General features: G+C 41.7%; 47 protein-coding genes and 1 tRNA gene (2 of these 48 cut by a window edge). 36 read left to right on the top strand and 12 right to left on the bottom strand.

Translation table 11 applies throughout. From position 1 onward, the window contains the following. A protein-coding gene (locus tag C4S38_RS08040) for an MBL fold metallo-hydrolase (RefSeq protein ID WP_103983292.1) crosses the window boundary here: on the top strand, positions 1-749 show its 3' portion. 73 nt of this gene lie to the left of the window's left edge; only the last 749 of its 822 coding nucleotides appear in the window; the start codon falls outside the window, past its left edge; it ends in the stop codon at positions 747-749. A 233-nt stretch (positions 750-982) separates the two neighbouring features. Further along, entirely contained in the window at positions 983-3,310 is a 2,328-nt protein-coding gene (locus C4S38_RS08035) for a glycoside hydrolase family 20 protein (protein ID WP_103983291.1), read from the top strand. 64 nt (positions 3,311-3,374) lie between these two features. Here C4S38_RS08035 and C4S38_RS08030 read toward each other — a convergent pair whose 3' ends face one another. Next, positions 3,375-4,295 (bottom strand): cation diffusion facilitator family transporter, encoded by a 921-nt coding sequence (locus C4S38_RS08030; protein ID WP_103983362.1) that lies wholly within the window; start codon positions 4,293-4,295, stop codon positions 3,375-3,377. A gap of 525 nt (positions 4,296-4,820) precedes the next feature. On the opposite strand from C4S38_RS08030, the gene C4S38_RS08025 reads away from it, so the two are divergent. Together C4S38_RS08025 and C4S38_RS08020 are read left to right on the top strand one after the other, a co-directional pair. Next, positions 4,821-5,516: a hemerythrin domain-containing protein gene (locus C4S38_RS08025; RefSeq protein WP_103983290.1), complete on the top strand. Its 696-nt coding sequence runs from the start codon at positions 4,821-4,823 to the stop codon at positions 5,514-5,516. Between the two features lies 1 nt (position 5,517). Beyond that, the gene (locus C4S38_RS08020) at positions 5,518-6,120 is read left to right on the top strand and encodes a response regulator transcription factor (protein ID WP_103983289.1); all 603 of its coding nucleotides are present in this window, start codon (positions 5,518-5,520) and stop codon (positions 6,118-6,120) included. Between the two features lie 54 nt (positions 6,121-6,174). On the opposite strand, the gene C4S38_RS08015 is transcribed toward C4S38_RS08020, so the two are convergent. The 3 genes from C4S38_RS08015 to C4S38_RS08005 form a co-directional block, all read right to left on the bottom strand. Next, a complete protein-coding gene (locus tag C4S38_RS08015; RefSeq protein WP_103983288.1) occupies positions 6,175-7,242 on the bottom strand; it encodes an NAD(P)H-dependent flavin oxidoreductase in 1,068 nt (355 codons plus the stop codon). 113 nt (positions 7,243-7,355) lie between these two features. Continuing rightward, positions 7,356-8,174, bottom strand: a complete 819-nt coding sequence (locus tag C4S38_RS08010) for a PstS family phosphate ABC transporter substrate-binding protein (protein WP_099463833.1) — start codon at positions 8,172-8,174, stop codon at positions 7,356-7,358. Positions 8,175-8,306: 132 nt separating this feature from the next. Then, a complete protein-coding gene (locus C4S38_RS08005) occupies positions 8,307-10,970 on the bottom strand; it encodes a transglutaminase-like domain-containing protein (RefSeq protein ID WP_103983287.1) in 2,664 nt (887 codons plus the stop codon). Between the two features lie 311 nt (positions 10,971-11,281). Here C4S38_RS08005 and C4S38_RS08000 point away from each other — a divergent pair, with 311 nt between their 5' ends. The 4 genes from C4S38_RS08000 (at position 11,282) to C4S38_RS07985 (ending at position 15,143) form a co-directional block, all read left to right on the top strand. Continuing rightward, positions 11,282-12,781 (top strand): potassium/proton antiporter, encoded by a 1,500-nt coding sequence (locus C4S38_RS08000; protein ID WP_103983286.1) that lies wholly within the window; start codon positions 11,282-11,284, stop codon positions 12,779-12,781. 109 nt (positions 12,782-12,890) lie between these two features. Beyond that, complete coding sequence (porX, locus tag C4S38_RS07995; RefSeq protein WP_103983285.1) at positions 12,891-14,441, top strand: T9SS response regulator signal transducer PorX; 1,551 nt, start codon at positions 12,891-12,893, stop codon at positions 14,439-14,441. A gap of 68 nt (positions 14,442-14,509) precedes the next feature. Further along, positions 14,510-14,929 (top strand): tRNA (adenosine(37)-N6)-threonylcarbamoyltransferase complex ATPase subunit type 1 TsaE, encoded by a 420-nt coding sequence (gene tsaE, locus C4S38_RS07990; RefSeq protein ID WP_103983284.1) that lies wholly within the window; start codon positions 14,510-14,512, stop codon positions 14,927-14,929. 1 nt (position 14,930) lies between these two features. Then, positions 14,931-15,143, top strand: coding sequence for an immunity 17 family protein (locus C4S38_RS07985; RefSeq protein WP_103983283.1), 213 nt, complete (start codon positions 14,931-14,933; stop codon positions 15,141-15,143). A 195-nt stretch (positions 15,144-15,338) separates the two neighbouring features. Here C4S38_RS07985 and rnr read toward each other — a convergent pair whose 3' ends face one another. Beyond that, positions 15,339-17,522 (bottom strand): ribonuclease R, encoded by a 2,184-nt coding sequence (gene rnr, locus C4S38_RS07980; protein WP_103983282.1) that lies wholly within the window; start codon positions 17,520-17,522, stop codon positions 15,339-15,341. 106 nt (positions 17,523-17,628) lie between these two features. Then, positions 17,629-18,540, bottom strand: coding sequence for an SMP-30/gluconolactonase/LRE family protein (locus C4S38_RS07975; RefSeq protein WP_103983361.1), 912 nt, complete (start codon positions 18,538-18,540; stop codon positions 17,629-17,631). Positions 18,541-18,734: 194 nt separating this feature from the next. On the opposite strand from C4S38_RS07975, the gene C4S38_RS07970 reads away from it, so the two are divergent. The 12 genes from C4S38_RS07970 to C4S38_RS07915 all read left to right on the top strand — a co-directional run bounded on the left by C4S38_RS07970 (position 18,735) and on the right by C4S38_RS07915 (position 31,637). Then, positions 18,735-19,862 (top strand): hypothetical protein, encoded by a 1,128-nt coding sequence (locus C4S38_RS07970; protein ID WP_099463841.1) that lies wholly within the window; start codon positions 18,735-18,737, stop codon positions 19,860-19,862. Positions 19,863-19,867: 5 nt separating this feature from the next. Continuing rightward, complete coding sequence (locus C4S38_RS07965) at positions 19,868-21,733, top strand: DNA topoisomerase IV subunit B (RefSeq protein WP_099463842.1); 1,866 nt, start codon at positions 19,868-19,870, stop codon at positions 21,731-21,733. Beyond that, positions 21,720-22,193: a pantetheine-phosphate adenylyltransferase gene (gene coaD / locus C4S38_RS07960; protein WP_099463843.1), complete on the top strand. Its 474-nt coding sequence runs from the start codon at positions 21,720-21,722 to the stop codon at positions 22,191-22,193. The genes C4S38_RS07965 and coaD overlap by 14 nt, the downstream gene beginning before the upstream one ends. A 23-nt stretch (positions 22,194-22,216) precedes the next feature. Beyond that, positions 22,217-23,803, top strand: coding sequence for a S41 family peptidase (locus tag C4S38_RS07955; RefSeq protein ID WP_103983360.1), 1,587 nt, complete (start codon positions 22,217-22,219; stop codon positions 23,801-23,803). 5 nt (positions 23,804-23,808) lie between these two features. After that, positions 23,809-24,339, top strand: coding sequence for a chromate transporter (locus C4S38_RS07950; protein ID WP_103983281.1), 531 nt, complete (start codon positions 23,809-23,811; stop codon positions 24,337-24,339). A 3-nt stretch (positions 24,340-24,342) separates the two neighbouring features. Further along, positions 24,343-24,894: a chromate transporter gene (locus C4S38_RS07945; RefSeq protein WP_103983280.1), complete on the top strand. Its 552-nt coding sequence runs from the start codon at positions 24,343-24,345 to the stop codon at positions 24,892-24,894. Between the two features lie 166 nt (positions 24,895-25,060). Next, entirely contained in the window at positions 25,061-26,380 is a 1,320-nt protein-coding gene (locus C4S38_RS07940) for a TolC family protein (protein WP_103983279.1), read from the top strand. A 12-nt stretch (positions 26,381-26,392) separates the two neighbouring features. Next, on the top strand, positions 26,393-27,610 hold the full coding sequence (locus tag C4S38_RS07935; RefSeq protein WP_103983278.1) for an efflux RND transporter periplasmic adaptor subunit: 1,218 nt from the start codon (positions 26,393-26,395) through the stop codon (positions 27,608-27,610). A 4-nt stretch (positions 27,611-27,614) separates the two neighbouring features. Next, complete coding sequence (locus C4S38_RS07930) at positions 27,615-28,355, top strand: ABC transporter ATP-binding protein (protein WP_103983277.1); 741 nt, start codon at positions 27,615-27,617, stop codon at positions 28,353-28,355. Positions 28,356-28,367: 12 nt separating this feature from the next. Further along, on the top strand, positions 28,368-29,588 hold the full coding sequence (locus tag C4S38_RS07925) for an ABC transporter permease (RefSeq protein ID WP_103983276.1): 1,221 nt from the start codon (positions 28,368-28,370) through the stop codon (positions 29,586-29,588). 217 nt (positions 29,589-29,805) lie between these two features. After that, complete coding sequence (locus C4S38_RS07920; protein ID WP_103983275.1) at positions 29,806-30,873, top strand: sensor histidine kinase; 1,068 nt, start codon at positions 29,806-29,808, stop codon at positions 30,871-30,873. After that, complete coding sequence (locus C4S38_RS07915; RefSeq protein ID WP_103983274.1) at positions 30,873-31,637, top strand: LytR/AlgR family response regulator transcription factor; 765 nt, start codon at positions 30,873-30,875, stop codon at positions 31,635-31,637. Before C4S38_RS07920 ends, C4S38_RS07915 begins: the two co-directional genes overlap by 1 nt. Positions 31,638-31,980: 343 nt before the next feature. Here the strand turns inward: C4S38_RS07915 and dacB are convergent, their stop codons facing one another. After that, positions 31,981-33,441 carry a D-alanyl-D-alanine carboxypeptidase/D-alanyl-D-alanine endopeptidase gene (gene dacB, locus C4S38_RS07905; RefSeq protein WP_103983272.1) on the bottom strand — a complete coding sequence of 487 codons (1,461 nt, stop codon included), beginning with the start codon at positions 33,439-33,441 and terminating at the stop codon, positions 31,981-31,983. 50 nt (positions 33,442-33,491) lie between these two features. Between dacB and C4S38_RS07900 the strand changes: the two genes are divergently transcribed. From C4S38_RS07900 to C4S38_RS07875, 6 genes are all read left to right on the top strand, one after another. Then, entirely contained in the window at positions 33,492-34,637 is a 1,146-nt protein-coding gene (locus tag C4S38_RS07900) for an AI-2E family transporter (protein WP_103983271.1), read from the top strand. A gap of 78 nt (positions 34,638-34,715) precedes the next feature. Next, positions 34,716-34,788, top strand: a tRNA-Lys gene (locus tag C4S38_RS07895). Between the two features lie 119 nt (positions 34,789-34,907). Further along, entirely contained in the window at positions 34,908-35,084 is a 177-nt protein-coding gene (locus C4S38_RS07890; RefSeq protein WP_146059462.1) for a Lin1244/Lin1753 domain-containing protein, read from the top strand. 116 nt (positions 35,085-35,200) lie between these two features. Next, on the top strand, positions 35,201-35,449 hold the full coding sequence (locus C4S38_RS16040) for a hypothetical protein (RefSeq protein WP_103983269.1): 249 nt from the start codon (positions 35,201-35,203) through the stop codon (positions 35,447-35,449). Positions 35,450-35,587: 138 nt separating this feature from the next. Further along, positions 35,588-36,742 (top strand): acyltransferase family protein, encoded by a 1,155-nt coding sequence (locus C4S38_RS07880; RefSeq protein WP_103983268.1) that lies wholly within the window; start codon positions 35,588-35,590, stop codon positions 36,740-36,742. 144 nt (positions 36,743-36,886) lie between these two features. Then, positions 36,887-37,867, top strand: a complete 981-nt coding sequence (locus tag C4S38_RS07875; protein WP_103983267.1) for a linear amide C-N hydrolase — start codon at positions 36,887-36,889, stop codon at positions 37,865-37,867. A gap of 135 nt (positions 37,868-38,002) precedes the next feature. Here the strand turns inward: C4S38_RS07875 and C4S38_RS07870 are convergent, their stop codons facing one another. The 4 genes from C4S38_RS07870 to C4S38_RS07855 all read right to left on the bottom strand — a co-directional run bounded on the left by C4S38_RS07870 (position 38,003) and on the right by C4S38_RS07855 (position 45,260). Further along, positions 38,003-39,022, bottom strand: a complete 1,020-nt coding sequence (locus C4S38_RS07870; RefSeq protein WP_103983266.1) for an AI-2E family transporter — start codon at positions 39,020-39,022, stop codon at positions 38,003-38,005. 136 nt (positions 39,023-39,158) lie between these two features. Beyond that, entirely contained in the window at positions 39,159-40,100 is a 942-nt protein-coding gene (locus C4S38_RS07865; protein WP_103983265.1) for an outer membrane beta-barrel protein, read from the bottom strand. An 18-nt stretch (positions 40,101-40,118) separates the two neighbouring features. After that, complete coding sequence (locus C4S38_RS07860; protein WP_103983264.1) at positions 40,119-43,328, bottom strand: InlB B-repeat-containing protein; 3,210 nt, start codon at positions 43,326-43,328, stop codon at positions 40,119-40,121. A gap of 246 nt (positions 43,329-43,574) precedes the next feature. Further along, positions 43,575-45,260 (bottom strand): Na/Pi cotransporter family protein, encoded by a 1,686-nt coding sequence (locus C4S38_RS07855; protein ID WP_103983263.1) that lies wholly within the window; start codon positions 45,258-45,260, stop codon positions 43,575-43,577. 82 nt (positions 45,261-45,342) lie between these two features. Here C4S38_RS07855 and C4S38_RS07850 point away from each other — a divergent pair, with 82 nt between their 5' ends. Beyond that, entirely contained in the window at positions 45,343-47,010 is a 1,668-nt protein-coding gene (locus C4S38_RS07850; RefSeq protein WP_103983262.1) for a nucleoside kinase, read from the top strand. 80 nt (positions 47,011-47,090) lie between these two features. On the opposite strand, the gene C4S38_RS07845 is transcribed toward C4S38_RS07850, so the two are convergent. After that, the gene (locus C4S38_RS07845) at positions 47,091-48,638 is read right to left on the bottom strand and encodes a sensor histidine kinase (protein WP_103983261.1); all 1,548 of its coding nucleotides are present in this window, start codon (positions 48,636-48,638) and stop codon (positions 47,091-47,093) included. A gap of 387 nt (positions 48,639-49,025) precedes the next feature. Between C4S38_RS07845 and rpoN the strand changes: the two genes are divergently transcribed. From rpoN to C4S38_RS07800, 9 genes are all read left to right on the top strand, one after another. Further along, complete coding sequence (gene rpoN, locus C4S38_RS07840; protein ID WP_103983260.1) at positions 49,026-50,480, top strand: RNA polymerase factor sigma-54; 1,455 nt, start codon at positions 49,026-49,028, stop codon at positions 50,478-50,480. 12 nt (positions 50,481-50,492) lie between these two features. Further along, positions 50,493-51,113, top strand: a complete 621-nt coding sequence (locus C4S38_RS07835; protein ID WP_103983259.1) for a phosphatase PAP2 family protein — start codon at positions 50,493-50,495, stop codon at positions 51,111-51,113. Positions 51,114-51,129: 16 nt separating this feature from the next. Further along, positions 51,130-51,510, top strand: coding sequence for a glycine cleavage system protein GcvH (gcvH, locus tag C4S38_RS07830; protein ID WP_099463927.1), 381 nt, complete (start codon positions 51,130-51,132; stop codon positions 51,508-51,510). Positions 51,511-51,516: 6 nt separating this feature from the next. Next, positions 51,517-52,023 carry a 5-(carboxyamino)imidazole ribonucleotide mutase gene (purE, locus tag C4S38_RS07825; protein ID WP_099463928.1) on the top strand — a complete coding sequence of 169 codons (507 nt, stop codon included), beginning with the start codon at positions 51,517-51,519 and terminating at the stop codon, positions 52,021-52,023. A 93-nt stretch (positions 52,024-52,116) separates the two neighbouring features. Continuing rightward, positions 52,117-53,952 (top strand): 4-hydroxy-3-methylbut-2-en-1-yl diphosphate synthase, encoded by a 1,836-nt coding sequence (locus C4S38_RS07820; RefSeq protein WP_103983258.1) that lies wholly within the window; start codon positions 52,117-52,119, stop codon positions 53,950-53,952. A gap of 99 nt (positions 53,953-54,051) precedes the next feature. Further along, the gene (gene dut / locus C4S38_RS07815; protein WP_103983257.1) at positions 54,052-54,486 is read left to right on the top strand and encodes a dUTP diphosphatase; all 435 of its coding nucleotides are present in this window, start codon (positions 54,052-54,054) and stop codon (positions 54,484-54,486) included. 32 nt (positions 54,487-54,518) lie between these two features. After that, positions 54,519-56,276 (top strand): tetratricopeptide repeat protein, encoded by a 1,758-nt coding sequence (locus C4S38_RS07810; protein WP_234999322.1) that lies wholly within the window; start codon positions 54,519-54,521, stop codon positions 56,274-56,276. Continuing rightward, the gene (locus tag C4S38_RS07805; protein WP_103983256.1) at positions 56,273-57,124 is read left to right on the top strand and encodes a DUF4292 domain-containing protein; all 852 of its coding nucleotides are present in this window, start codon (positions 56,273-56,275) and stop codon (positions 57,122-57,124) included. Before C4S38_RS07810 ends, C4S38_RS07805 begins: the two co-directional genes overlap by 4 nt. Before the next feature lie 6 nt (positions 57,125-57,130). After that, positions 57,131-57,671, top strand: the 5' end (the start) of a protein-coding gene (locus C4S38_RS07800) for a murein hydrolase activator EnvC family protein (RefSeq protein ID WP_103983255.1). 764 nt of this gene lie beyond the right edge of the window; 541 of the gene's 1,305 nt are visible here — the first part of the coding sequence; it begins with the start codon at positions 57,131-57,133; its stop codon lies off the right edge, out of view.

Raw genomic sequence — 57,671 nt, 5'->3', positions numbered from 1 at the left:
CAGCTTGGCAACGCCGTTATCCCAGCAATGAAACAAACGGGTGCATACTAGCTATGCGAAGCGCCCTGGTTACAACAGACGACGGCCGGGTTATTTTAATCGATACCGGAGCAGGAAATAAGCATTTAAAACAACTCAGCTATTATCAGTTTTTCAATTTAAAAGATTTAAACGACGAACTGGAACAGTTGGGATATAGCCGCGGGCAAATAACGGATGTGGTGCTTACCCATCTGCACTTTGATCATTGCGGCTATGCAACTCTTAAGGATAATGCAAACGGGCAACTCATTGTTGCCTTCCCTAATGCCACCCATTGGGTAAGCCACTCCCAATGGAACAACTTCTGCCATCCTAACGCTTTGGAAAAAGATTCTTACTTCGCAGAAAACATGCAGGCAGTAGAGGAGGCCGGATTGCTCCGGTTGGTAGACAACGATACTTTCCTTTGTCCGGATATAGAACTTCGTATTTACAACGGGCATACGCCGGGACAATTAGTACCCTATATCCAAACACCGGAGCGGAAGGTGGTTTTTGCAGGAGATGTCATCCCGCTTGCCGCCAACGTATCGCCGGAATGGATATCCGCCTATGATACATATCCTGTTATTTCTTATAACGAAAAAGTACGGATGCTTAAAGAAGCAGCCGATGAAGGACAAACCCTGGTCTTCTGTCATGACGCCTACCTAAAAATGGCACTTGTCCGCGCAGTAGGCAGCTTTTTCAAAGCTGTCCCGGTGTAAAACCCCTACAAAAGCATCACCGGAGCGGCTGCGAAGGGTTTGTATCCCTACGGAGGCACTGCCGGAACGGCTGGCATCGTTTTGTAGGCCTACGAAACCATTACAGGAACAACGGCAACCATTTTGCAGCCCTACGGAACCTTCGCCGGAGCTCCGGTGATACCTCTGTAGGAAATCCGAAGGTTTTTTAGTAAGTTTGTCCTCACATTTCTTAAACTAAACAATATAAACACATGAACAAATTCAGCAAGTATGTATTGATACTGGCATCATGCGCAGGCATGGTGGCATGTTCAAACAACAAAACGATGAAGGGCAACTATGGAATCGTACCCTTGCCGCAAGAAGTGACAATAGCAGACGGCACACCTTTCATGCTATCCCCCTCTACCCGGATTGTTTATCCGGAAGGAAATGACAACATGGCCCGAAACGCCAAATTCCTTGCCGCTTACATTAATGAAGTTACGGGTTATGAGCTGCGCACCACGACACAAGCAACGTCCAAAGGAATCAACTTATCTGTAGATAGCAATATCCAGAATCTGGAAGGATATAAATTAGTTGTGTCCGCAGATGGCATTGAGATTGCCGGAGCTACCGAAGCCGGAGTATTCTATGGCATTCAGTCATTACGCAAATCTATCCCGGCAACGGCAAAAGGGGCGAATATCGAACTCCCGGCCGTTACAATCAACGACTATCCCCGTTTCAAATATCGTGGAATGATGCTGGATATAAGTCGTCATTTCTTCCCTGCAGATTCGGTAAAGAAGTATCTGGACATATTGGCCCTGCATAATATAAATACATTCCATTGGCATCTGACAGATGATCAGGGATGGCGTATTGAAATAAAAAAGTACCCTAAACTGACGGAAATAGGCTCGAAACGTTCGGAAACTGTGATCGGGCACAATTCCGGCAAGTATGACGGTCAGGAATATGGCGGCTTTTATACGCAGGATCAAATACGCGACGTTATAAAATATGCACAAGAACGTTACATTACGATCATTCCTGAGATCGATATGCCGGGACACCAGCAGGCGGCTTTGGCTTCTTATCCCGAATTAGGTTGTACGGGCGGCCCGTATGAAGTATGGAAACAATGGGGTGTATCCGAAGATGTAATCTGTGCCGGCAACGACCAGTCTATGCAATTCCTCGAAGATGTACTAGCAGAAATAATAGACCTGTTCCCTTCCGAATATATACATGTGGGAGGCGATGAATGTCCGAAAGTCCGTTGGGAAAAATGCCCGAAATGCCAGGCGCGCATCAAAGCCGAAGGAATCAAGGGAGATAAAAAACATACGGCGGAAGAATATCTTCAGAGCTACGTTATCTCACGGATGGAAAAGTTTGTAGAAAGCAAAGGACGCCACATCATCGGCTGGGACGAAATACTGGAAGGCGGCCTGGCTCCGAATGCCACCGTAATGAGTTGGAGAGGCATGGCCGGAGGAGTGGAAGCAGCCAAGCAGAAACACAACGTTGTGATGGCTCCGAACACATTCGTTTATTTTGATTATTACCAGTCTACCGATACGGAGAATGATCCTGAAGCCATTGGCGGATATCTTCCTTTAGAGAAAGTATATTCGTTTGAGCCTGTTCCTGCCGAACTTACTCCCGACGAACAAAAATATATTATCGGAGCCCAGGCTAACTTGTGGACAGAATACATACCTACTTTCTCGCAGGTAGAATACATGGTACTGCCCCGTATGGATGCATTGGCAGAAGTACAATGGACTGACCCTTCCAAGAAAGATTACCAGAGCTTCCTGCCTCGTGTAGCAAGAATGACGGAATTGTATGACCGCCTGGGTTACAACTATGCCAAACATATATTTGATGTAAATGCCGTACTTACCCCCAATACAGAAAAGGGCAGTTTAGAAATCAGCCTGCTTAAACTGGGAGAAGGTACCATTTATTACACGTTAGACGGTAGTACTCCAACAAGCAGCAGCATGAAGTATGAAGCACCTATCCAGATAACTAAGGATGCCGACTTTAAAGCTATTGTTATTCGTCCGAACGGTACGGAAAGCCGCATTTTCAATGAACAAATCCACTTCAACAAAGCAACCATGAAGCCTATCACGCTGAAGGAAGAACCAAGCAAAGGCTATTCTTTTAATGGTGCTCCGGCACTTGCAGACGGTCTGACAGGCAATGAGAACTACAAGACCGGCCATTGGTTAGGTTTTCAGGGAAAGGATGTAGATGCCGTGATCGACCTGAAAGAACCGGCCGAAATAAACAAAGTCACCTTTAATACAAATGTAGTAAAAGGAGACTGGATTATGGGCGCTGCCGGAGTTACGGTAAAGGTTTCCAATGACGGAACAAACTTCCGTGAAGTGGCAAGTAAAAAGATTCCCGAACTGACAAAAGAAGATAAGGATGGTATCTATCCGCAGGAAATCACTTTCGAACCGGTAACAGCCCGTTATGTGGAAGTTATTATCAACAGCAGCAAATTGCCTGCATGGCACGGTGGAGCCGGCAGCGATGCCTTCTTATTCGTTGACGAAATAGGTATTGACTAAATTCAGAAACATCCCGATGACTTTATAAAATCATCGGGATGTTTTTTTCAAATGATCCTTATCATTATTTATCTTCAACTAATGCACAATTAGAATCACAACATTTGTTGCCCGATGTTTCAAACTCCAATGTAACATGCGAAATGCCATTGTCGGCCAGGCTATGCTTAATTTCATGCTTTATATTTTCCATACAATCCGAACCTTCAATACGTATATGTCCGGTCAGGGCTATTTCCGTAGTGCTTATCGGCCAGATATGCAGGTGGTGTACGTTCTTTACTCCGGATACATCATAAATTATCGCTTCTATTTTTTTAATATCCATTCCCGGAGGAACTCCATCCAAGGCAAGACGGATACTGTCGCGCAAAAGCCCCCACGTAGAATACACTATAATAACAGCAATCAGTAATCCTATAACCGGATCAATCACATACCAGCCGGTATAGCTGATAATAATACCGGAAGCCACAACGCCAACCGATACCAAAGCATCGGCAGCCATATGCAAATAAGCCCCCTTTACATTCAGGTCTTTATCCTTATCTTTCATAAAAAGCCAGGCCGTCAAAGCATTAATAACAACACCAATACCGGCAACCCAGGCTATAGCCTCACCCTCCACCGGGCGGGGATGCATAAGTTTTCCTATACTCTCGGTAACAATGATACCGACAGCAACTAACAAAATAACCGCATTAAGTAACGAAACCAATACCGTACTCTTTTTATATCCATACGTATAACTGGAAGTTGGATGCACTCTGGCTAGCCGGAATGCCAACATAGCAAGGATCAAGCTCGCAACATCTCCCAGGTTATGCCCTGCATCGGACAACAAACCTAATGAATTATACCAGAAACCTGCAAAGAACTCAGCAAATACAAATATGAGATTCAAGCTTATACCTATAACAAAAGCTTTGTTGAGTGAAGTTATCTCATGATTGTGGTCATGATTATGTTCGTGATGATGCCCCATAGCCATATATTTATTTAATTTTATAAATCCCCTTTATTATTAACAACAACCGTATGCAAAGCTATGTTTTTTTCTAACAAAAAAGAAGCCTTCCTTCACAGGGAGACTTCTTTTTTATGAAGAGGATAACCAATAAAAAACTCCTCTGTTCATACGGTGTTTAATCATCTTATATGCTTACTTTAAATATTAGCAACAGGTTCTGGTATAGCGATTATACTAATAGCCATCTTTTCATCTGACACTGCAAAGATAAGCTCGCCTAGAAAGAGATACAATACCTAGAACTGAGTAAATAAACTCCGCCGTTACCTATTAATAGTGATTTTAACGCATAAATCCCGGCAAACGGGTTCATAGGAGAATGATCAACAGTGCACCCGTGTCCGGCAAATAACAACCGATGCCAACAGGAAGCGGTTCCTCTTTCAATATTTTATATATCTAACTTTCCCCGATGATGGCGAAATGGGAATAATATTTTGTATCTTTGACTATTCAACCCCCAAAAGAGACAGAAAAATAATGTACAAAAAAGGAAAATACAGAGAAACTGATAAGATGAGCGATTTGATTTGCGAGAACTATCCCATGGTTCTCGTTATGAGTCGTTTTGGCATTGCCCTCGGTTTCGGAGAAAAAAATATCGGAGATGTTTGCCGGCAGAATAAGGTGGATACTTGTACTTTCTTAACCGTAGTAAATTTCCTCGTAGAAGACAGAAAAGGACTAATCACAGATATCGACAAATGTCTCTCCATAGAATCACTGATTGTTTATTTACACAACGCACATGATTATTTTCTCAATTTCCGCCTTCCGCACATCCGTCGTAAATTAGTTGACGCTATACAAGATTGCCCGGAAGATGTAGCATTTGTTATCCGCCAATTCTTCGACGGATATACAGAAGAGGTAAATAAACACATGTCATACGAAGAAAAAAACGTATTCCCCTATGTCCGTAATTTGCTGAAAGGAGAAAAAGACCCTAAGTATAACATTTCTATCTTTAAAAAACGGCATGACCAGATAGAAATGAAAATAACAGAATTGAAAAATATCCTGATCAAATATTATCCGGGAAAAGACAGTTACCTGCTGAATAGTGTATTATTCGATATATTTTCTACCGAACAAGATTTAGCAGCCCATAATCACGTAGAAGATTATTTATTCGTGCCAGCTATCCTGGCATTAGAAAAACAATTAAATTCATAACATGAACTTTAATTTTAAAATTGCTATTGCAGAACCTTCTACAATTATCCGTTGTGGATTAGAAACTGTATTGCGGCAACTGCAAGGTTTTCATATTCAAATAATAGAGATATGTAACATGGAAAGCCTGCAGGAATCTTTAAGGATGCATAAACCGGAGTTATTGATTATAAATCCGGTGTTCCCCGGTTATTCGGGACTCCAGTCTATCAAAGACGGATGTGCCTGCCCCGGAATAAAATGTATCGCCTTAATATGCAGTGCAACCGATCCACAAATGATACGTCCCTACGACGACCAATTTGGCCTTTATGACAGTATAGACGAAATAAAGCACAAACTGGAACGCCTGTTGGCCGAAGAAATCCCGGACAATGCCGAGAATGAGGAACAACAGACATTAAGTACCCGCGAGAAAGAAATTGTTACTTGTGTGGTAAAAGGGATGACAAACCGGGAAATTGCAGACCGGCTATTCTTATCCACACATACAGTCATAACCCATCGCCGCAATATAGCACGCAAACTACAAATACATAGTGCCAGCGGTTTAACAATCTATGCTATCGTTAACAAGCTGGTTGAACTGAAAGATATACAGTAATAATATAGTATCAACAAAAAACGCCGTTGGCAGATTACCAACGGCGTTTTTTATTTACATTTTAGATTTCCATTCGTCTATTAATTCCGAAATCGTTTCCCGTACAGACATGATACGTCTTGCCCGCCAGGCATTACTGCCTGCAAATGCATAACCATTCTCGAAGTTTCCTTTGAATGCATTATACAAAGCCGTCACAATACAATAAGGACTACGCGATATATCACAAGTCTTGATACAATTAAACGGACATACTTTCGGCTGTTTTATTCCCTGCTTCACCTTCTCCAGGAAATTGCAGTGAATTGCCCGCCCCGGCATACCAACAGGGCTTTTAATGATCTCGATATCCTTCTCTTCAGCATGAATATAGCTTTCTTTGAAAGCCTCGGATGCATCACACTCCTTGGTGGTAACAAAACGTGTTCCTAACTGTACGCCTGACGCTCCAAGGTCTATCATGCGCTTAATGTCTTCACCCGTGTAAATGCCTCCCGCTGCAATTACAGGGATCTTCTTGTCATACTTCTGTTCGAAGTGTGAAACCTCAGCTACTACCTGCGGCAACAACTCTTCCAACGAAAAATGTTCGTCTTCCAACTGATTCTCCTTATATCCCAAATGTCCACCGGCTTTTGGGCCTTCCAAGACAACTGCATCAGGCAGGTAATCGTAATTGTTTTTCCATTTTTCGCAGATAATACGTACGGCACGTGCACTCGATACGATAGGTACCAGTTTCGTTACACTGTCTTTCTTCAAAAACGATGGCAAGTCCAAAGGTAATCCGGCACCACTGAATATGATGTCTACCTTCTCTGCAATACTCGTCTTTACCAGTTCTGCAAAATCGGAAAGAGCAACCATGACATTCACGCCGATAATTCCTTTAGCCCTCTCGCGGGCTTTACGGATTTCTTCGGCCAGGCCAAGATTACCGGCTTCTGTGTAATTTGGAGATAATTTTTTATATAAAAGACCGAGACCGGCGGCGGAAATTACACCGATCCCACCTTCATTTGCAACGGCTGAGGCTAAGCCGGAAAGAGAGATACCTACGCCCATTCCTCCTTGGATAATAGGAATGCGAGCCTTTAGGTCTCCGATTGTCAATGCTTTCATTAAATAGTTGTTTGTTTATAACGGTCGCAAAGGTAGAATAATATCCCAATATATGTGCAAAACAAACCAATATAAATGCACAAACCCGGCAAAGGTGTGCATTTTTTTTTCTTTTATTTCAACGGAATATATCCAACCTTCTTAACAAGCTCTTGTCCTTCAGCAGAAAGCACATAGTCAATAAAGGGTTTCACGTTAGCTTCATTCTTTACTTCATAGTAGTAAAAGAGCGGACGCACAACAGGATAAGTTTTATTCTTTGCATTCGCCATAGACGGCTCTGTAAATGTTTTCCCCGAATCATACGACACGTGAATAGGTTTAACATCCTTATTCAGATAGGCAAGCCCAACATAGCCAATGGCGCCTTTCGTTTGGCTCACACTCTGTATGATTGCACCAGTGGCAGGCATACTTAATATCCCATTCATGTAGTTCTTATTCTTCAGCACGCTTTCCTTAAAAAACTCGTATGTTCCTGAAGAAGTTTCACGCGAATAAGCCACTATTTTCATATCCGCCCCACCTACTTCTTTCCAGTTTTTAATCTTTCCGGTGAAGATACCTTCCAGTTGTTCACGTGTCAGATTAGAGACTTTATTAGAAGGATGTACCACAACAGCCAATGCATCGTAAGCAATAACCACCTCTTTTGGTGTTTTACCGGACTTCTGCATTCTGACCTTTTCGTCGAACTTTATCTTACGGGACGCCATTGCAATATCTGTAGTTCCTTCCTGCAAAGCAGATATTCCCACGCCGGAGCCTCCCCCGGTTACCGTAATACTGGCTCCTTTATTCTTTTTCATAAAGTTTTCGGCTTCGGACTGTGTAACAGGCAGGCAAGTATCGCTACCTTTAATTTTCTGTGCAAATACATTTGTTACAAACATACAAGCTGCCATTGCAGCCAGAACAATCGTCTTTTTCATTTTCTGTGTCTAATTATTTTATGAGTACAAAATAATATCAACCATATTTCAGTAAAATGAAACAGATATTACAATTCTGTGAAGAATACGAATAATTAAGTAGTTAACTACTATAAGTTGAGCAAGCCCAACTTATAGTTTATGTATCACCTTCATCAATTGTTCGCCCAAACCGATCGTGTAACCCTGAGACACGAAAACCACACGGTTGAAAGTATCGGCTATGATAAAGATCGGCAGCGTATTGGATTGCGGCAATTTCATTGCACTTACAATTTCTTTCTGGATTGCATTGTCAATATCGATACCGTAGGTAATTGTATTGGGTAATTCGCCGAATTCCTTCGGATCAAAATTCTTATAACCTTTTTCATCAGGGAAAAGCAGAACCATACCGCGCCCCCACTCTTCCAATTCTTTCTTAACGGCAGCTATGTCACGCATTGCATGATTAGTAGGTTCCTGGCGAGCGCCTAAAATAGCCACAACATAATAACCACGGCCGGTAGTTGCCAAAATGCTTGTTTCTTCTCCATTATCAGCGCGTCGGAACTTATCTTCCGAATTAAAGTTTCCTATTACCTGGATTTCATCTTTATTTTCCCGCATTTCCAGTTTAATTGGTGTTGTTTCGCCCTCTTCTACTTTAAAGAAAGTCATCTCAGACAACACACTACCGTTTGCCATACGCGTTCCGGTAACCAGCACATAATCTCCTGTGTCCAGTGTCAACGGATTTTTCAGCAAAGCGCTCCAGGTATCTCCCGTGCCCATATCAGCACCATTTCCCGATTCAAAATTTAATGTCTGCAATTTACCATCAGGCAACACTTTTGCAATTGTGAAATGGCTGAAGTATTTCGGGTCTTGTAATGCCTTAATCGGAGCATAGGAAGCCACAACCTTACCTTGTCTGGCAGTAACCGGGGCAACAGCTTCAAAGTCTACATCTATCCATTGCCCATCTTTATTATATTGTACTTTACGGGCTACCGGTTCAATACGTGCCGGAATACCTAAACTACGCGACAAAGCGACAAAGAATATATCCCTTGAATTTATATCCGATACACGTGCCTTCCAGACTCCTATCGGCATGATAGAAATACGCTGCGCATTCAAATCATTATTTATCGTAATGCTATCTTTCACCCACCGGACCAACACCTGCGGATCATCCTTCGCCTGTTTTGCAAAGGCGGAATCTACATTTGCAGCAAAGAAACTCTTATACGGCGTAAGGAACTCTAGTGCTACACGCGGATTCATAACATATTCCGTAAACAGTTCGCTATCAGATTGCGGCGTATTGTTCAAATGGTCTGCCAATACGGAAGCAGGAGTATCACGGACATCTTTAGCCGAAATTACACCTAGCAAGGCAATAGCCTGAGCACGTTTATCGGACGGAGTTTCGCGAAGGAACTTCTCTATTTCGTTATAATTGCCACGGCTTGCCAACATATATTTGGCGGTCAGGTCTTCATCCGTGCCCAATTCTTTGGCAAGCGCCACAGCCTTGTCTACAGTATAGAATGTTTCTACATATTTATTACGGATGGCATCCTCTTCAAGCAAACGTTTTGCATTTGCTTCCTTTTGTTCGTCGGTTACACTGACAGGTATAGTACCGTCTACCGGCGGAACAATATCCAACACAGACGTATCGATTACATCACCCGGTACTTTATTTAATTGAATAGTTATACTGCCGTCTTTGCCAAAAGAGACTTTACTATATCCAAACTTACCGTCCTTACTTGCCCAAACAAGCATGTCTCCCTTACCGGCTGAAAGCGAACATTTGCCATCGGCATCCGTCTTCTTACGTGCAACGGAGTAAAACTCGGCATAATTATATATCTTAAATTCCACCTCTGCACCCTGTACCGGTTTACCTTCCGTATCGGTTACGATAATCTCTGCCCTGGCAGACGGAGCATAGTTGTCTATTACATTGATTTCGGTATATCCGTCCGTACGTTCCATTACATCTTCCGGGCCATTATATTTGCCAAATACTTTCGTATGCATCAACATGCCACGGTAAGCAGGCCCGTTAAACCAGCCCATATTAAGGACAGGTTCCGGCTCGCATGCTCCCAGAAAATACCATTTGCCGTTTACCCATGCTTCTACCCACGCATGATTATCATCGGTATGCGCCCATCTGGGTGTATATACCTGACGTGCCGGGATGCCTACCGAGCGAAGAGCAGCCACGGTAAAAGTAGATTCTTCGCCACAACGCCCGTACGCTGTCCGTACCGAGGCCAACGGCGAACTTGTACGACCATCCGAAGGCGTATAGATAACCTTCTCATGACACCAATGATTTACTTCCAGCACGGCATCATAAAGAGAAAGTCCTTTTACGCGGTCTTTCAATTCTTCAAAAAAGACCGTGCGGCTATTATCCAGATTTTCATTGTTTATACGCACCGGCAAGACGAAATGACGGAATACCTGTTCCGGGATACTGTCTCCCCAAGGCATTTCCTTTTGTGCCTTGAAAGATGAGCGAATATTATCCAGATAGAAATCTCCGCTGTAATCAGTAATATCTCCGATCGGCATATAAGCATACATAAACGTAAGTGCTTCTTTTTCTTTCGGAGTCATTTGCTCATTGAATACTTCGAACAGATTGCCGTCCGGTAATGCAGCCTGCTTAGCCTGGAAATCTTTTTCCACTTCGACCCTGTAAGCATTGTCTGTAATAAAGTGCTCTCGGCGGTTACAACTGGTTATCAGTAACAGAGCACATAGTAGTGTAAATAAATGTTTTTTGTTCATATAGCGATCGTATGTGCGTCAAAAATAGTGATTTTCTTCAAAACAGGAAAAACCCTACAGATAAAAAGGTTGTTAATATAATAGGAAAGATAAAGTTTATTAAATCCGTTATGCCGTTTTTTTAAGTATTTGATGCTATACTTTTACTAAATAGTTCCATATTTACAAATAAAAGTTAGATATACAGCAGATAATATAATAACAAAGAAGATTTGTCGGGTATAATTACTATTTTTGTTCTTCATTTTCCATTGAATACAAAGAGCTTATGCATCTGATAACAAGTAATAATATAATAAATCATTTAACCTATGTTTCATAACGGCGAAGAGGTATTGTTGACAGCCTCTATTATTTTGTTTTTAAGTATTTTTGCCGGTAAAGCCGGTTATCGTTTCGGACTTCCTGCGTTACTCTTGTTCCTGGGAGTAGGCATGCTGTTCGGAAGCGACGGCCTGGGTATACAGTTCAGCGACTCACATTTTGCACAATTCATCGGTATGCTGGCATTAAGTATTATCTTGTTTTCCGGCGGTATGGACACAAAGTTCTCCGAAGTCAAGCCAATTGCCTCACAAGGAATAGTGCTGGCTACTATAGGAGTTTTTGCAACCACCTTTATTACCGGCGGATTCATATATTGGTTATCAGGCTTTGCGTCCCAATACGTGTCGCTCACTTTCCCCGAATCGCTGCTGATGGCTGCCGTTATGTCATCTACCGACTCGGCTTCCGTCTTCTCCATATTACGAAGCAAAGGCGTACATCTGAAGCAAAAACTGCGCCCCACGCTGGAACTCGAAAGCGGAAGCAACGACCCCATGGCATACATGTTGACTCTTATATTGATAGCCTATATACAACAGGGGGACATGGATTTGATGGAAGCCGGTTTCTCGTTGGTCATCCAGTTGATTGTGGGCGGTATAGCCGGTTACCTGTTCGGGCGATTAGCCGTATATATTATTAACCGTATAAACATAGAAAACGAATCTTTGTATCCTATTATGATACTGGCAACAGCATTCCTGACTTTCTCTGCCACCACGCTTTGCAAAGGAAACGGCTATCTGGCAGTATACATTGCCGGATTAATCGTGGGCAATTCAAAGATAGTGCACAAGAAGAGTATCGGTACCTTCTTTGACGGTTTCGCCTGGTTATGGCAAATTGTAATGTTCTTAACGCTGGGATTGCTGGTAAACCCACACGAATTGCTACCGGTAGCAAGTATCGGGCTAACAGTTGGTATCTTTATGATTATTATAGCTCGCCCGGTCAGTGTGTTTCTATGCCTGCTTCCTTACAAGAACTTCGATCTGAGAGGAAAGCTATACATATCTTGGGTAGGATTACGCGGAGCAGTTCCTATCATCTTCGCCACTTACCCGTTGATTGCCGGGGTAGAACATGCCGGTTTGATATTCAATGTCGTGTTCTTTATCACCATCTTGTCTTTGCTAATCCAGGGAACTACCGTAACATTAGCTGCCAAATGGTTAAACCTGATAGCCGCTCCAATCAAAAAGGATGCATTTGGCATCGAACTTCCCGAGGATATAAAAAGTGCAATGAGCGAAATAGACATAACACCGGCCGTACTGCTGCATGGCAATAAGCTGATGGAGCTTACATTGCCCGACCATACTTTGGCAGTTATGGTAAAACGTGAAGGACGTTACTTTATTCCCAAAGGCAACACCGAGCTGAAAGAAAATGACAAATTACTGATGATTTCAGACAATGACGAAGCTTTACTGCAAGCATATAATGCTTTAGGTATTAAAGATTACACGATCAAGAAAAATTAATGAGCCTAAAAAACAGCGAAGAATATACAAAACAAAGTTCCCTTTCGTTATATTTTCAACAATTCGGTATAGATTTGTAGTTATATTACCAAACAGTAATAAATAAAATATGGCAGTAAAGAAAGATAAGGTACTTTGGGCAGACGATGAGATTGATTTGCTGAAACCGCATATCCTGTTCCTGCAGGACAAAGGATATGAAGTGATTCCCGTGATCAGTGGGCAAGATGCCATTGACTGTTGCAAGGAGCAATCCTTCGACATTATCTTTCTGGATGAAAATATGCCCGGCCTCACAGGTCTGGAAACACTTGCTTACATAAAAGAAATAGACCCGAACGTTCCGGTAGTCATGGTAACAAAAAGCGAAGAAGAAAGCATCATGAACCAGGCTATCGGAAATAAAATCGCCGATTACCTGATAAAGCCGGTCAATCCCAACCAGCTTCTTCTGTCTATTAAAAAGAATGTCCATAAAAATGTAATCATTTCAGAGACAACAACTGTAGGTTACCAGCAAGAATTCAGTCGCATAGGTATGCAAATAAATGATTCGCTCACTGCCGGCGAGTGGATGGAAGTATATAAAAAACTGGTATACTGGGAACTGGAACTGGAAAACAACCAGGTGCAAATGCAAGACATGCTCCGGATGCAGAAAGAAGAAGCCAACAATGCCTTCGGTAAGTTCATAAAACATAATTATACCGAATGGATACAAAATCCAGAGTCGCGGCCGCTAATGAGTCCCGACCTGTTTAAAAAGAAGGTATTTCCTATGTTGGATAACGAAGAGAAGGTGTTCTTTATCCTCATAGACAATTTCCGGTTGGATCAATGGCGTGTTGTAAAAGACTTGCTGACCGATTACTATACGATGGAAGAAAACCTTTATTACAGCATTCTTCCGACTGCAACCCAATATGCGCGAAATTCAATCTTTTCAGGCCTAATGCCGCTTCAAATAGAAAAAATGTTCCCCGATTTATGGGTAGATGAAGACAGCGAAGAAGGCAAGAATCTGAACGAAGCCCCTCTTATCAAGACTCAGATAGAACGCTTCCGCAAAAAATATACATTCTCATATAACAAAGTACACGATTCCCAATATGGCGAAAAGCTACTGGGAAACGTAAGTTCACTTACCCATAATCAACTGAATGTCGTGGTATTAAACTTTGTAGACATGCTATCACATGCTCGTACTGAAAACAAAATGATACGTGAACTGGCAGAAAGCGAAGCGGCCTACCGGAGCCTTACCAAATCATGGTTCCAGCATTCTTCCACTTTAGAATTATTTAAGCGGATCGCTACGAAAGGCTACAAAGTTATTGTAACAACCGACCACGGGACAATCCGGGTAGATAACCCGGTCAAAGTAGTAGGTGATAAAAATACCAACACCAACCTCCGCTATAAAGTAGGAAAGAATCTGAACTATAACCCGAAAGAAGTTTTTGAGATGCGCGATCCCGAAAAGTTCGGGCTACCCTCTCCTAATTTAAGCAGTAAATATATCTTTGCTACAGGGCAAAGTTTCTTTGCTTACCCTAATAATTACAACTACTATGTTTCTTATTATAAGAACACCTTCCAACACGGAGGGATTTCAATGGAAGAAATGATGGTACCGTTTATTATTATGGAACCGAAATAATTTTCGGGAACGGACAATTAATTACCTTTGCAGCCAGAATACATAACAAACATAATAAGATCATTTATATGAATACAATAAAGATCGATAACTTGGATACGATCCGCCAGGCTGCCAAAGAGTTTATTGCAGCTATGGACGACCGTACAGTTTTTGCCTTTTACGGAAAAATGGGAGCCGGTAAAACCACATTCATAAAAGCTATCTGCGAAGAACTGGGAGTGGAAGATGTAATCAACAGCCCCACATTTGCAATTATCAACGAATACCGTAGCGATGAAACAGGAGAACTGATTTATCATTTCGATTATTATCGTATCAACAAACTAAGCGAAGCCGAAGACATAGGAACGGAAGATTATTTCTATAGCGGAGCCCTCTGTTTTATAGAATGGCCTGAAAAGATAGAAGAATTATTGCCGGAAGATGTCGTTTCGGTGACAATCAGTGAGAATGCAGATGGTTCGCGCTCTGTAGAATGGAAATAATATGGAACCTTCCGAATACTTTATTCTTGCCTTATTCATTGCATTAGGCATATTCTCGATTATAGCCGCCGCTTTCAACTTCGATTGGTATTTCCAAACTAGTGGTGCAATGACATTTGTGAGGAAATTCGGACGTAAAGGAGCACGGATTTTCTACACAATTCTGGGACTGGCATTGATTGCCTGCGGAGTTACCGGATTACTTTATTGGTAAATACAAAAAAACTTATGAAATTAATAAACTGTTGTTCTTATTTTTCACGTATCTGTTGATTATCTTTATTACAGGCTGTAATAAAGATAATTCAGTAATAGAAGGTAATACTATCCCCGCAACAATCAAGAGGGACTGCTTCGCTATTCATGAAGCAGTCCCTTTCTTGTTTTCCTGATATAAGTCTTTCGACCTTTATTCCATTAATAAAAAATCCAGCTGTTTCCGTTCCAGGTTTGCTTGTGCCACCTTGATTGTGATCGAATCGCCTAATTGATATTTACGCTTCTTACGTCTACCGATCAGACAATAGTTCTTTTCATCAAACTCGTAGTAATCGTCGTCCAAATCGCGAATAGGAACAAGACCTTCACATTTATTTTCATTCAGCTCAACATATAATCCCCATTCGGTCACTCCGGAAATAACACCGTCGAATACCATGCCCAACTTATCACTCATAAACTCTACCTGTTTATATTTAATAGAAGCACGTTCCGCATTAGCAGCCACTTGTTCCATTTCAGAACAATGGTCGCAAAGTTCTTCATATTTGCTCTTTATTACGCTACGCCCGCCTGCCAGATAACGTTCCAGCAAACGATGTACCATCATATCCGGGTACCGGCGGATAGGAGATGTAAAATGAGTATAATAATCGAACGCCAGACCATAATGGCCAACATTATCCGTTGAGTATTTTGCTTTCTGCATTGCGCGGATGGCAACAGTCTCAATCAGGTTTTCTTCCGGTTTACCTTGCACCGAATCCAACAAGCTATTAATTCCTTTTGATATTTCGCCCTTATTTCCCTCTGTCTTCAACTTATATCCGAAACGGCGGATAAAACTGGCAAAGTTTTCCATTTTATTCGGATCGGGCAATTCATGAATACGGTAAACAAACGTCTTCTTAGCTTTGCCTCTAGGAGGACGGCCTATAAATTCGGCAACCGTACGGTTTGCCAGCAACATGAACTCTTCTATCAGCTTATTCGCTTCTTTTGATTCTTTAAAGTAAACACGGATCGGTTTGCCATTTTCGTCTATCTCAAACTTAACTTCATAACGATCGAAGTTTATGGCACCATTCTTAAAACGTTTTTCCCTCAACTTCTTGGCTAGTTCATTCAAAGCCAGAATCGCTTCTTTGCAATCACCTTCACCGGTTTCAATTACCTCCTGAGCTTCCTCATAGGCAAAACGCCGGTCACTTTTAATAACCGTACGGCAAATACGTGAGTTTTTCACTTCTGCATTCTCATCCAATTCAAAGATTGCAGAGAAGCAAAGTTTTTCTTCATCCGGACGAAGCGAACATATCTGATTACATAACCTTTCAGGCAACATAGGTATGGTACGATCTACCAGATAAACAGAAGTAGCCCTGTTTACAGCCTCTTTATCAATCAAGCTATCTTGTTTGACATAATACGTTACGTCAGCAATATGAACACCCACTTCCCAATTGCCATTTTCAAGACGTTGAGCAGAAAGAGCATCGTCAAAGTCTTTCGCATCTTTCGGGTCTATCGTAAAAGTCAATATATTACGGTAGTCTTCACGTTGCGCGATCTCTTCTTCAGAAACTTTATCAGGAATTTTATCTGCTGCCTTTTCTACACTCACAGGATATTTATACGGCAAACCGAATTCGGCCAAAATAGCATGCATTTCAGCTGTATTTTGTCCGGCAGCGCCTAATACATCAATTACTTCGCCCAACGGATTCTTAGCATTTTCCGGCCATTCAATAATACGCACTACAGCCTTATCTCCATTTTTCCCTCCGTTTAGCTTTTCTTTCGGAATGAAAATATCATTAGCCAGCGTTTTGTTTTCTGTAATAAGAAAAGCGAAACTGCCGGAAACTTGAAGTTTTCCAACATAAGTACGTTCCTTTGTTTCCAGTATTTCCACAACTTCGCCTTCAGGTTCAGCACCTTTTCGTTTAGCAAAAAGTTGCACTTTTACCTTATCTCCATCCATAGCATGACCGGAATTTCGTTCGGCTACAAATACCGGGCTTCCTCCGTCTTCGGGGATAAAAGAGTTTTTACCATTACTACGGCGCATAAATAAACCAACAGCAACAGTTCCCAGTCCATTCAACCGATAACGTCCACGATCAATTTCAGTAATAATATCTTCGGCTGCCAGATCATAAAGGATGTCTGCAACCTGCAACTTCTGTACCTGGCTTTCCAGTCCTATAATCTTACTTATTTGCTTGTAATTGAATGGTTCTTTCGGAGAAGATTGAAAAACAGAGATTGTGGCTTGTATCATAGCCTCTTTTCTCATTCGTTTGCTTTTTCCCTTGTCTTTCTTTTCCTTCTTTTCTTTGTTACCCTTCTTTCCGGATTTGTTCTTTGTCATAAATCTTTTAGTTTAAAAAGAGATAAGCAGATATCTCTTTTACAAAGTAAACAAATATAATTGATATCCTGTTTACGTTTAAATTAATTTGATAAAAAGACTTGTATCATTCATTAAAATAATTGGCCTGTATACCTTTTGCTCCTGGCTTACAATAGAAAAGACTTCCGCTTAACGGATATTTCTTCAATTCCTCGTCAGATAAACCCGAACGAGCCGTAGTAATATACAGTTCATCCATGCTTCTGCCTCCAAATGCACAAGAAGTAACATTTGGAGCCGGGACTTCCACTTTCGCCAACAAATCGCCTGTATACGGATTATAGCAATATACACCAAATCCTCCCCATTGGGCAATCCATAAATTATCTTCGCTATCTATAGTCATTCCATCAGGCAAGCCTTGCTCCGAAGGAATACTGACAGCAACGCCGTCATAAAGTATATCGCCATTACTAACGTCATACCGGTAACGCACTATTTTACGAGTCGGTGTATCGTTATAATACATATATTTTTTGTTTGCCGACCACACGATTCCATTGGAAATAGAAACTTTTGTAATTTTAGTTATTACCATTCCATCCGGAAGTACACAATATAATTTACCTGCCTGAGGGGTAGCATTCAGGCTCATGGTTCCAACCCATAAACGCCCTGCCGGGTCGCATTTTCCATCATTACAACGGATAGTACCATTTTCATCAGGGATCGAGGCAATTGAAGTAACAGACTGGTTACACAAATTTACACGGGCTATCTCATCCTGAAAAGCAACGATGACAGTACTGTCAGTCTCAGGAACAACTGTTGATATCATACGATCAAACGTCCGCACATTACAATCTTTTTTCGAAGGAAAATATTCATAAAGTGTTTTTCCTTCAATATCTACCCAAAACAAAGAACGGCGGTCCGGATGCCAGATTGATCCTTCGCCTGTCACAGCTTCAACTTCAAACACCTTCTCGGCAGTGAGAACTTTTGGGGCCTTAACACAAGAATTTCCTAAAAGCATAGTTGATGATGCTAATAAATTAAATAATAAAAACTTCATGTAATTGCTAACTATTTTTGGTTTTCTCTATACAAGGTATATATCATGTTCATACAAACATACGGTTTTAATCAACAACTTTAAAACCTAAGCGTCATTATTTATTTACACAATCAATTTATTTATGTAAATTTGCCAATCTAATTGAATGATGGATGAGCGTAATAATTAAAGAAGTAACCGGAAAGAAAGAACTTAAGAAGTTCGTTAAATTTAATATCGAGTTATATAAAGGGAATCCCTATCATGTGCCTGGCTTGATAGACGAAGAGATGGTTACATTAGATAAAAAAAAGAACCCGGCCTTTGAAGTTTGCGATGCAATATACTTTCTAGCCTATAAAGACGGTAAAATTGTTGGCCGTATTGCCGGAATGATAAACCACCCGAGCAACGAAGTCTGGGGACAGAAACGTGCACGCTTCGGTTTTGTGGATTTTATAGACGACAATGAAGTAGTTGACGCTCTGTTCGGAGCTGTAGAAAAATGGGCACGCGAGCAAGGCATGGAAGAAATTCACGGGCCAATGGGCTTTACAGACATGGATCACGAAGGCATGTTAATAGAAGGCTTCGATCAAATCGGCACAATGGCTACCATATACAACTATCCTTATTATCCTAAGCAGATAGAACGTATCGGATTCAAGAAAGATCAGGATTGGCACGAATTTAAAATCTATATTCCAGACGGTGTACCCGATAAACATTTGCGCATCGGAGAAATTGTAAAGCAGAAATATGGATTAAAAGTAATGAAATTTAAGAATGCCAAAGAAATTATGCCTTATACCAAACAGGTATTCCATACATTAAATGCTGCTTTTGCACCTTTATATGGTTTTGCTCCGCTCACGGAAAAACAAATCGATTATTATATAAACATGTATATCCCGATGCTCCGTTTTGATCTGGTTACTCTTATCATAAAAGAAGATGACAATTCAGTGGTCGGTTTCGGGATATCGTTACCCAACCTGTCAAAAGCATTGCAAAAAGCAAAAGGGCACATGTTTCCATTCGGATGGATCCATTTGCTGAAAGGGCTAAAAAGCAGACCTAAAGTAATAGACTTATACCTAACCGGAGTTTTGCCTGAATATCAAAGCAAAGGCGTAAACGCATTACTTTTTAATGATTTGATTCCGGTATACAAAAGCATAGGAGCTGTTTATGCAGAAAGTAATCCCGAACTGGAAACTAACAGCGCCGTACAAGCCCAATGGGATTACTTCAAACGTGAACATCACAAATCAAGAAGAGCATTTATAAAAAAGTTATAATCAATATGGACGAACTGAATTCAACTATACAACAACCAACAGAGTATAACGACGATGACATCAAGACACTGGATTGGATGGAACATATCCGCCGGCGTCCCGGTATGTATATCGGTAAATTGGGAGATGGAAGTTATGCAGACGATGGAATCTATGTATTGTTGAAGGAAGTACTAGATAACTCCATCGACGAATATATGATGGGTTACGGTAAGACCATTGAAGTTACTGTAGAAGAAGGTTCTGTTACCGTACGCGACTATGGACGAGGTGTTCCTCTCGGCAAGGTTGTCGATGTATCCAGTAAGATGAATACAGGCGCCAAGTACGATAGCAAAGCATTTAAGAAATCAGTAGGATTGAACGGTGTAGGTATCAAGGCTGTAAATGCATTAAGCAGCTATTTTCTAATCACCAGTTATCGTGACGGCGAATGCAAACGAGTGGAATACAGCAAGGCCATCATTACAGAAGAATCAGGTATACAGCCAACAGAGGAAGCAAACGGAACCATGGTTTACTTTATTCCTGATCGCGAAATCTTCAAAGACTATCAATATAAGGATGAGTTCATTGAAAGCTTATTAAAAAATTATGTTTTCCTAAACTCCGGCCTTACCATTACTTATAACGGAAAGAAGTTCCATTCACGCAACGGCCTGGTTGATCTGTTAAATGAAAACATGACAACAGACCCTTTATATCCGATCATCCATTTGACAGGAGAAGATATCGAATTGGTTATTACACACAGCAACCAATACGGCGAAGAATATTATTCATTTGTAAACGGACAACATACCACACAGGGCGGAACACATCTTTCAGCTTTCCGTGAAGCTGTAGGACGCGTTATTAAAGAATATTACAACAAAAATTTTGAATATTCGGATATCCGGGCCGGAATTGTGGCGGCAATCAGTATTAAGGTAGAAGAACCTGTATTTGAAAGCCAGACCAAAACAAAACTGGGTTCTAAAGATATGGGACCGGAAGGTCCGACAGTAGCCAAATTTATCGGAGACTTTATCAAAAAAGAACTGGACAACTACCTCCATAAGAATGCCGATACCTCAGAAGCTCTTTTACATAAAATACTTGAAGCAGAAAAAGAACGCAAAGCAATAGCCGGTGTAACCAAACTGGCACGTGAACGCGCCAAAAAAGCAAATTTGCATAACCGTAAATTGCGTGACTGCCGTATCCATTTAAACGACACAAAAGGAGAACGGACAGAAGAGAGCAGTATCTTTATCACAGAGGGAGATTCGGCCAGCGGTTCCATCACCAAAAGCCGTGATCCGAATCTTCAGGCAGTATTCAGTCTGCGTGGTAAGCCATTAAACAGTTATGGACTTACCAAAAAGATCGTTTACGAAAATGAAGAATTCAACCTGCTGCAAGCAGCTCTGAATATTGAGGACGGTCTGGAAGGATTACGTTATAACAAGGTGATTATTGCAACGGATGCCGATGTAGACGGTATGCACATCCGTTTGCTTCTGATTACTTTCTTCCTGCAATTTTTCCCTGATCTGATCAAGCGTAACCATGTATATATATTGCAGACACCACTTTTCCGCGTACGTAACAAGCAAAAAACATGGTACTGTTATAGCGAGGAAGAACGTTTGGCAGCCATACAGGCAGCAGGCAAAAATCCGGAAATTACCCGGTTCAAAGGATTAGGAGAAATTTCGCCGGACGAATTCAAACACTTTATAGGTAAAGATATTCGTCTCGATCCGGTAACCATGAAGAAAGAAGACTCCGTAAAAGAAATGCTGGAATTCTACATGGGCAAAAATACAATGGAACGACAAAATTTCATTATAGATAACCTTGTAATAGAAGAAGATGTTGTCAGTTGAAAATAAAAGAATAGCACTGTTTCCGGGGACGTTCGATCCTTTTACCATCGGACATCGGTCATTAGTAACCCGGGGACTGACGTTAGTGGACGAAATCATCATATCCATCGGTATAAATGATAAGAAACTAACCTATTTTTCACTTGAGAAAAGAATAGAGGCAATCCAAAACCTATACAAAAACGAACCAAGGGTAAAAGTTATGTCCTACAACTCACTGACAGTCGATTTTGCACTTGAGGTAGGAGCCCATTTTATTCTGCGCGGTATCCGTACGGTAAACGACTTTGAATATGAAAAGACGATTGCCGACGTAAACCGTAAACTTACAGGAATCGAAACTTTTATCCTTTTTACCGAACCGGAACATACACATATCAGTTCTAGTATTGTACGTGAACTTTTACGATACGGAAAAGACATTTCCCTGTTTGTCCCTAAAGAAACAGAATTGTATTAATGAATCAGGAAATTAATAAACGAATGAAACAACTTATAGTATTGCTCTTGGCAGTCGTAACGTTTACTTCTGTCAAAGCCCAGCCGGTAAATCAAGATGCCCGCAAGTTATCCATGGCACTATATGCCATTTCCAATTTATATGTAGACCCCGTAAATGACAGTAAGCTGGTTGAAGATGCTATCAAAGGCATATTAGATAAACTAGACCCTCACTCAAACTACATGGATCCGGAGGAAACGAAAGAAATGAACGAACCTTTACAAGGGAACTTTGACGGTATCGGCATTCAGTTCAATATGCTGACAGATACATTATACGTCATCCAGGTAATTCCCGGCGGACCATCCGAAAAAGTAGGATTAATGGCCGGCGACCGTATCATTATGGTTGACGACACACTGATTGCCGGTGTAAACATGAAAACAACAGACATTATGAAACGTTTGCGCGGTCCCAAAGGAACGGAAGTAAATGTGAAAGTGCAGCGCAACAATAAACCGGAATTAATAGAATTCAAAATTACCAGAGGCAAAATTCCGGTATACAGTTTAGACGCGGCTTATATGGCAGACAAAAATACAGGTTATATCAAATTAAACCGCTTTGCCGCTTCTTCGGCTAATGAGTTTCGTGAAGCTTTGGAAAAGTTGAAGAAACAAGGCATGAAAAATATGATTCTGGACTTGCAAGGCAATGGCGGAGGCTATCTGAATATTGCAATCGATTTAGCTGATGAATTTTTGGGTAAAGATAAACTTATCGTCTATACCGAAGGCAGCAAACAATCACGTGAAGAAGCAAAATCCACCAACCGGGGAGGTTTCGAAGACGGACGTCTTGTTGTATTGGTAGACGAAGCGTCTGCTTCCGCCAGTGAAATTCTGTCAGGTGCTGTTCAGGATTGGGATCGCGGAGTAATTGTAGGCCGTCGTACTTTTGGTAAAGGATTAGTGCAAAAACCAATCCCCCTGCCCGATGGATCCATGATCCGCTTAACCGTTGCCCGCTATTACACACCAACCGGACGCTGTATTCAAAAACCTTACGAGAACGGAAAGATCGAAGAATACCAGCACGACCTGATAGACCGTTATAATCGTGGAGAGCTAATGAGTGCAGACAGTATTCACTTTCCCGATTCAATGAAGTATAACACATTAGTTAATAAACGCACGGTTTATGGCGGAGGCGGAATCATGCCCGACGTTTTCATTCCGGTAGATACGTCCCGTTACACAGACTATCACCGCAAACTGGTAGCATCCGGGTTAGTAAATCGGGTTGCGATGAATTTCCTGGATCATAATCGTGCAAAAATGACAAAGAAATATCATAAATTCCCACAATATAAGCAGGATTTCATCATCACGGATGATATCATGCAGGATCTCCTGAATATGGCAAAAGAAGAGAAGATCGAGTTCAACGAAGAGCAATATAACCGCTCCAAGCCGCTTATCATGCTTCAGATAAAAGCCCTTATTGCACGTGATCTATATGATATGGCTCAGTATTTCCAGATCATAAACGATGACAACGCAAGTTATCAGGAAGCCCTCCGCATCATTAACGATCCGGCTGCATATTCTACTATCCTGACAAAATAATTGCTATGTATTGGACGCTTTTTCTGACATTCGTTAAGATCGGGACATTTACTATCGGAGGCGGCTATGCTATGCTTCCGCTGATTCAGCGTGAAGTGGTAGACAAAGGATGGCTTTCGAAAGAAGATTTTATCGACCTATTCTCGGTAGCACAGTCTTTACCGGGCATATTTGCCGTAAATATCTCCATCTTCGTGGGATACAAACTAAAGAAGACTTTGGGAAGTATTGTATGTGCGCTGGGCACCATCCTCCCTTCCTTTTTTATCATCCTGGCAATTGCCCTGTTCTTTACCGGGGTTAAGGATAACGTATGGATAGAAAAGGCATTTAAGGGTTTACGTCCGGCTGTGGTAGCACTGATTGCGGTTCCATGCCTTACCACTGCCCGTTCCATCAAGCTAAGTTATGCACAGATGGTCATTCCAATCGGGGCGGCACTGTTAATATGGTTGGGTAATATGTCTCCTGTATGGATTATTCTGGCGGCTATCATTGGCGGGTTATATTACGGATTAAAAATAAAAAAGTATTGAGTTATGATTTGGTTGCAATTGTTTTACGTATATCTGAAAATCGGAATCTTTGGATTTGGCGGCGGATACGCTATGCTTTCCTTAATCCAATCGGATGTTGTAGACCAATACAAATGGATCTCATTACAGGAATTTACCGACATTGTAGCCATATCCCAGATGACTCCGGGGCCTATCGGCATCAACAGTGCCACCTACATAGGTTATACGGCTATCCATAATGCCGGCTATTCGCAAGGTATGAGTATATTGGGCTCCAGCCTGGCAACTTTTGCCGTGTGTTTACCTTCCTTTATATTGGTACTGATTATCTCTTACTTCTTTTCCAAATTCAAAAACAATAAATATGTGGCCGCCGCTTTTACAGGACTACGTCCGGCCACAGTAGGATTAATAGCAGCCGCAGCCCTGATGTTAATGAATAAAGAGAACTTTATAGACTATAAAAGTTTCCTTATCTTCGGAGCAGCTTTTCTTCTTACCTGGAAGTTTAAAGTCAACCCGATACTGATGATTTTACTTGCCGGTGCTGCAGGAATCGTACTTTATTGGTAAGAGAATACAACCAAGCTCCGGTAAAACTACAATGAACAAAACGACCTATTGTCGATAGATTTAACACATTTGTCTATACAAACCGCCTCTCCTTCTACTATAATTGTAAGAGGAAAAGCAGTTTTTTATTTTTGCTTTCGTAATACAGACAGAAAACGAAGGCATTATGAAACAATATTCATTCTTATTAGCATGTTTGTTTTTCCTCAGTACAGGAATGAAGGCACAGGATCAACCAGACAAATGGACACTCCGCGACTGCCTGAACTATGCCTTGGAACATAATATCCAGGTGAAGAAAAGCAAAGTGACCCACCTATCCGGTATAGAAGACACAAAACAGGCAAAAGCACAACTGTTTCCTTCGCTTAACGCATCCGTTACCCAGGGATATGTTAACTACCCTTCTTCCGATGCCATAAGCAATAACAGCTATACGGGAAACTACAGCGTCAATGCAAATTGGACTTTATTTGATGGCGGACGCCGTACCAGCAGCATCAAGCAACAACAGATACAAAATAAAGTAAACGAACTGAGCATTGAACAAAACGAAGACGACATCCAGATTTCACTTATCCAGACCTACATGCAAGTATTGTATGCAATGGATGCTGTCCGGATTAATGAAAATACGGTGGAAGTTTCCAAAGCACAACGCGACCGCGCCGAAGAACTCTTCAAAGCCGGTTCCATATCCCAGGTAGATTTTGCCCAGCTCGAAAGCCAATACAGTACAGACAAATACCAACTAGTAGTAGCCCAAACCAATCTGGATAATTACAAATTGCAACTAAAGCAATTACTGGAACTGGATATCAATGCAGACATTCATTTGGCTGCCCCGGATATCACCGAGAAAGAGATCATGTTTCCCCTACCCGATAAGCAAACAATCTACAATACATCATTGGCTGTAATGCCGGAAGTAAAAAGCAGCCAACTCTCTATAGGCATTGCCGAACTGGAAAAGACAAAGGCACGTGCCGGTTATCTTCCCTCATTATCGATGAATGCAGGCATAGGAACCGGACATCTGTCAGGTACCGATTACACCTTTGGCAGTCAGATGTGGAATAAGTTTAACGAAAGCATAGGTCTTACATTAAGTATTCCTATATTCAGCAACCGGGAGCACAAGACAGCCTACAACAAAGCAAAACTAGCTATCACAACCAGCCAGCTCGAACTGCTTAATACACAAAAAGCATTGTTGAAAACGGTTGAAGGTATTTACCTGGATGCAACTTCCTCGCAAAACCAATATTTATCCGCGTCGGAACGTCTTAAATATGTTTCGGAAAGTTACAAGCTGACCGAAGAACAATTCTTTCTCGGAATGAAAAACACGGTGGAACTGCTGACAGAGAAAAACAATTACCTAACCGCACAACAGGAAGTATTGCAATCCAAATATATGGCGGTAATGAGTATACAACTGTTGAATCTCTATCAGAAGAAACCAATTGATGTGGGAATGAAATAAAACAGATCAGATATGAACAAAAAGAGACTAATTATCGGTATTATCGTCATGTTGCTCATCATTGGAGGAGTCTATCTCTTTATGGGCAAATCATCAAAAGGCGGTATAAAACTGGAGACGGCCAAAGTGGGGCGTGGCTCCATTACCAATACGGTTACAGCCACAGGCGCCGTAGAACCGGTTACCGAAGTAGAAGTAGGTACACAGGTTTCGGGTATCATTGATAAATTGTATGCAGACTACAATGATGTAGTAAAAGCCGGACAGCTAATTGCCGAAATGGATAAGGTAAACCTGAAAGCAGAGCTGGCATCAGCACAGGCCGGGCTGGCAAGCAGCAAAACGGAATTCGAATATCAACAAAAGAACTATGCCCGCAGCAAAGTACTCTACGAAAAGAAGCTGATCAGTGATTCCGACTACGAAACTGCAACTTACAACTACGAGAAGGCAAAAGCTGCATACGACCAAAGCCAGGCAGCAATGGTAAAGGTTAACCGCAATCTGGAATACGCAACCATCACCAGCCCGATAGACGGCGTGATTATAGACCGTGCTGTTGAAGAAGGGCAAACCGTTGCCGCGGGCTTTGAAACACCAACCTTGTTCACCATCGCCGCCGACCTTACCAAGATGCAGGTAATAGCCGATGTAGACGAAGCTGATATAGGCAACGTACAAGACGGGCAACGTGTTAGTTTTACCGTCGATGCTTACCCTAACGACGTATTTGAAGGCAAAGTGAAACAGATACGTCTGGGCGACAGCAGCAATAGCAACACAAGTTCGACATCTTCTTCTTCCACTGTTGTAACTTATGAAGTCGTTATCACAGCCGACAATCCGGACTTGAAGCTAAAACCCCGACTGACAGCCAATGTTACGATTTACACAATGGAACAAGAAAACGTGCTGACTATCCCTACTAAAGCCCTTCGCTTCGTTCCTGACGAAAATATACTTACACCAATGGGCATTACAGTCACAGATATAAACAAGGAAACTCCCGCAGGGAAGCGTTTGATATGGGTCAAAGAAGGGCAGAAGCTGCAGCCTCGCACTGTTACCGTAGGCTCCACAAGCGGCAATCATATCGAGATAACAGAAGGATTGAAAGAGGGAGAAGAAATAATAGTAGACCTCGCTTCTGCCACTGTAACCCCGTCTCCCGAAATGGCAGAAAAGAGCCCGTTCATGCCAGGCCCTCCGGGAAGCAATAAAAAGAAATAAAGCAATGAAAGAGATCATCAAACTGGATAATATCAAACGTGACTTCCGGGTCGGCGACGAAACCGTACATGCCTTACGCGGCGTCTCCTTCACCATACACGAAGGCGAGTTCGTCACCATCATGGGAACCTCCGGATCAGGAAAAAGCACGTTGCTAAACACACTGGGTTGCCTCGACACACCTACGTCCGGCGAATACTATCTGGATGGTGTTTCTGTCAGGACGATGGGAAAGAATGCCCGTGCAACGTTGCGCAACCGTAAAATCGGCTTTGTCTTCCAAAGTTATAACCTGCTTCCGAAGACCACCGCAGTAGAAAATGTGGAACTACCCCTGATGTATAATCCGAATTACAGTGCCGCAAAAAGAAAAGAAAAGGCAGTCAACGCACTGATTGCCGTTGGCCTGGGTGATAGATTAGAGCATAAAAGCAACCAAATGTCAGGAGGGCAGATGCAACGTGTAGCCATCGCCCGTGCACTGGTAAATGATCCGGCGGTAATACTTGCCGATGAAGCAACAGGAAACCTGGACACGCGGACCAGTTTCGAAATATTGGTATTATTCCAGAAGCTGCATGCCGAAGGACGTACTATCATCTTCGTAACACATAATCCGGAAATATCCGGGTACAGTAGCCGCAACATCACGTTGCGGGACGGACACGTTACTTCCGACATGGTAAATACCAACGTACTGGACGCAGCAGAAGTGCTGGCACGATTACCAAAAAACGATGATTAAAATAAAGCAAAAATGAACGGGACAAACTTAATAAAGATAGCTCTCAGGGCACTTGCCAATAACAAAATGCGCGGATTCCTGACAATGCTCGGCATCATTATCGGCGTGGCATCCGTCATTACCATGCTCGCCATCGGGCAAGGCTCGAAGCGAAGCATACAGGCACAGATAAGCGAAATGGGATCTAATATGATAATGATCCACCCGGGAGCCGACATCCGGGGTGGCGTACGCCAGGATGCTTCCGCAATGGAGACTCTAAAGCTCAACGACTACGAAGACATAGTAAACGAAACACGTTTCGTTTCATACACTTCCCCAACGGTAAACAGTAGCGGACAAGCCATTTACGGAGCCAATAATGCCCCGACTACCGTTTATGGCGTCAGCCCCGATTATCTGTACATCCGCCGTTATAAGATACAAGACGGAGACATGTTTACCGAACAGGATATACAAACCGCAGCCAAGGTTTGTGTCGTAGGTAAAACCGTTGTAGACAATCTTTTCCCGGGAGGAGAAAATTCGGTAGGAAAAGTAATCAGATTTCAGAAACTACCTTTCCGCATCGTTGGAGTGCTGGAAAGCAAAGGATATAATAGCATGGGAATGGACCAGGATGATCTAATCTTAGCTCCATACACAACTATACAAAAGAAAGTTCTGGCCATTACCCATTTGCAGGGCATTACCTGTTCGGCCCTAAAAGAAGAATACACCGACCAGGCCATTGATGAGATAACGGAGATACTCCGCCGCAACCACAAGTTGAAAGAAGGTGCAGATGACGACTTTACAATCCGTAGCCAGCAGGAGCTGAGCACGATGTTGACAAGTACTACGGACATGATGACAGTGTTGTTGGCGGCTGTGGCGGGTATTTCGTTGCTCGTTGGTGGAATTGGCATTATGAATATTATGTACGTCAGCGTTACGGAACGCACCCGAGAGATCGGTCTCCGTATGAGTATCGGAGCCAAAGGCATCGATATACTGGCGCAATTCCTGATAGAATCCATACTTATAAGTGTAACTGGCGGTTTAATAGGCGTAGTATTGGGTGTCGGGGCAGCCCTTGTTGTTAACGGGGTTGCCCATTTCCCAATCTACATTCAGCCGTGGAGCGTGGTTCTTTCGTTCGCAGTTTGTACCGTAACCGGTGTATTCTTTGGATGGTATCCGGCCAAAAAAGCGGCGCAACTCGATCCGATTGAAGCCATACGTTACGAATAAGTTCCGGTTCCTTTAAGTATTATATAAAGAAGAAGTAGCCACTTTGTGCCAAGCAAATAATCGTTCTCCAGTCAGCGGACAACCGTTCGACGACCGCCGGACGACTGTTCTCCGGGCAGCGGACGATTGTCCGGCGGCCGTCGAACGGTTACTACTTACCGACAAAAACACGACCAGATACTATATAAAACAATAGCAATTAACTATCTTTGTTTTTATGAATGCAACAGAAAACATAGCAATACCGGCAAAGCCGCCCTACAAAGGAGTCGGACGTCTGATTCATATTGTAGCCTGGGGATTACTGTTCGGCCTCCCGTTCTTCTTCACCGGCAAGCAACAACAAGAATTGAACCTGCTAAACTATGTCCGTTCGGAAATAGTTCCGTTGTCGTTTATGCTTGTGTTCTACGTAAACTACCTGCTGCTGGTGAATCGTTTTTTGTTCTCAAAGCATCCGTGGCGTTTCTTTTCCAGCAACATACTGTTGATAGCTTTTACAATGGTTGCGGTGCACTTGGTCTTTCAGTTACTTCCTCCCCCGGAATGGCATCATCCCCGACCGGAACGTGAATGGCAGGACGTAGTAGGTTTCTTAGTCGTAAACGTCTTCCTCTACACATTGGTAGCCGGGCTGAGCGTTGCCATAAAAATGACCGGTGGATGGTACGAAATGGAATCTATGCGCAAAGAGCTGGAGGCAAGCCGCGCTGAAGCCGAGTTGCAGAACCTGAAAAGCCAGCTTAACCCGCACTTCCTTTTTAATACACTGAATAATATTTACAGTCTGATTGCCATTAGCCCCGAACGGGCACAAGGGGCCGTACACGACCTGAGCCGCCTGCTTCGTTACGTACTTTATGAAAGCAGCCAGCCACTTGTATCGCTTGAAAAAGATTTAGACTTCGTCCGCAACTATGTAGAGTTGATGCGCATCCGCCTGCCGGAACATGTCCAACTCAAAACAAATATCCAGGAAGATACAACAGGCGTATCAATAGCTCCGTTACTATTTATCTCTCCTATCGAGAACGCATTTAAGCATGGTGTAAGCAACAACAAGCCGTCTTTTATAGACATAGATATATATCAGGAAAAAGACCGCATTACCTGCACCATCCGCAACAGTTATTTTCCCAAAGATGCCACGCAAGACAAAAGCGGTTCGGGCATCGGGCTTCTCAATCTCCAACGCCGTTTGGAATTACTTTATCCCTCCCGTCATATCTTCACATACGGACGGGAAGGAGAAGTGTATAATTGTACGTTAGAATTGAAATTATAATGGAGTTAACTTGTGCCATAATAGATGATGAACCGTTGGCTGTAAGCCTGCTGGAAAGCTATGTATTGAAAACTCCTTTCCTGGAACTGCATGGTAAATACAATAGCGCCGTCAATGCGCTACCTGAGCTTAGCATCAAACCTGTCGACCTGTTATTCCTGGATATTCAGATGCCAGAGTTGAGCGGTATGGAGTTTTCACGAATATTGGGCACAGGCATCCGTATTATTTTCACAACAGCTTTTGAGCAATATGCAGTAGACAGCTACAAGGTTAATGCCCTCGACTATCTGCTGAAACCCATCAGTTACCCGGACTTCCTGAAGTCTGCAAATAAGGCGCTGCAATGGTATGAGCTATTGCAAAGCAACGAACAGGCGGCAACCAAACCGGATAGCGAACATATACAAACAACCTCATCCGCACCTTCTTCCATCGAAAGCATTTTTGTCAAGACAGAATACAAGCTGGTACAGATAGAGCTACGCAAGATACTCTACATCGAAGGCCTGAAGGACTATATAAAGATATATGTTGAAGACGAGCCCCGTCCTGTCCTATCGTTAATGAGTATGAAGTCGATGGAAGAGATGTTGCCGGCAGATCATTTCATCCGCGTGCACCGTTCATTTATCGTACAACCCGAAAAGATAAAAATTATTGAGCGTAACCGCATCGTATTCGGCAAAGAATATATTCCCATCTCCGACAACTATAAACAGAAGTTTATGGAATTTCTGGGACAAAGATCGTTATTGCCTTAAAATCTGTATATTTATAAATCTGCAAATATGTACTTTTGAAATGTTGCAGCTCCAAGATTCGATGGAAGTTGTTTCGACGGCTCAAAAGGTAGAGGGCATAGCTAATGCAAGATTTTTTATTAAACCGGAGGCTTGACCTTGCATTAGCGTACATGCCCGACATTACCTTTGCCGGAAAAATAACAACGACAGAGAACGTCAAGGGACGTACAGCTAATGAGGAAGCCCGGTTAAGAACGAAAAGGAATAATTCAGCAACCAATGTTTTTTCCTATCTGCCGGCTGAAAGCCGATGCTTAAATTCTATACTAATGGTCGACCGGTTTTTCCGTGCGTCTGGAACTTAAAACAACTGCAACAGCAGCCGTTCCAGCTCTTTTGTCATTTGTCCCATATTACATGAATAGTTATTGGAGAAAACAGCAACCGCATACTTCTTTCCGCCTACGGTAATATAACCGGCATAGCTTCTAACACGGGTAATACCGCCACTTTTTAAACGTGATTTGCCTTGCAGCTTCGAGCCTTTTAAAAAATTGCGAACCGAACCTTCCAGACCAGGTTGCGGCAGAGAAGCAATAAATGCATCAGAAACACCCGACTTTGTGGCCATATATACCAACATATCCGTAATAAAACGGGCAGAAACTTTATCGGCTGGCGCTAATCCGCTACCGTCATACATCCACAAGGGAAACGTATCTATACCTTTCTTCTCCCAATATTCTTTTGCGACACGCACGCCTCGCTCAAAAGAAGAGATCACCTCATTTTTCTTCGGCTTATATTGCAAACCCACCGTTTTCAGCAGCGCATCAGCAAATAAGTTATGGCTTACGTGGTTTGTAACACTCGCTATTTCAGCCAAAGCCGGAGAATAAGTAGTCACAATCACAGTCTTTCCCGCATTGTCATTCCACCTGTCCTCTTCTTTCTCTATCCGGTAGCACGAAGGCGTACCCGAAACCATAATTCCTTCATTACCTAACACATCAGTCAGATATTGTGCCATGAACAAAGCAGGATCAGGAATATCGCCCTTCAACTGATAACGGTCTCTATTAGCCGGTAACACTCCATACAAATAACGTTCCGATGAAAACGGAGCACCAATAATATATGCACTATCAGACGACACAGGACTTGCCGTCATATAATTATGAAAACGGATATACGAAACATCGGGATCACTGTCAACCAACACTGGTTTACTGCCCGCCAATCCGGTTTTAAACGATAGCCTATACATATTATCAAATATTGAAATGCCGTAACTTCCGGGTGCATAATAATTACCCATATCCTCACGCAGCCATTTGATAGAAGAGCCTTCGGAATCAAAGATACTTTCGTCGGAAATAACAGCTCCTTCTATCTTGCGTATGCCGGCTTTATGAATAGCATTGACCCAGGTTGGAAGAAACGAATTGGCTTCTTGCCCGAAATGGGAAGATCCTAATGAAGGATCGCCGCTGCCTTTAATATATAAATTGCCTTTCAGCACACCGTTTTCAATAATGCCATCATATTCCAATGAAGTAGGAAAACGATAGTCTTCTCCTAAAATTTCAAGGGCAGTAGCCGTAGAAACTGTCTTCATCACAGAAGCAGGAGAAACCTGCCTGTCTTCTTCATAACTATGTACAATTTTCCCGTCCTGCAAATCCTTTACAACAAGAGAGAATGTCGCTCCCTTCATATACGGATTACGTAATAATTGTTTTACGGGTTGCGAAGTCTGTGCATTTGCAGGCCAACATAAGCAAATCAACAAGCAGAAGCCTAATATTTTAATGTGTATCATCTCAATCTATTTTACTTTACTATCTTTGTGGCAAAGATAAAAAATTAAATATGAACCCACTATTCGATAAACCGTTTACATTCGACAGAGTAGTGCGCATTCTGTTCAGCGTAGCAACCCTTGCCGGCATTATCTACCTGATCGCACTATTGCGTAATGCCTTATTGCCTTTTCTTATCGCCTGGCTACTTGCTTACCTGATGCAACCATTTGTCCGGTTTTTCCAATATAAAATGAAATTAAAAAGCCGTATACTAGCAATTATCGCAGTATTATTATCCACCATATTGATTATTGCATTAATGGGAATAATAGTAGTGCCGTCTGTCACGCAAGAGATAAACCGGACGCTTGAACTCATGAAAGAACATAACGGTTATAATCATATACCTTTACTACCAAGTGCCTGGGTAGAATTTATAGACAAGCATGTCGACCCGGAACAGTTGGTACAGATAATGAGCAAAGAAAATATCGAAAATGCAATTAAACAAATTGCTCCCCAAATGTGGGTATTATTGACAAATACTTTTTCCGTCCTCTTCAGTATTACAATTATCTTTGTAATCTTCCTGTATTTTATATTCATTTTACTGGATTACGAACGCATTGCCAATGGATGGATTCATTTAATACCATCGCGTTACCGTCCATTCGTTCAAGACTTGGCCGAGGATGTAGAATATAGTATGAACCGCTACTTCCGCGGACAATCATTAATAGCGCTGTGCGTTGGGATCTTATTTGCTATCGGATTCAAAATCGTAGGATTTCCGCTGGCCGTAGTGTTAGGTTTGTTTATTGGATTCCTTAATCTGATTCCATACATGCAAGCAATCGGAATAATCCCCATGGTTTTGTTGAGCCTCCTTAAATCAGCAGAGACAGGGGAAAACTTCTGGATGATATTCGGTTCCGGCATTTTAGTTCTGGGAATCGTACAATGCATACAGGATTTATACCTTACCCCCCGTATCATGGGAAAAGCTATGGGAATGAATCCTGCCATTATTTTATTGTCTTTATCTATTTGGGGAACCTTGCTCGGTTTTGTCGGACTGATTGTAGCCTTACCGCTTACCACCCTGTTTTTATCCTACTACAAACGTTTTATCCTCATGGAAGAAAGTAGTGTAATTGATAAAAAGAAAAAGAATCCAACAGCATCAGGCGAAAAAACAGAGCCTGAAAAGTAAAAAAAATGCGCATAGTGTTGCATATATAAAAAATTTCCCTACCTTTGCACCCGCATTACAGAAGTAACGCATTAGGATGATTCGCTAGCTCAGCAGGTAGAGCACATCCCTTTTAAGGATGGGGTCCTGGGTTCGAACCCCAGGCGGATCACTGAAAACAAAAGAGAAATCAAGCAAATCCCTGATAATGTCTGATTATCAGGGATTTCTTTTTTTTTCTGGCAGGTAGCAGAAAATAGCCGTTTCAAGCATATTATCGGTGGATAAATCGTGGTAAGGAAATACGGTGCGGATGGGGTTATGCTTTATATCACGTTACTCTGCGACATTTATGCCAATAGTTATTACATAGAAGTTATGGACGATTATCTGTTCGATTTATCCGAGCAATTGGATATAGACAAACAAAAAAAACGCTGGAATACCTTCTTTTTATGCTTGAAATAGACCTTTTTCATCAAGGGATATTCTCATCCAAGCACATTCTCACCTCTAAAACCATTCAGAAACGCTTTGTATTGACAAAATAGGAACGTAGTATAAATCAGTCAATCGCAAAAAAAATGAAAATAATTAATCCTGCAATAATCCCGATTATTACTGACAAAACCCTACAAAATAATGCTTTAAGTACACAAAGGAAAGGAAATAATGAGAGAGTAAACGCGCGCGAGAAATTGAAAATGTCGCAATGGCAAATGAGTCTGAAAATTTTGCCACGCAATGCGAACAATGGAAGACCGAGTTGCTTGCCGATGACGACTGGAAGGCTTCGGCTTGCCGCCAATCAACACTTGGCATTTGTTTTATAATGCCATGATCCCCGGTAAAGGGCACATACGGGCTAACAAATAGATATTTGCCGACCTTTTTTGCTTTTGAGTAAAAAATTTCGTTTTGCAAGCCGTATCTTTGTCGTCTGGAAATATTAATTAAATAACAAAAAACAAATGTCGAACATTTCTTCTGCAGCTTTTGCAGACACCAAAGCGCATTATGACCTTCTTGACGGATTTCGTGGCGTGGCGGCTCTTATGGTCATATGGTATCATATCTTTGAAGGCTACGCTTTTGCCGGAGGTACCATGATCGAGAGCTTCAACCACGGATATTTAGCCGTAGATTTTTTCTTTATCCTTTCAGGTTTTGTTATCGGTTACGCTTATGATGATCGCTGGGGCAAGAATCTTACAATGAAAGATTTCTTTAAACGTCGTTTGATACGTCTTCATCCTATGGTAATTATGGGAGCTGTCCTGGGCGTTATTACATTCTGCCTTCAAGGCAGTGTGCAATGGGACGGAACGCATGTCGCCATATCGATGATAATGTTATCTCTGCTTTGTACGATATTTTTTATTCCTGCAATGCCGGGGGTAGGTTACGAAGTCCGTGGAAATGGCGAAATGTTCCCGTTGAACGGACCTTGCTGGTCGTTGTTTTTTGAATATATAGGCAATATCCTTTATGCCTTATTTATCCGTCGCTTGTCAAACAAGGTGCTGACCGTACTTGTTGTATTGTCGGGAGTGGCATTGGCATCATTTGCCATTTTTGATGTCTCCGGTTATGGAAACATAGGAGTGGGTTGGACATTGGACGGTGTAAACTTTGTGGGCGGATTATTAAGGATGCTTTTCCCGTTCTCAATGGGTATGCTCCTGTCGCGCAATTTCAAGCCTTTTAAGTTGAGAGGAGCGTTCTGGATATGCACAATTATATTGATAGCCTTGTTCTCTGTGCCTTATCTGGGAGGAAAAGGAACGGTTTGTACAAACGGTATTTATGAAGCATTTTGTATAATTATAGCTTTCCCCATCCTCGTCTGGCTAGGAGCATCCGGAAGTACGACAGACAAGAAATCTGCAAAGATATGTAAATTCTTGGGGGATATATCTTATCCGCTCTATGTGATACATTATCCTTTTATGTATTTATTCTATGCGTGGTTGATCAAAAATCAGCTTTTCACTTTCGGCCAGACCTGGCAAGTCGCTTTGTGCGTTTACGCATGGAATATACTGATAGCATATCTATGCCTGAAACTCTATGATGAGCCTGTTCGGAAATATCTGACAAAACGTTTCTTAAACAAGAAACAATAACAGGGATAACTGCAACAGGAGGGCGCAGGGCGAGTTACCGGAAACAGCACTTCACTACTCCATGTACCCAGATTAAACTTTACTGATTTTCCATTGTTAATACACTAATAAAAGATTCACGGAAAATAGTAATAGTTCAAAATTATGTGTACAAGAGTAGTTTATTCAGGAACAAACGGGATGGTAGCAACCGGCCGGACAATGGATTGGAAGACAGAAATGCATAGCAATCTCTGGGTATTCCCCAAAGGAATGGAGCGTAACGGAGAGGCTGGAGCTAATTCCCTGAAATGGACTTCCAGATATGGCAGTGTGGTTACTTCAGCTTTCGAAATAGCAAGCACGGACGGAATGAACGAGAAAGGGTTGGTTGCCAATTTACTCTGGTTGCCCGAAACCAAATATCCGGTCAGAGATAAAAACAAACCGGGGCTTACCATAACGGCATGGGTACAATATATGCTGGATAATTTTGCAACTGTGGAAGAAGCGGTTTCTTTTATCAAGGAAGACACATTTCAGGTAGTATCGGATATGATGCCGGATGGTTCCCGCTTGGCCACACTACATCTGTCTGTTTCGGATGCAACAAGCGACTGTGCCATATTCGAGTATATAGATGGAAAACTAACCGTTTACCACAGTAAAGAATATAAAGTGATGACCAACTCGCCAACATATAATAAGCAGCTGGCTCTTAACGAATATTGGAAATCAATCGGAGGACTTAGCTTTTTACCGGGTACGAATCGTGCATCCGACCGCTTTGCAAGAGCCAGCTTTTATATAGATGCACTACCTAAAACGGACGATGAGAAAATAGTTATCGCCAGCATATTCAGTGTTATACGCAACGCCTCTGTGCCTTACGGCATATCCACCCCCCAAAGTCCGGAGATATCCACTACACAATGGAGAACAGTCTCTGAAAGCAAGAATCTTATTTACTTTTTTGAATCAAGCTTAACTCCCAATACTTTCTGGGTAAAGCTACGGGATTTAGACTTATCAGCAGGTGCTCCGGTGCTCAAATTGTCTATTGCCAACGGCGAAACTTACCACGGTAATGCCGCCAAGGAGTTCAAACCGACCCAACCTTTCAAATTTATGGGTGTACGTGATTAGCCCTTTTAGCAATACTCTCCTGGTTTTATAACATACAAAAAAGGCAAAACAATGACACAGGTTAAGATCAAACGGGTATATGAAGAACCGGTGCATAATCATGCACGTATATTACAAAGTTTTTTAGAGTCCGGATTATGAACTTTGCTTATTATCGAGATATTCTTTTTTAAAGAGATCAACACATAAAAAGAATATCGACAATAGTAACGGACCAAAAATAATACCCATAAATCCGAATAAAGATAGACCGATAACTACACCAAATATAGTAATCAACGGATGTGTGTCCGCCATTTTCTTCTGTAGAATAAAGCGGATCAGATTATCTACATTCGTAATTACTACAAGTGCATAGATTGTCAGCCCGATTGCATTAATCCAATCGCCTGTCAAAGCCATATAAACAACCAAAGGGAACCAAACCAATGCTGTTCCCACAATAGGGATGATAGTTGCTATACACGTGAGAAAACCAAACAGGACAGGATCAGATGTCTTGAATATAAAATAGCCGATCAATGCCACTAACCCCTGAATAATTGCCAACAAAGGAATGCCTATGGCATTGGAAGTTACTATCATATTGATTTCACTCAGTATGCTTGATTTATTCTTCGGGTTAAAAGGCAATATATCATATATATAGCTTTCCATTTTACGTCCTCCTATCAACATGAAATACAGGACAAAAAGCAATACAACAATATTTACCACAAAACTGCTGATACTCCCCATCAGCGCTTGTCCTATCTTAGGAAGTATTCCGGCTACCGACATCAGGTTCTCTTTATCCAATACATTAAACCCTGTTTTCTGCTGAATCAGATCAATTACATGTTGTGCATTACTTATCAATGCACCCGTATCTAAGTTGACATATTGTATTTTATTTATCAACAACCACACAGCCAGTGAGATCGGAATAAGAAAGCAAAGCACGGCTTCTCCCAACATCAGCAGAGCTACCCAACTATGGCGAAAACGCCTTTTTTCCGTCAAATACAACATCTGCTTCCGAACCAGAGTATAAATTGTAACCGCACCAAGTAATCCGCCAAGAAAAGGCGTTATTTTCAAAAACAAGATAATGCCCAGAACAAGAATAATCGTAATAAGTGAGTATTGCCAGTATTGTTCTTTTATATTACTCATGATAATATTTCTTTTTATTATAAAAACAAATAAACAAACGGCAAAGTTTATCCACCGTATTAAAGGGAAGCGGCCGCCTCCAAAAGGAAACGACCGCTAATTGAGAAAGACTTACTAAATTGCGTCAATTATTGAGTTATAGTTTAAAGCGCAAACCAATCTTGGCTCCAAAAGAAACAAGGTTTACTTTATTCGTAAAATGAGTATTTAGCAAACCATCGTAAGAAATACCTTTCCCTACATTGTTATCAGCATCCGGATGATAGTTTTCAGGAGCCGTCAATAAAGATTTACTTTTCTTTTTCTTCAAATCATTAAATCCATAATCAAAATAACCGCCTAACAGCAAATCCATATTTTGGCCCAAGTCAACCATAAAGCCTAATTCCAATGAACCAGTCACGCTCATCTGTAATTTTGCATTCCCTTTCCCATTCAATACATTTTCCGGAGTTTCGGTTGTACCGAAGCCATGTTGCGGAACCGGCTGTAATCCCGGTGCACCGACATCTTCAGGAATATGAGCATAATATCCTGATACATTCAGCTTGGTTTCTTTGTTATCCAGAAATGAATATTTAGCCCGGATAGGGAATTGCAGTTTAACACCAAGTCCGGCGTACATTCCCCATCGTTGAGTTTCCCCAAACCACGTCTGATACTTTCCCATAACCGGAATATCCAGAAAATAACCATATTGTTTCTCATCCCAGTTTGCCAGGCGGGCTCTCAACTCATAATCCTTCGGATTGCCGGATATATCATCATTGTCTATCTGCATTCCAAGACTGGAATAGTCATCTTTCGATATGGTTCCATTTGTATAAACCATCGTTTTAAAATGGGTAAAGCCCAGGCCGGACGCGATTCCCCAGTGTTCATCAAAGAAATAACTGTATTCCAGATTCATTCCATAACCCACTTTCGAATCGCGGTTCCCGTCAATGCCTTTCAATTTATAATTTAAAGAAGAACTACCGACATTGCCAGTCACCGAAATATAAGAACCACTTTCTTGTGCGGTAGCAGTAAATGCCATTACTGATATGGCAACAAACAGATAATATATTTTATTCATGATTTCCTGATTTAAATGTTATTTTACAATAAGTTTTTGCGTATATACCTTACCCGAATGCAGACGTATATGTACAATATAATTTCCGGATGGAACAGCTGCTACGATGTCCGTTCTCTGACCAGCAGATTTACCGGAATAAACCCGGCCGCCCGACATGTCATAAATATAGATCGGCACATTTGCCTGATTATCTTCCATACCGTTTATCTCAACTGTAATCGTTTCATACGGTTTTACCGGATTCGGATATACACGAACAGACGACGACTTTGTTTGTCCGTCAAAATAAACCGGGCAACTCTCATCGAAACTTCCATCCGGATAGTATGCACGCACAGAATAGCTTCCTCTCAAACCTTCCGTATCCGTATAATATATACCATTACCATAAGTAGATACCGGCATGCCGTCTTTATACCATTGAAACGATTTATACCGGCTATCCGTATTGGTAACATATAAAACATCATCCCACTTTATTTGTATTTGTAAAGCATTCTGAATGACGTAAACCGTATCACTATTTATATAACCGCAAGTTCCTGCCACCTGTACATAATATTCTCCTTTTGTTTCATTAGAAATCTCGGCTTCGTATACATTGCCGGTTGCTCCGGAAATCGGGCGTCCATTATGATACCATTGATAAGCCAGCCCGTGACCGGCCGCCGATACAGTCAGCTCAAAGACAGAGCCATTACATACAGATTCCACAGTCTGGGGATGTTCCAATATCTGTATACCTTCCAATACCTCAAATTCAAACGGATATTCTTCTATCAGTTGAGGATTCTCTTCACATTTAAGTTTCAAAACTCCCTGATAAAGCCCGTTCGGTACAGAAGCCAGAACTTCAAACACAAAATATCCAGCCGGCAGTAATATATATTCTTCCAGGTCTTTAAACCCTGCAGCCTTCGCATCTTCAGAAAAAGCAATAGCATAATGCATCGGATTATCGGTATAAAGCGTATTAAATTCACCCCTGACAACCTTCTCTGTCGGACAAACAGCTGCCAAATCCATCAATTCCACACCCGGCACAGGATCCGTTCCCGGTCCGGGAATATTTATCTCTTTCCACAAGGCTGTTAAAGAAACATTTTGTTCGGGCATAGTAAACGTATATCCGGCATGATAAACCCTGTTATCATCCGAACTATTCCATCCCTCAAACAAATAACCTCTTTTGGAAGGTTTGTCCTCTGCAACCGTATAAATCGTGCCTGCTTGTACCTGTTGGGATGCAGGTACAGTTCCGCCCGTATTTTCATTTCCATGATAAGATACCGTGTAGGTATTACCACCGTTCCAGAGAGCTTTCACTTTTACATTTTCCGCCACTTGGGTTGCAGGATTCCAAGGTGTATCGCTACCATCGTCTAAAACCCATCCTCCAAACGTATAAGTGTCGTGAACAGGATCAGCAGAAGGAGAAGTTACCGTTGCATCCGTATGAGTAATTTTAAAATACTTGCTTGTATTAACATTCACGTCCTGGGCATAATATTCCACACCGGTATAATTCAACGAAGGCAACCCGTTCCATCTGCCTCCATTTGCATCAAACCGGACCCAAAGCATTTCTACAGAACCTGCATCCGAAGAACCGTTTACCCTGGCATAACCTCTTTGATCAGCAGGTTGTGAAGGTGTTACAACAGAACCGTCAGCCAAACCAAAGATGCTTTCATTGTCATTCGGTAAAATAGGGATTGTTTGCAGTAATACATAATAACCGGTTGTATTGTCATTCGGATTTCCGGCATAAACGTTACTTTGGTTGTCTTGTAAAACCGGAGTCGAAGTTCCAAAGATATTCATGGTCGTAACATTATTTGCCAACGGTATACCATCGTCAATACCGATATTGCCTCCTAAATCATTAAGCACACCATGGCTTGTAATAGTAATATTCGCATAATCGCCCGGCATTATATCGTCGTTTTCATCCGTCACATAATTACCGGCCAGAATATTGTTTTCCATCGACAATTCCGGATAAACTTTATTCGAACCGGTATCATAATGATAAGCAATAGCGCCACCCCGTGAACCACCTAAAGCTGTCAGTTGAGGATTATTTTTCCCTGAGGCTTTATTCCCTACAAATGTATTATTCTTCAGATCGGCTTTCGTCTTTTTAGAAAACTGGATAGCTCCACCACCGGCATCTGTAGGAGGATTATTATTGGAAATTATGCCCTGTCCCCATGAAATATTACTATAAAATGTATTATTTGAGATCGTATTACTACTATTTGTGCCCCAGTTTTGTATCATCAGCGCACCGCCGTCATCATACGACTCATTAGACACAAATGTCGAATTTGTTAACGTAAAATTATGGTCACCATTATCTGAATATAACCCAATCGCACCAGCATCTGCCCAAGGGCCATAATTGGCGCCACCCGGATTCACTGTTTTATTTCCTTCAAAATAACAGGCATCGATTGTGAAATTGGCCGTCGGCGGATTTACGATATGAAAAGCGATGGCTCCGCCCAGATGCTTCGTACTGTTATACAAAAACACACTGTTCCGTATATCGACAACAGAACCGCTGCCACCTACTTTTACATTGATTGCACCTCCGCTGTAACCGGTACCATTAGAACTATTCCTGTTGAATGTGGAATAGTCCACATTCAAAGCCTTAATTCCTCCTTCAAAACACAAGGCTCCACCGGCCAATGGGCTATAGTTATACTCGAAAGTAGACTTTTCTATTTTCAGCCGGTTATTAAATGCTCCGTTTATAGCTCCATAATTACGTATATGGGTAAAATGAACATTACCGAAAGAAATCTCTCCGGTTCCGCTAGCTATTTCCACACCACCGCTTTCGGCAGGCGAAGGAGTTCCGGCATTCTCATCGTAATAACCTCTCAGTGTCAGATTACGGAATTCAATAAAACCATCACCTTTGGTTACCTTAAAATGTCGGCTACCCGGATTAGGTAAAAGCTCCAGATTATTTCCATCGATAACAATCCGGCTCGAATTGGTATTTGCCAGAGTTATTACATTATCTAACGTAGAAGGAAACTGGCTCGAAAGTGTAATTGTAACTGTTGTACCTCCTGCCGCATCAGCCACCGCATTTTCTAATTCGCTCTGAGAACTGACTTCTGTTTGTGCAAAAAGAGGTTTCCCTAAATTACCAAGCAGAATCAGAACAAAAAGCAAGAAATACTGTCTTTGGGTAAAAATTGACTTCATAAGCTACTGTTTTTATATATTGTTTATAATGCTTTTATCCCGGAACTCCGTCGGGCATAAAAATACAGCAGCGCATTTGGAAGAAGCAGGCTAAAAATGTGTATTTGCCTGGATTGACATTTCTATATCAGCCGAATATACTAAACATTTACACTTATTTTGAACAATTATATAAAAGCAGGGCTGCTTGTTGCAATAAATAGAACAAGCAGCCCTGTCTTCGTATCACTTTCCGTGTTTGGGAGATTATATTTTCTTATCTACAACGGCTTGCATTACATTAATCACATAATCACCCAGTTTCTCACTCTCGCTAACCATATCCATGTAATATACACCATCCTGATATTGATATTTCTTATTGTTAATGTCCTCAATATTGCGATTCTTCAACTGGTTGCGGTAATTGTTGATTTCATTTTCAATATTATAAGACGGGTTGATATCGTCATGTACCAGTTCCGGCTTATGCAAAACGATATTCATGCGTTCCAATGCTTTCGTCACGAGATCAAACATGTGATCCATATGTTTGTTCTGTTCATCAGAAAACTCGGAATTGAACTCATTTCTTCGCTTTATTGTACGGGAAAGATTGTTACACGCGTCGGCAATACTTTCTATTTCAGAAACAGCACGCAGCATGATACGGATTTCTTCTTTACTCTCGGAACTCAAACGGCCTTCGGAAACCTGCGTAAGATAGTTGGCAATCTCTACTTCCATCCGGTCACTGATATTTTCATATTTCTCCACCCGTCCGTACGTTTTAAGAAAAACTTCTTCATTTTTTTCATAAAACAACTCTTTCACCATGTTGAACATACGTGCCGTGCGTTCTGCAAACAACGTAATTTCTTTATGAGCCTGCAAAATGGAAAGTTCTGCCGTAGACAGCATGCCGCCGGTGATATAGCGCAGACGATATTCTTCATCTTCCGGTTTTCCTTTAATCAATGAACAAACTGTTTTCTCGATCAGACCAAGAAACCATATCATAATAAATGTATTACTGATATTAAATGCTGTATGGAATGCTGCCAGTTTAAACGAAACGGCAACAGCAGGATCAGTAATCTTCATAACATTAGTAACAAACCATGACACGGCACTCGTAAATGGATAGAACAAAACAAGCACCCATATCACCCCGAAGACATTAAAAACCAAATGGGCCAAAGCTGCCCTTCGCGCTTGTGTATTACCTGTTAAGGCCGCTAAGTTTGCAGTAATAGTAGTTCCTATATTTTCGCCTAATACCAAAGCTACGCCCAAATAATAGTCTATCCACCCGTTTGCACACATGATCAATGTAATTGCCATCGTAGCAGCCGAAGCCTGTACTATCATAGTCAGCACGGCACCGATAAACAAAAACAAAATAATGGAGAAGAAGCCCATATCCGTGTAGTTTTGCACAAAAGCCAGCATATCCGGATTCGCACCCAAATCGGGTGCATTTGCCTTCAAATCCTGAAGGCCCATAAACAAAAATGCAAAACCAAAAATAAATTCACCTAATGATTTGCGGGAACTTTTCCCGGAGAAGAAGAGCGGAAGCCCAAATGCGAGGAGAGGAAGTGCGAATGCTGCGATGTCTACTTTAAAGCCGAGTGCCGAAATAAGCCATGCTGTAACGGTTGTCCCGATGTTGGCGCCCATAATGACTCCGATTGATTGGGTAAGCGTTAATAACCCTGCATTTACAAAACTTACCACCATCACGGTAGTTGCCGATGAAGATTGAATCAATGCCGTTATCAGTACTCCAGTTAATACGCCCGTCACCCTGTTTGTGGTCATTGCGGTTAAAATCCTTCGCAAACTGTCACCTGCGAACTTCTGCAATCCTTCACTCATGATTTTCATTCCGAACAAAAACAAGGCCAGCGACCCTATCAGCCGGAGAAAATCAAAAAAAGAATAGTCCATTTAAAATTTGTTTAAGTGGATGTATATCCGATTAATATTCCTAACTTTAGGGGACAAAATTATAAATAATAACTGAGATACAATGTCTGAAACAATTACAATTTATTGTAAAAATAACAATGTTTACAAAGAAGTTCCCGTCGGATCTTCACTACTTGATATATATGCAGCCGTTGCTGCTCCGCTTCATTATCGTCCGATGAACGCACAAGTCAACAACCGGACAGAAGGATTGAATTTCAAATGCTGGAGGCCAAAAGACATTGAATATGTCGATTATACGGAGCTTTCCGGATTGCGTACTTATGTACGTTCCTTATGCCATATTTTTTCAAAAGCAGTAAACGATGTTCTTCCTTGTGCCACGTTAAATCTGGAACATCCTATTTCCAAAGGTTATTACTGCGTTATTCACAACGGCAAGGATATAGATCAGGAGACGATAAACAAAATAAAGAAACGGATGCGTGAAATTATCGACGCCGACCTTCCTTTCCATCTTAAAACCGTACGTACCGTAGATGCCGCCGTATTGTTCCGCGAACGGGGAATGAATGACAAGGCACGTTTAATAGAAACAACCGGAATGTCGTACACTTCATATTACGAATTAGACGGATATATAAATTTCTTTTATGGTTGTCTGACTCCATCTACGGGTTATATAAACCTGTTTGACATTGTTCCTTATGCCGACGGTGTTTTACTCCGCATCCCCAAGCGGAGCAATCCCCTGGAACTGGAACCTGTCATCCCTCAGGACAAAATGTTCGAAGCATACAAAGAACATCTTACTTTACAACGTACTGTGGGTTTAAACAATGTAGGCGACCTGAACCTGGCCATTGAAAAGGGACTTTCACGCGAAATCATACTTGTTTCCGAAGCCATGCAAGAAAAGCAGGTGGCAAAGATAGCCGAAGAAATTGCCCACCGTTATAAAGACGGTGTACGTCTGGTTCTGATTTCAGGCCCGTCATCGTCAGGAAAGACAACTTTCTGCAAACGGCTGGAAGTACAACTTACCACCAACCTGCTGCATCCGGTAGGTATTTCTTTAGACGATTATTTCCTGAACCGGGAAGATACACCTAAAGACGAAACGGGCGATTACGACTTTGAGTCGCTTTACGCGCTCGATTTGCCTTATTTCAACAGTGATCTTAAGAAGCTGCTGGCCGGCGAAGAGATAGAACTACCCAGCTTTAACTTCGAAACCGGTTCACGTATTTATAAAGGGAAAAAATTGAAACTGCATGACAATTCCATACTTGTTATCGAAGGCATCCACGCTTTGAATCCGGAACTTACGGCGTTTATAGACGACAAATACAAATATCGTGTGTATGTTTCCGTCTTGACGTCTATTTCTTTAGATAATCATAACTGGATACCGACAACAGACAACCGGTTGCTTCGCCGTATCATCCGCGACTATCGTTTCCGTGGTTACTCGGCACAAGAAACCATTTCGAGATGGCCCAGCGTACGCCGCGGAGAAGACAAATGGATATTCCCTTACCAGGAAAATGCAGACGCCATGTTTAATAGTGCCATGCTATACGAACTGGCTGCACTCCGCCGCTTTGCCGAACCGATTTTATCGGAAGTCAAAGAGAGCGACCGCACAAATGCGGAAGCCTATAGATTGCTTCGCTTCTTGAGATACTTTAATTACATACCGGATGAAGAATTACCCGGAACCTCTTTATTGAGAGAATTTTTAGGCGGAGGAAGTTTCAGGTATTAATAACAAAAAAGGAGCTGTATCAAATTCGTATTCATGGAACACGGATGATACAACTCCTTTCTGCCAATATCTATTTTATTTTAAATCTGCAATGACAAAACGAACCGGCATCCTCTTTTATAATCCATATCAAGAGACAGGTTTCCATTCAGTTTATTAGCAACCAAAGCACATATAGGCAAGCCCAATCCATCACCATCTGCCAAATCCTTTGCTTCCATAAACGGCCTGAATATGCTTTCCCTACGCTCTGCAGGAATACCTGTTCCGCTGTCTGTCACTATAAAGTTACAGAGATGAGCGCCTTTTCTTTTAAACTCTAGTGTAATTTTACCCGAAGAAGTATTGATTGCAGCATTCCTCAATAAGTGCAACAAGATACGCTCTAATTGTACAGCGTTTGTTTTTACTTCCAAAGCAGGAGCATCCACTACCGTCTCCACTTCCGGCTGAACGTCGTCAACGATCTTATCCATTGTCTTCTTACAGAAGTTTCCTACATTGAAGGACTGTACTTCGTACGGTTCCATTAAAGAACCTTCCAGCGAAGAAAGTTCCTGAATGTTCAACCCGAATTGCCTCAAAGCATCTACACGGGATTTTATAGATACGGCTTGTTGCGACACTGTTGCCGGCAATTCGCCAACACAAACGCCAAGCATATCCAACGTTGGAGCCATTTGTTCGGAGATACTTTGTATAAACTTAGTCTGTTGTTCGTTATGCTCATTATTTATCTTAATAATATTCTTCAGTTTTTTAGTGAGTATCAAATAACGCAACAATATAAATATCAATAACAACAGTGCTGCAATCAATATTACAACAAATGTAGTAAGGCCAACTATCATATATTGTTTACCCGACAACTGGCTATCTTTTTCCTGTATTGTTTTCAGGCTCTCATCATATTTCATCTGCAATGCGCCCAACTTATCCTGCGCATTGAAGGCTTTTACCGAATCCGTCCAAACGATATACTTCTCGTAGGTTCGCTTCATCAACGGAGCATCGTTGGAATTCAAAGCTATATTAATCAGGCTTCTGTAGCAATCGCTCACCTTATCGTATTCTTTCTTTTCCCTGTATTGGCTGATAAGTTTTTGGAATGCCGCATCTCCCTGTTCATTTTTCCCTAAGGCATAATAGTAACTCGCTTTGGTATACAACAAGTCTTCGGCAAGCTTGCTGCTTTTGGACTGGTTCGCTAAATTATTCAGTTCGGCAAGCTGAAGTTCGGCCTGAGCCGCATTCTTAAGCTTCATATACATTTGCAACCGTTCTTTAGTGATCTGGAAACGCTCATCATAAAATACATTTTGCGATTTTTGTTCCTCTGTCTGCAATAATTGCGTCATTTGCCGGCAAAGTTCAAAAGCTTCCTTATAATAATTCTCACGGTAATAGAGAAAAGCACCTTTTGTTCCGCATTCAACCGCCTGTGCATATTTTCCCTGGTTTGCAAATGAATTATAAGCACGGATATAAAGGTAACGCGCCTTTGTATAATCTTTCTGCTCAAAACTGGTTTGAGCTTGTTTCATAAATTCGTTTCCTAAGTTTTCCTGAGCCTGAATATTTGTACAAAAACAAAATATAAAAGCAATAATAAAATAAGAGATCTTCATAATTGCAAATTTAATTTAAAGCAAATATACACAGTTCTGCAGACAATGCGCTCTTTCGAAGCGGAAAAATGAAAAAAAGATGCTAAACAGATAGTAAGTTGACAGTCGTCAACCATACGGTCGACAACTGTCAGCCAAGCGGTTGACAATTGTCGGCCGCTTGGCCGATAATTGTCAACTTACTTTTTCATCAAGAAAAACATTATAAATACAGGGTTATCGAATGGCCTCTGCCCGGTTTCAATTGCCATCAGTTCCAACCGACAAGCATGCGCTGTCTTAATTTTATAAAAGAGTTCACGAATCTTGCAGTAAAAACTTATATTTGCATGTTCTAAGTAATATATATGGGCGGATAATTTTCGTACATTTAGCATTTATAGATTTATGTTGAAGCAACAGTTACAACAAAAGTTACAACAAAAGCTTTCTCCTCAACAAATACAGTTGATCAGGCTTCTGGAACTTCCAGCCATTGAACTGGAAGAGCGAGTGAAGCATGAGCTGGAAGATAATCCGGCACTGGAAGAAGGACGCGAGCCTTTAGACGACTTTGAACGGACTGAAGAAGATAACGCCGAAGACATAATGCCGGTAGAAACAGACACGGATATTTCTCTTGGCGATTATCTGAGCGAAGATGATATACCGGACTACAAGCTCCGCGAAATGAGTGACAGGATAGAAAAAAAAGAAGATGTTCCTTTTTCGGCAAGCCAGTCATTAAACGAATTTTTACTGCAACAGCTCGGACTACGTGACTTAACGGAAAAACAACTGAAAATTGCAGAATATATTATAGGTAATATTGACGACGACGGATATTTGCGACGCGATCTGTCTGCTATTGCCGACGATTTGGTTTTTCAGGCAGGACAAGAAGTGGATGAAGGCGAAATAGGAATGGTTCTTTCCATCATTCAGGATTTTGAACCCGCAGGAGTAGGCGCCCGTAACCTGCAGGAATGCCTACTGATCCAATTGGACAAACGCGAACAAACGCCTGTCAATTCATTAGCAATACACATTCTGACCGAATACTTCGAAGAGTTTATCCGCAAGCATTACGATAAGATTCTACGCGGACTGGATATCGACGAAAACACACTTAAGAATGCAATTCACGAAATAACCATGCTGAATCCTAAACCGGGAAGCAGTTGGGGGGGGTCTATGGAAGTGGCCATGAGCCAGATCATACCCGATTTTCTGGTGGAAGCAAACAATGGCGAGCTGACCTTAAGCATGAATAACCGCGATATTCCCGATTTAAGAATTAATCGCGAATATGCCGAAATGTTTCAGGATTATGCAGGAAACAAAGCAAACCAAACGGCTAAAATGCGCGACGCCGTACAGTTCGTAAAACAAAAACTGGATTCCGCCCAATGGTTTATTGACGCCATTAAGCAACGTCAGGAAACTTTACAACGCACAATGGAAGCGATCATTCTGTTACAACGCGACTTTTTCCTGACAGGAGACGAAACATCCCTTCGTCCGATGATACTGAAAGATGTGGCAGAACGTGCCGGATATGACATTTCCACGATTTCGCGGGTAAGCAACAGTAAATATGTACAAACAAACTTCGGCATTTACCCGCTTAAATATTTCTTCTCCGAATCGATGCAAACCGACAGTGGCGAAGAAATATCCACCCGCGAGGTAAAAAAGATCATGAAAGAACATATTGAGAACGAAGATAAACGCAAGCCCCTGACAGACGAAGAACTAGCCACTATCCTGAAAGAAAAAGGCTATGTAATAGCCCGCCGGACAATTGCAAAATACCGGGAACAACTGGATATACCGGTAGCCCGGCTCAGAAAAGAAATTTAATAAATAAACAACATGAGATTATTTGCTAATATAACATCCATCCTATTCCATCCGTTGCTTATGGTGACCTATGGGATCATATTGGCTCTTACCTACACCTACCTTGCCATATACCCGCTCCCTGTAAAGCTAACGATTTTAGGAGGTACATTTGTTTCTACGGCAATTATACCCGGTGTGTTTATTTGGCTGATGGTAAAAAACGGAGCAGCTGTCGACCTGGAACTTTCCGACCGCAAAGAACGCATTGTTCCTTACCTTATTTTCATAACTTCCATTATGGTCTGCACCTTCTTCCTCTATAAGATGATGATGCCATTCTGGATCCTGGCGCTTCTGATAGGCGTCTGTGTCTCACTGGTAATAGCCTTGAGCATTAATTTTTTCTGGAAAATAAGTGCGCATGCCATTGGCGTAGGCGGATTGTTGGGTGGTATTATGGGAGTTGCACGCATACACATGATAAATCCTTTCTGGGCTTTCATTGCCATATTGCTGATAGCCGGTTTGGTAGGTACATCACGTATCTTTTTACAAAGACATACACCTATGCAGGTATATGCAGGCTTTTGTCTGGGATTTATATGTACATTTGTAGCCTCGTTATTAAGTTATATCTATTTATTCATCTAATAAAAACACTAAAATTATGAATTTTCCTGCAGATTTAAAGTACACAAAAGACCATGAATGGATTCGTGTAGAAGGCGACGTTGCTTATGTTGGTATCACAGATTACGCACAAGGCGAATTGGGCGAAATCGTATATGTAGACATCACTACGGAAGGCGAAGAAGTTGCTAAAGAAGAAGTGTTCGGAACAATCGAAGCTGTTAAAACCGTATCGGACCTGTTTATGCCTGTTAGCGGCGAAGTATTGGAAATTAATGCTGAACTGGAAGACAAACCGGAATTGGTTAACGAAGATGCTTACGGTAAAGGTTGGTTGATCAAAATCTCTCTGAAAGACAAATCAGAAGTGAATGAACTGTTGTCTGCGGCAGATTATGAACAATTGATTGCAAAATAAGAGAATATGACACCTGTTGTAAGTATAATAATGGGCAGCACATCAGACCTGCCCGTTATGGAAAAAGCAGCCAAGTTGCTTGACGAAATGGAAATCCCATTCGAAATGCATGCACTGTCTGCCCACCGTACTCCGGCAGAAGTGGAGGCTTTTGCCAAAGGAGCCAAAAGTCGCGGCATTAAAGTGATTATCGCAGCAGCCGGCATGGCAGCCCATTTATGCGGCGTGATAGCATCCATGACGACATTGCCGGTTATCGGTGTACCTATCAACTCTTCGTTAGACGGTATGGATGCCCTATTGGCTATCGTACAGATGCCTCCGGGAATCCCTGTTGCAACCGTAGGAATTAACGGAGCACTTAACGCCGGTATCCTTGCAGTACAAATGCTTGCCGTAGGAGATGAACAACTCCAGGAAAAGCTTGTTGCATACAAAGAAGATTTGAAAAAGAAAATCGTGAAAGCAAATGAAGAATTAGCTCAGGTTTCCTTTAAATACAAAACTAATTAGTTGACTCTTGGCTAGTGACAGGTAAACACAAATACCGTTTGCGCACCTGTCACCTGCCAACTATCCCCTGTCAACTGAATTGTCAACTGAATTATGGATTATTTTAATTATACCCGGCGTAAATCGTCTGTTGTTCATATCGGAAACATTCCGATGGGAGGAAAAAATCCGATTCGCATCCAATCCATGGCAAATGTATCTACTATGGACACAGATGCATCAGTCAATCAAGCAATACGAATGATTGAAGCGGGTGCAGAATATATTCGTTTTACCGCACAAGGAGAACGGGAAGCACGCAATCTGGGAGAAATCCGTAAACAATTAAACGCACAAGGTTTCACCACTCCGTTGGTTGCTGATATACACTTCAATCCCAAAGCAGCCGATGCCGCTGCAGAAGAAGTAGAAAAAGTCCGCATTAACCCGGGCAATTACGTAGACAAAGTAAAAACTTTCAGTCATCTTGAATACACTGACGAGGAATATGCAGCCGAATTACAGAAAATCCGCGATCGCTTTGTTCCTTTCCTTAACATTTGCAAGAAACACGGAACCGCCATCCGTATTGGCGTAAATCACGGTTCGCTGTCCGATCGTATTATGAGCCGCTATGGCGATACACCCGAAGGCATGGTAGCCTCATGCATGGAATTTCTTCGTATTTGCAAAGACGAACATTTCCCGGATGTAGTTATATCAATTAAAGCATCCAACACTGTTGTGATGGTGAAGACCGTCCGTTTATTAGTACGGACGATGGAGCAGGAAGGCATGGCCTATCCTTTACATTTAGGAGTAACGGAAGCCGGAGACGGAGAAGATGGACGTATAAAAAGTGCCGTTGGTATAGGAGCTTTATTATCTGATGGTATCGGTGACACGATCCGGGTGTCATTAAGTGAAGATCCGGAAGCAGAGATACCTGTAGCCCGCAAACTGGTAGAACATATATTGGAACGCCGGGAGCACAAACCGATTGTAGGCACTTTATCCGCAGGTTATGATCCGGTAACCGCGACCCGCCGTAAAACCCGTGCCGTAGAAGGCATAGGAGGGAACTTCCCTCCTATTGTCATTTCCGACCGCAGTGATGGGAATTTTGAATTTGATCATTCTTCTTTACCTGACTACATATACATTGGCAAAGAGGATCCTGATAATCTGCCCGACAACTTCAAGCTGTTGGTAGATGCCCATTTCTGGAAAGAACGTCCGAATGCATTTCCTTTCTTTATTGCTTCCGAAGCAGAAGAACTGAAAGACTATGACGTACCCCTGAAGTTCATCCGCATAACGAACAGCGACCTGAACGAAAATCTGATCAAAACCCTCCAAAAAGACAAAACCGTAGTTGTAATTCTAAGTACTTATCATCGGAATGCGGTTGGTGCCGAACGTGCTGCCATGCATAAACTATTATCGGCCGGTTGCGACATTCCGGTTATACTGCACCGGGATTATCAGGAAACAGACACAGAAGCCTTGCAGTTAAAATCGGCTGCCGATTTCGGAACTTTATTATTAGACGGTTTCGGAGATGGCATCATGTTGCATAATGAAGGAACCAAGACCTCCGTTGCAGACAAATACATGTTTGGTATATTACAAGCTACCCGCTTGCGTATCAGCAAAACGGAATATATTTCCTGTCCGAGCTGCGGACGTACATTATACGACCTGCAAACAACAATAGCCCGTATCAAAGAGGCAACATCGCACCTGAAAGGTCTGAAGATCGGTATCATGGGCTGTATCGTAAACGGTCCTGGAGAAATGGCTGATGCCGATTACGGTTATGTTGGTGCCGGACGGGGACAAATCAGCCTATATAAAGGAAAAGAATGTATATTGAAAAACATTCCGGAAGAAGAAGCCGTAGAACGTTTGGTACAATTAATAAAAGATCATGGAGACTGGACGGATTAACCGACAGTTAATATTCTATACAGGAATCAAACATCTGTCAACCGTCGTTTGTCAACTGTCAACTTTTAAATATCTTTGTCAGTCAATAATTAAGAACTCATGGAAGTAAAAATAGTTAATAAATCCCATCATCCGCTGCCGGCATACGCAACACCGCTATCGGCAGGTATGGATATTCGTGCAAACTTGTCGGAACCTGTCGTGTTAAATCCGTTGGAACGTAAAATAATCCCTACCGGACTTTACATTTCGTTGCCGGAAGGATATGAAGCACAGATGCGTCCACGCAGCGGTTTGGCTATCAAACATGGCATTACCTTACTGAATGCACCGGGAACTATCGATGCCGATTATCGCGGAGAAATAGGTATTATTTTAGTAAACCTGTCGAATGAACCATTCGAAATAAACGACGGAGAACGTATATGCCAGATGGTTATTGCCGCCCACAGCCATATAGAATGGAAACCGGTAGAAGTACTGGACGATACCGAACGTGGTGCCGGAGGCTTCGGACATACCGGAAAACAATAAGAGAGTATCTCTTTTCGTGAACAAATAAAATTATGACATTGAAATCTCTGAAATATATTGCACTATTATTGTTGATGACCTGCTTCGTTCCGGTAAAGGCAACGAATGCCAAAGATATTGGTTCTTCTGTAGCTGTAAAGATAAGTGATGCCGACCGACGTAAATTTGATTACTTCTTCTACGAAGGGCTCAATTTAAAGAATGCCGGCAAATTTGATGCTGCCTACGATGCTTTTTATCATTGTTTGGAGCTTGACTCGACAGCAGCTCCGGTTCTTTACGAATTATCGTCTTTCTATGTACAATTAGACCGCCCTAATAAAGCTGTAGAGATGTTGAAACGGGCTGTAGCAAACAGTACGGACAACTACACTTATAAAATTGCCCTGGCAAGTGTTACCCGCAACTTAGGCATGTACGGAGAAGCAGCCGAAGAGTATGAAGAACTAATAAAAGAATATCCCGACAAGGCCGAATTATATTATTACCTGGCCGATGCTTATACCCAAAGCGGAGATATTGGTAAAGCAATCGATGCATACGACTCGCTAGAATCGATTATTGGTATGAACGAAGCTCTTTCCATGCAGAAGTATAAATTGTATAATCAACTGGAAAAGCAAGACGAAGCATTCAGGGAAGTAGAAAAACTGGCTGATAAGTATCCGATGGAAGCCCGTTATCAGATCATATTGGGAGACCTCCATCTGGAGAAGAAAGAAATGGAGAAAGCCCTGGCTTATTACCAAAAGGCACACGAAGTAGATCCGTTGAATCCGTATTATATCGTCTCCATGGCTAATTATTATGAGGCAACGGATAATAAAACAGCCGCAGAAGAACAAATACGGACAGCTCTTGTCAACGAAAAATTAGATGTAGAAACAAAAGTCAATATCCTGTCCCGCTACATCCTCAAACTACAACAAACAAAGCAGGGAACCGAAAGTGCAAACCAGCTATTCCAGACGCTACTGGAACAACATCCGGAAGATATAGATCTGAAGTTGATGTATGGTGGCCTGTTGCTGGCACAAGGAAAAAACGAAGAGGCTAAGTTTCAATTCCAACTGGTAACAGAAATGGAACCGGATAATGCCGGAGCCTGGCAACAACTTCTTAATCTGGCATTAAAATCGGAAGATATTCCGGAAGTAATGCGTATATGCAACAAGTGTATTGAACTATTTCCCCAATCGCCCGAGTATTATTTCTATCTGGGAATTGCCTATTATCAACAAGGAAAATACCAGGAGGCCCTAAATGCCTATTATACCGGACTGAATATTATCCCGAAAGAAAACCTGCCTTTGAAATCTGATTTCTACGGACAAATAGGTGATATCTATTATCAGATGAAGAAGATGGACCAGGCTTATAAAGCGTATGACGAAGCACTGAAATACAATGAAAACAATGTTGTTGTATTAAACAATTATAGCTATTTCCTTTCGTTAGAAAAGAAAGACCTGAAGAAAGCAGAACGAATGAGTGCTCTATGTATAAAACTGGAACCGGATAATGCAACTTATCTGGATACATACGCCTGGATTTTCTTTGTGCAGGGCAACTATACATTGGCAAAAATATATATAGAGAGTGCACTTGAGAAAGATAAAACAAAAAGTGCGGAACTGGTAGATCATTACGGTGACATCCTGTTTATGAACGGTGATAAAGAAAAAGCCATTGAACAATGGAAGAAAGCCAAAGAAATGGGAAAGAAAACAAAGATACTCGACCGTAAGATTGCCGAAGGTATTTATATTGAAGACAAAGATGCAAAATGAATAAATGGGAAAAGTTTAGAGGATTAGTTGTTTTTGCAGGGATAATAATGCTACTTTCTTTAGCCGGTTGTAAGTCGTCCAAGAAAGTAGGAACTGTAGAAAGCAGCGGCACCAAAGCGTACAATGAGTTTTTTGCATCCATGCAAGAACAGGAATTCAATTTCAACACACTTTCGGCACGTCTGAATGTAGACCTTAACCTGCCTGATAAGAATATGAGTTCGCGTGTTGATCTGAAAATGATTAAAGACAGCGTTTTTCAATTATCCGTACAACCTTTTCTTGGTATTGAAGTCTTTCGCATAGAACTAAGTATAGATAGTATTAAAGTCATTGACCGCATAAACAAACGTTTTGTAACGGAAAGCTATTCAGGTTTGAAAGGGCAAACTCCAATAGATTTTAATTTCTACAATTTGCAAGCACTTTTCACAAACCATTTGTTTTTGCCTGGACAGCAGGCTATTTCACCGAAGCAATACAATCATTTCAGGCTGAAACAAGAAAATGGGCTGGCTGAAGTCAAAACAAAAGATTCCATGGGACTGCTTTATACTTTTACTGCCGATGGAGAAGAAAAGCTTCTTGCCACCCACATCAGTGAACCATCCGACAAATACATGCTTCAATGGGATTATCAGGATTTCAGGTTAGCCGGAGACCAACCGTTCCCGATGCTCATGGACATACGATTACTGGAGAATAATCTTTCCAAAGGAAACATCAGAATCCATTTCTCCCGTATACAAACAGATATGCCGCTAAGTATGGATTTCAGCATCCCTGCAAAATATAAACGTATTACCTTTGCACAAATAATAAAAGCAATAAGTAATAACAGTAACTAAACGGATATGAAGCACTGTTGGATTGTCATATTTTTAATTCTTCTGGCTCCCGCTTATGCTCAAAAGTCTGATAAGGTCAGACAACTTGAAAAGCAGCGTAAGGAAGCACTGGCTGAAATTGAAACGACAAGCCAACTGTTGAATGAAACAAAACAGACGGCCAAAAACTCGCTGAATCGTCTTAACCTGCTGTCACAACAGATACTTTCCCGTAAAAAAGTAATCAGCATTTTAAACCAGGAAATTGACGCTATCAACGGGCAAATGAACAAAATGAACCGTGAAATAACTCAACTGGAAAGAGAATTAGGCAATAAAAGAGCCAACTATAGCAAATCTGCACAAAGCATATATAAACGGCATAGCTCGCAAGACAAACTTTTATTCATACTATCTGCCGATAACTTTGCACAATCTTTACGCCGCATGCGATATTTACGCGAATATGCCGACTGGCAGAAACGGCAGGCCAACGACATTATAGACAAGCAAAAAGTAATTAACCAGAAAAAGGTAGAGTTAGAGAAAACGCGATCTGCAAAACTAA

The sequence above is a fragment of the Parabacteroides chinchillae genome (genome assembly GCF_900108035.1).
GTDB classification, from domain to species: Bacteria; Bacteroidota; Bacteroidia; order Bacteroidales; family Tannerellaceae; genus Parabacteroides; species Parabacteroides chinchillae.
Note: the sequence above shows the minus strand (reverse complement) of the source record. Positions and strands in the feature narration are given on the sequence as shown.

Bases quoted from the DNA above. Each gene is read 5' to 3' on its own strand.
- C4S38_RS07975 (WP_103983361.1), bottom strand. From the start codon at position 18,540: ATGCTTTTAGGAAATTCTTGTGTTAAGGCCCCAAAAGTTCTCACTGCC.
- rnr (WP_103983282.1), bottom strand. From the start codon at position 17,522: ATGACAAAGAACAAATCCGGAAAGAAGGGTAACAAAGAAAAGAAGGAA.
- C4S38_RS07845 (WP_103983261.1), bottom strand. From the start codon at position 48,638: ATGAAGATCTCTTATTTTATTATTGCTTTTATATTTTGTTTTTGTACA.
- C4S38_RS07900 (WP_103983271.1), top strand. From the start codon at position 33,492: ATGAACCCACTATTCGATAAACCGTTTACATTCGACAGAGTAGTGCGC.
- C4S38_RS07930 (WP_103983277.1), top strand. From the start codon at position 27,615: ATGAAAGAGATCATCAAACTGGATAATATCAAACGTGACTTCCGGGTC.
- C4S38_RS07865 (WP_103983265.1), bottom strand. From the start codon at position 40,100: ATGAATAAAATATATTATCTGTTTGTTGCCATATCAGTAATGGCATTT.
- C4S38_RS07940 (WP_103983279.1), top strand. From the start codon at position 25,061: ATGAAACAATATTCATTCTTATTAGCATGTTTGTTTTTCCTCAGTACA.
- C4S38_RS08000 (WP_103983286.1), top strand. From the start codon at position 11,282: ATGTTTCATAACGGCGAAGAGGTATTGTTGACAGCCTCTATTATTTTG.
- C4S38_RS07915 (WP_103983274.1), top strand. From the start codon at position 30,873: ATGGAGTTAACTTGTGCCATAATAGATGATGAACCGTTGGCTGTAAGC.
- C4S38_RS07965 (WP_099463842.1), top strand. From the start codon at position 19,868: ATGGACGAACTGAATTCAACTATACAACAACCAACAGAGTATAACGAC.
- coaD (WP_099463843.1), top strand. From the start codon at position 21,720: ATGTTGTCAGTTGAAAATAAAAGAATAGCACTGTTTCCGGGGACGTTC.
- tsaE (WP_103983284.1), top strand. From the start codon at position 14,510: ATGAATACAATAAAGATCGATAACTTGGATACGATCCGCCAGGCTGCC.
- gcvH (WP_099463927.1), top strand. From the start codon at position 51,130: ATGAATTTTCCTGCAGATTTAAAGTACACAAAAGACCATGAATGGATT.
- porX (WP_103983285.1), top strand. From the start codon at position 12,891: ATGGCAGTAAAGAAAGATAAGGTACTTTGGGCAGACGATGAGATTGAT.
- C4S38_RS07805 (WP_103983256.1), top strand. From the start codon at position 56,273: ATGAATAAATGGGAAAAGTTTAGAGGATTAGTTGTTTTTGCAGGGATA.
- C4S38_RS07850 (WP_103983262.1), top strand. From the start codon at position 45,343: ATGTCTGAAACAATTACAATTTATTGTAAAAATAACAATGTTTACAAA.
- C4S38_RS08030 (WP_103983362.1), bottom strand. From the start codon at position 4,295: ATGGGGCATCATCACGAACATAATCATGACCACAATCATGAGATAACT.
- C4S38_RS07820 (WP_103983258.1), top strand. From the start codon at position 52,117: ATGGATTATTTTAATTATACCCGGCGTAAATCGTCTGTTGTTCATATC.
- C4S38_RS07950 (WP_103983281.1), top strand. From the start codon at position 23,809: ATGTATTGGACGCTTTTTCTGACATTCGTTAAGATCGGGACATTTACT.
- C4S38_RS07920 (WP_103983275.1), top strand. From the start codon at position 29,806: ATGAATGCAACAGAAAACATAGCAATACCGGCAAAGCCGCCCTACAAA.
- purE (WP_099463928.1), top strand. From the start codon at position 51,517: ATGACACCTGTTGTAAGTATAATAATGGGCAGCACATCAGACCTGCCC.
- C4S38_RS16040 (WP_103983269.1), top strand. From the start codon at position 35,201: ATGAAAATAATTAATCCTGCAATAATCCCGATTATTACTGACAAAACC.
- C4S38_RS07870 (WP_103983266.1), bottom strand. From the start codon at position 39,022: ATGAGTAATATAAAAGAACAATACTGGCAATACTCACTTATTACGATT.
- C4S38_RS07985 (WP_103983283.1), top strand. From the start codon at position 14,931: ATGGAACCTTCCGAATACTTTATTCTTGCCTTATTCATTGCATTAGGC.
- C4S38_RS07880 (WP_103983268.1), top strand. From the start codon at position 35,588: ATGTCGAACATTTCTTCTGCAGCTTTTGCAGACACCAAAGCGCATTAT.
- C4S38_RS08025 (WP_103983290.1), top strand. From the start codon at position 4,821: ATGTACAAAAAAGGAAAATACAGAGAAACTGATAAGATGAGCGATTTG.
- C4S38_RS07945 (WP_103983280.1), top strand. From the start codon at position 24,343: ATGATTTGGTTGCAATTGTTTTACGTATATCTGAAAATCGGAATCTTT.
- C4S38_RS08020 (WP_103983289.1), top strand. From the start codon at position 5,518: ATGAACTTTAATTTTAAAATTGCTATTGCAGAACCTTCTACAATTATC.
- C4S38_RS08010 (WP_099463833.1), bottom strand. From the start codon at position 8,174: ATGAAAAAGACGATTGTTCTGGCTGCAATGGCAGCTTGTATGTTTGTA.
- dacB (WP_103983272.1), bottom strand. From the start codon at position 33,441: ATGATACACATTAAAATATTAGGCTTCTGCTTGTTGATTTGCTTATGT.
- C4S38_RS07835 (WP_103983259.1), top strand. From the start codon at position 50,493: ATGAGATTATTTGCTAATATAACATCCATCCTATTCCATCCGTTGCTT.
- C4S38_RS07955 (WP_103983360.1), top strand. From the start codon at position 22,217: ATGAAACAACTTATAGTATTGCTCTTGGCAGTCGTAACGTTTACTTCT.
- C4S38_RS07935 (WP_103983278.1), top strand. From the start codon at position 26,393: ATGAACAAAAAGAGACTAATTATCGGTATTATCGTCATGTTGCTCATC.
- C4S38_RS07855 (WP_103983263.1), bottom strand. From the start codon at position 45,260: ATGGACTATTCTTTTTTTGATTTTCTCCGGCTGATAGGGTCGCTGGCC.
- C4S38_RS08005 (WP_103983287.1), bottom strand. From the start codon at position 10,970: ATGAACAAAAAACATTTATTTACACTACTATGTGCTCTGTTACTGATA.
- C4S38_RS08015 (WP_103983288.1), bottom strand. From the start codon at position 7,242: ATGAAAGCATTGACAATCGGAGACCTAAAGGCTCGCATTCCTATTATC.
- C4S38_RS07925 (WP_103983276.1), top strand. From the start codon at position 28,368: ATGAACGGGACAAACTTAATAAAGATAGCTCTCAGGGCACTTGCCAAT.
- rpoN (WP_103983260.1), top strand. From the start codon at position 49,026: ATGTTGAAGCAACAGTTACAACAAAAGTTACAACAAAAGCTTTCTCCT.
- C4S38_RS07810 (WP_234999322.1), top strand. From the start codon at position 54,519: ATGACATTGAAATCTCTGAAATATATTGCACTATTATTGTTGATGACC.
- dut (WP_103983257.1), top strand. From the start codon at position 54,052: ATGGAAGTAAAAATAGTTAATAAATCCCATCATCCGCTGCCGGCATAC.
- C4S38_RS07970 (WP_099463841.1), top strand. From the start codon at position 18,735: ATGAGCGTAATAATTAAAGAAGTAACCGGAAAGAAAGAACTTAAGAAG.
- C4S38_RS07860 (WP_103983264.1), bottom strand. From the start codon at position 43,328: ATGAAGTCAATTTTTACCCAAAGACAGTATTTCTTGCTTTTTGTTCTG.
- C4S38_RS08035 (WP_103983291.1), top strand. From the start codon at position 983: ATGAACAAATTCAGCAAGTATGTATTGATACTGGCATCATGCGCAGGC.
- C4S38_RS07875 (WP_103983267.1), top strand. From the start codon at position 36,887: ATGTGTACAAGAGTAGTTTATTCAGGAACAAACGGGATGGTAGCAACC.